General features: G+C 58.1%; 52 protein-coding genes (1 of these 52 cut by a window edge). 37 read left to right on the top strand and 15 right to left on the bottom strand.

Annotated elements, in window-relative coordinates:
• From aspS to ACPF7Z_RS03515, 13 genes are all read left to right on the top strand, one after another.
• A protein-coding gene (aspS, locus tag ACPF7Z_RS03575; RefSeq protein ID WP_425191795.1) for an aspartate--tRNA ligase crosses the window boundary here: on the top strand, positions 1-652 show its 3' end. It extends 1127 nt beyond the left edge of the window; 652 of the gene's 1779 nt are visible here — the last part of the coding sequence; the start codon falls outside the window, past its left edge; it ends in the stop codon at positions 650-652.
• 107 nt (positions 653-759) lie between these two features.
• Positions 760-1509 carry a YebC/PmpR family DNA-binding transcriptional regulator gene (locus tag ACPF7Z_RS03570; protein WP_425191794.1) on the top strand — a complete coding sequence of 250 codons (750 nt, stop codon included), beginning with the start codon at positions 760-762 and terminating at the stop codon, positions 1507-1509.
• Between the two features lie 24 nt (positions 1510-1533).
• Positions 1534-2070: a crossover junction endodeoxyribonuclease RuvC gene (gene ruvC, locus ACPF7Z_RS03565; RefSeq protein ID WP_425191793.1), complete on the top strand. Its 537-nt coding sequence runs from the start codon at positions 1534-1536 to the stop codon at positions 2068-2070.
• A gap of 78 nt (positions 2071-2148) precedes the next feature.
• The gene (ruvA, locus tag ACPF7Z_RS03560) at positions 2149-2760 is read left to right on the top strand and encodes a Holliday junction branch migration protein RuvA (RefSeq protein ID WP_425191792.1); all 612 of its coding nucleotides are present in this window, start codon (positions 2149-2151) and stop codon (positions 2758-2760) included.
• Positions 2761-2769: 9 nt separating this feature from the next.
• Positions 2770-3831, top strand: coding sequence for a Holliday junction branch migration DNA helicase RuvB (gene ruvB / locus ACPF7Z_RS03555; RefSeq protein ID WP_425191791.1), 1062 nt, complete (start codon positions 2770-2772; stop codon positions 3829-3831).
• Complete coding sequence (gene ybgC, locus ACPF7Z_RS03550; RefSeq protein WP_425191790.1) at positions 3828-4223, top strand: tol-pal system-associated acyl-CoA thioesterase; 396 nt, start codon at positions 3828-3830, stop codon at positions 4221-4223. The genes ruvB and ybgC overlap by 4 nt, the downstream gene beginning before the upstream one ends.
• Before the next feature lie 29 nt (positions 4224-4252).
• Positions 4253-4942, top strand: coding sequence for a protein TolQ (gene tolQ, locus ACPF7Z_RS03545; protein WP_425191789.1), 690 nt, complete (start codon positions 4253-4255; stop codon positions 4940-4942).
• 36 nt (positions 4943-4978) lie between these two features.
• Positions 4979-5419, top strand: a complete 441-nt coding sequence (tolR, locus tag ACPF7Z_RS03540; protein WP_425191788.1) for a protein TolR — start codon at positions 4979-4981, stop codon at positions 5417-5419.
• Between the two features lie 9 nt (positions 5420-5428).
• Entirely contained in the window at positions 5429-6463 is a 1035-nt protein-coding gene (gene tolA / locus ACPF7Z_RS03535) for a cell envelope integrity protein TolA (protein ID WP_425191786.1), read from the top strand.
• A complete protein-coding gene (gene tolB, locus ACPF7Z_RS03530) occupies positions 6460-7749 on the top strand; it encodes a Tol-Pal system beta propeller repeat protein TolB (protein WP_425191785.1) in 1290 nt (429 codons plus the stop codon). The genes tolA and tolB overlap by 4 nt, the downstream gene beginning before the upstream one ends.
• A 41-nt stretch (positions 7750-7790) precedes the next feature.
• Entirely contained in the window at positions 7791-8345 is a 555-nt protein-coding gene (gene pal, locus ACPF7Z_RS03525; RefSeq protein ID WP_425191784.1) for a peptidoglycan-associated lipoprotein Pal, read from the top strand.
• Between the two features lie 51 nt (positions 8346-8396).
• Positions 8397-9161, top strand: a complete 765-nt coding sequence (gene ybgF / locus ACPF7Z_RS03520) for a tol-pal system protein YbgF (RefSeq protein ID WP_425191783.1) — start codon at positions 8397-8399, stop codon at positions 9159-9161.
• 31 nt (positions 9162-9192) lie between these two features.
• Positions 9193-9954 carry a YciK family oxidoreductase gene (locus ACPF7Z_RS03515; protein ID WP_425191782.1) on the top strand — a complete coding sequence of 254 codons (762 nt, stop codon included), beginning with the start codon at positions 9193-9195 and terminating at the stop codon, positions 9952-9954.
• 77 nt (positions 9955-10031) lie between these two features.
• On the opposite strand, the gene ACPF7Z_RS03510 is transcribed toward ACPF7Z_RS03515, so the two are convergent.
• Genes ACPF7Z_RS03510 through ACPF7Z_RS03500 form a run of 3 tightly spaced genes read right to left on the bottom strand, consistent with a single transcriptional unit; the run spans position 10032 to position 12792 of the window.
• Positions 10032-10709, bottom strand: coding sequence for an HAD family hydrolase (locus ACPF7Z_RS03510; RefSeq protein ID WP_425191781.1), 678 nt, complete (start codon positions 10707-10709; stop codon positions 10032-10034).
• Positions 10706-11443 (bottom strand): bifunctional 2-polyprenyl-6-hydroxyphenol methylase/3-demethylubiquinol 3-O-methyltransferase UbiG, encoded by a 738-nt coding sequence (ubiG, locus tag ACPF7Z_RS03505; RefSeq protein ID WP_425191780.1) that lies wholly within the window; start codon positions 11441-11443, stop codon positions 10706-10708. The genes ACPF7Z_RS03510 and ubiG overlap by 4 nt, the downstream gene beginning before the upstream one ends.
• The gene (locus ACPF7Z_RS03500) at positions 11440-12792 is read right to left on the bottom strand and encodes a TRZ/ATZ family hydrolase (RefSeq protein WP_425191779.1); all 1353 of its coding nucleotides are present in this window, start codon (positions 12790-12792) and stop codon (positions 11440-11442) included. Before ACPF7Z_RS03500 ends, ubiG begins: the two co-directional genes overlap by 4 nt.
• Before the next feature lie 98 nt (positions 12793-12890).
• Here ACPF7Z_RS03500 and mtnA point away from each other — a divergent pair, with 98 nt between their 5' ends.
• From mtnA to ACPF7Z_RS03485, 3 genes are all read left to right on the top strand, one after another.
• The gene (mtnA, locus tag ACPF7Z_RS03495; protein ID WP_425191778.1) at positions 12891-13931 is read left to right on the top strand and encodes an S-methyl-5-thioribose-1-phosphate isomerase; all 1041 of its coding nucleotides are present in this window, start codon (positions 12891-12893) and stop codon (positions 13929-13931) included.
• Between the two features lie 78 nt (positions 13932-14009).
• The gene (gene galU / locus ACPF7Z_RS03490; RefSeq protein WP_425191777.1) at positions 14010-14900 is read left to right on the top strand and encodes a UTP--glucose-1-phosphate uridylyltransferase GalU; all 891 of its coding nucleotides are present in this window, start codon (positions 14010-14012) and stop codon (positions 14898-14900) included.
• Between the two features lie 4 nt (positions 14901-14904).
• Positions 14905-16191: a nucleotide sugar dehydrogenase gene (locus tag ACPF7Z_RS03485; RefSeq protein ID WP_425191776.1), complete on the top strand. Its 1287-nt coding sequence runs from the start codon at positions 14905-14907 to the stop codon at positions 16189-16191.
• Positions 16192-16333: 142 nt separating this feature from the next.
• Here ACPF7Z_RS03485 and ACPF7Z_RS03480 read toward each other — a convergent pair whose 3' ends face one another.
• Positions 16334-16912 carry a superoxide dismutase gene (locus ACPF7Z_RS03480; protein WP_425191775.1) on the bottom strand — a complete coding sequence of 193 codons (579 nt, stop codon included), beginning with the start codon at positions 16910-16912 and terminating at the stop codon, positions 16334-16336.
• Between the two features lie 253 nt (positions 16913-17165).
• Here ACPF7Z_RS03480 and ACPF7Z_RS03475 point away from each other — a divergent pair, with 253 nt between their 5' ends.
• From ACPF7Z_RS03475 to msrA, 4 genes are all read left to right on the top strand, one after another.
• Positions 17166-18014, top strand: a complete 849-nt coding sequence (locus tag ACPF7Z_RS03475; RefSeq protein ID WP_425191774.1) for a hypothetical protein — start codon at positions 17166-17168, stop codon at positions 18012-18014.
• A gap of 136 nt (positions 18015-18150) precedes the next feature.
• The gene (locus ACPF7Z_RS03470) at positions 18151-20022 is read left to right on the top strand and encodes an autotransporter assembly complex protein TamA (RefSeq protein ID WP_425191773.1); all 1872 of its coding nucleotides are present in this window, start codon (positions 18151-18153) and stop codon (positions 20020-20022) included.
• A complete protein-coding gene (locus ACPF7Z_RS03465) occupies positions 20019-24155 on the top strand; it encodes a translocation/assembly module TamB domain-containing protein (protein WP_425191772.1) in 4137 nt (1378 codons plus the stop codon). Before ACPF7Z_RS03470 ends, ACPF7Z_RS03465 begins: the two co-directional genes overlap by 4 nt.
• Before the next feature lie 64 nt (positions 24156-24219).
• Positions 24220-24861 (top strand): peptide-methionine (S)-S-oxide reductase MsrA, encoded by a 642-nt coding sequence (gene msrA, locus ACPF7Z_RS03460; RefSeq protein WP_425191771.1) that lies wholly within the window; start codon positions 24220-24222, stop codon positions 24859-24861.
• Between the two features lie 19 nt (positions 24862-24880).
• On the opposite strand, the gene ACPF7Z_RS03455 is transcribed toward msrA, so the two are convergent.
• The 3 genes from ACPF7Z_RS03455 to can all read right to left on the bottom strand — a co-directional run bounded on the left by ACPF7Z_RS03455 (position 24881) and on the right by can (position 26658).
• A complete protein-coding gene (locus tag ACPF7Z_RS03455) occupies positions 24881-25459 on the bottom strand; it encodes a YheT family hydrolase (RefSeq protein WP_425191770.1) in 579 nt (192 codons plus the stop codon).
• Entirely contained in the window at positions 25441-25902 is a 462-nt protein-coding gene (locus tag ACPF7Z_RS03450) for an alpha/beta fold hydrolase (protein WP_425191769.1), read from the bottom strand. The genes ACPF7Z_RS03455 and ACPF7Z_RS03450 overlap by 19 nt, the downstream gene beginning before the upstream one ends.
• A gap of 99 nt (positions 25903-26001) precedes the next feature.
• A complete protein-coding gene (gene can / locus ACPF7Z_RS03445) occupies positions 26002-26658 on the bottom strand; it encodes a carbonate dehydratase (protein WP_425191933.1) in 657 nt (218 codons plus the stop codon).
• A gap of 132 nt (positions 26659-26790) precedes the next feature.
• On the opposite strand from can, the gene gorA reads away from it, so the two are divergent.
• The 11 genes from gorA (at position 26791) to yidD (ending at position 38365) form a co-directional block, all read left to right on the top strand.
• Positions 26791-28155, top strand: a complete 1365-nt coding sequence (gene gorA / locus ACPF7Z_RS03440) for a glutathione-disulfide reductase (RefSeq protein ID WP_425191768.1) — start codon at positions 26791-26793, stop codon at positions 28153-28155.
• Positions 28156-28397: 242 nt separating this feature from the next.
• Positions 28398-28976, top strand: a complete 579-nt coding sequence (gene ectA / locus ACPF7Z_RS03435; protein ID WP_425191767.1) for a diaminobutyrate acetyltransferase — start codon at positions 28398-28400, stop codon at positions 28974-28976.
• A 37-nt stretch (positions 28977-29013) separates the two neighbouring features.
• Positions 29014-30279, top strand: a complete 1266-nt coding sequence (gene ectB, locus ACPF7Z_RS03430; RefSeq protein WP_425191766.1) for a diaminobutyrate--2-oxoglutarate transaminase — start codon at positions 29014-29016, stop codon at positions 30277-30279.
• Between the two features lie 94 nt (positions 30280-30373).
• Positions 30374-30796: an ectoine synthase gene (locus ACPF7Z_RS03425; RefSeq protein WP_425191765.1), complete on the top strand. Its 423-nt coding sequence runs from the start codon at positions 30374-30376 to the stop codon at positions 30794-30796.
• A 292-nt stretch (positions 30797-31088) separates the two neighbouring features.
• Positions 31089-32699 (top strand): glucan biosynthesis protein G, encoded by a 1611-nt coding sequence (locus ACPF7Z_RS03420; protein ID WP_425191764.1) that lies wholly within the window; start codon positions 31089-31091, stop codon positions 32697-32699.
• Between the two features lie 136 nt (positions 32700-32835).
• On the top strand, positions 32836-34095 hold the full coding sequence (locus ACPF7Z_RS03415) for an acyltransferase family protein (RefSeq protein ID WP_425191763.1): 1260 nt from the start codon (positions 32836-32838) through the stop codon (positions 34093-34095).
• A 165-nt stretch (positions 34096-34260) separates the two neighbouring features.
• Entirely contained in the window at positions 34261-35118 is an 858-nt protein-coding gene (locus tag ACPF7Z_RS03410; protein WP_425191762.1) for an ATP-dependent zinc protease, read from the top strand.
• Position 35119: 1 nt separating this feature from the next.
• Positions 35120-36628 carry an inactive transglutaminase family protein gene (locus tag ACPF7Z_RS03405; RefSeq protein WP_425191761.1) on the top strand — a complete coding sequence of 503 codons (1509 nt, stop codon included), beginning with the start codon at positions 35120-35122 and terminating at the stop codon, positions 36626-36628.
• A 4-nt stretch (positions 36629-36632) separates the two neighbouring features.
• Positions 36633-37598 carry an alpha-L-glutamate ligase-like protein gene (locus ACPF7Z_RS03400; RefSeq protein ID WP_425191760.1) on the top strand — a complete coding sequence of 322 codons (966 nt, stop codon included), beginning with the start codon at positions 36633-36635 and terminating at the stop codon, positions 37596-37598.
• 28 nt (positions 37599-37626) lie between these two features.
• The gene (hisI, locus tag ACPF7Z_RS03395; protein ID WP_425191759.1) at positions 37627-38070 is read left to right on the top strand and encodes a phosphoribosyl-AMP cyclohydrolase; all 444 of its coding nucleotides are present in this window, start codon (positions 37627-37629) and stop codon (positions 38068-38070) included.
• Entirely contained in the window at positions 38054-38365 is a 312-nt protein-coding gene (yidD, locus tag ACPF7Z_RS03390) for a membrane protein insertion efficiency factor YidD (protein ID WP_425191758.1), read from the top strand. The genes hisI and yidD overlap by 17 nt, the downstream gene beginning before the upstream one ends.
• Before the next feature lie 9 nt (positions 38366-38374).
• Here yidD and ACPF7Z_RS03385 read toward each other — a convergent pair whose 3' ends face one another.
• Entirely contained in the window at positions 38375-38794 is a 420-nt protein-coding gene (locus ACPF7Z_RS03385) for a SufE family protein (RefSeq protein ID WP_425191757.1), read from the bottom strand.
• Between the two features lie 28 nt (positions 38795-38822).
• Positions 38823-39971, bottom strand: a complete 1149-nt coding sequence (locus ACPF7Z_RS03380; protein WP_425191932.1) for a tyrosine-type recombinase/integrase — start codon at positions 39969-39971, stop codon at positions 38823-38825.
• Positions 39972-40241: 270 nt separating this feature from the next.
• Here ACPF7Z_RS03380 and ACPF7Z_RS03375 point away from each other — a divergent pair, with 270 nt between their 5' ends.
• Positions 40242-41207 carry a DNA-binding protein gene (locus ACPF7Z_RS03375; RefSeq protein ID WP_425191756.1) on the top strand — a complete coding sequence of 322 codons (966 nt, stop codon included), beginning with the start codon at positions 40242-40244 and terminating at the stop codon, positions 41205-41207.
• Here ACPF7Z_RS03375 and ftsH read toward each other — a convergent pair.
• The 3 genes from ftsH to ACPF7Z_RS03360 form a co-directional block, all read right to left on the bottom strand.
• Positions 41201-43045 (bottom strand): ATP-dependent zinc metalloprotease FtsH, encoded by a 1845-nt coding sequence (gene ftsH / locus ACPF7Z_RS03370; protein ID WP_425191755.1) that lies wholly within the window; start codon positions 43043-43045, stop codon positions 41201-41203. The genes ACPF7Z_RS03375 and ftsH overlap by 7 nt on opposite strands.
• Positions 43046-43354: 309 nt before the next feature.
• Positions 43355-44617, bottom strand: a complete 1263-nt coding sequence (locus ACPF7Z_RS03365; protein ID WP_425191754.1) for an alpha/beta fold hydrolase — start codon at positions 44615-44617, stop codon at positions 43355-43357.
• Between the two features lie 120 nt (positions 44618-44737).
• The gene (locus ACPF7Z_RS03360; RefSeq protein ID WP_425191753.1) at positions 44738-45235 is read right to left on the bottom strand and encodes a YkgB family protein; all 498 of its coding nucleotides are present in this window, start codon (positions 45233-45235) and stop codon (positions 44738-44740) included.
• Between the two features lie 151 nt (positions 45236-45386).
• Between ACPF7Z_RS03360 and ACPF7Z_RS03355 the strand changes: the two genes are divergently transcribed.
• Positions 45387-46283, top strand: coding sequence for a cupin domain-containing protein (locus tag ACPF7Z_RS03355; protein ID WP_425191752.1), 897 nt, complete (start codon positions 45387-45389; stop codon positions 46281-46283).
• Between the two features lie 97 nt (positions 46284-46380).
• Here ACPF7Z_RS03355 and nfuA read toward each other — a convergent pair whose 3' ends face one another.
• Positions 46381-46968: a Fe-S biogenesis protein NfuA gene (gene nfuA, locus ACPF7Z_RS03350; protein WP_425191751.1), complete on the bottom strand. Its 588-nt coding sequence runs from the start codon at positions 46966-46968 to the stop codon at positions 46381-46383.
• A gap of 209 nt (positions 46969-47177) precedes the next feature.
• On the opposite strand from nfuA, the gene metH reads away from it, so the two are divergent.
• Together metH and ACPF7Z_RS03340 are read left to right on the top strand one after the other, a co-directional pair.
• Positions 47178-50882 carry a methionine synthase gene (metH, locus tag ACPF7Z_RS03345; RefSeq protein WP_425191750.1) on the top strand — a complete coding sequence of 1235 codons (3705 nt, stop codon included), beginning with the start codon at positions 47178-47180 and terminating at the stop codon, positions 50880-50882.
• Positions 50879-52207 carry an MATE family efflux transporter gene (locus tag ACPF7Z_RS03340; protein ID WP_425191749.1) on the top strand — a complete coding sequence of 443 codons (1329 nt, stop codon included), beginning with the start codon at positions 50879-50881 and terminating at the stop codon, positions 52205-52207. Before metH ends, ACPF7Z_RS03340 begins: the two co-directional genes overlap by 4 nt.
• Before the next feature lie 16 nt (positions 52208-52223).
• Here ACPF7Z_RS03340 and ACPF7Z_RS03335 read toward each other — a convergent pair whose 3' ends face one another.
• The gene (locus ACPF7Z_RS03335) at positions 52224-52907 is read right to left on the bottom strand and encodes an isochorismatase family protein (RefSeq protein WP_425191748.1); all 684 of its coding nucleotides are present in this window, start codon (positions 52905-52907) and stop codon (positions 52224-52226) included.
• Between the two features lie 162 nt (positions 52908-53069).
• Between ACPF7Z_RS03335 and ACPF7Z_RS03330 the strand changes: the two genes are divergently transcribed.
• Positions 53070-53987: a LysR substrate-binding domain-containing protein gene (locus ACPF7Z_RS03330; RefSeq protein ID WP_425191747.1), complete on the top strand. Its 918-nt coding sequence runs from the start codon at positions 53070-53072 to the stop codon at positions 53985-53987.
• Between the two features lie 97 nt (positions 53988-54084).
• Here the strand turns inward: ACPF7Z_RS03330 and ACPF7Z_RS03325 are convergent, their stop codons facing one another.
• Positions 54085-55461, bottom strand: a complete 1377-nt coding sequence (locus ACPF7Z_RS03325) for an NAD-dependent succinate-semialdehyde dehydrogenase (RefSeq protein WP_425191746.1) — start codon at positions 55459-55461, stop codon at positions 54085-54087.
• Between the two features lie 332 nt (positions 55462-55793).
• Here ACPF7Z_RS03325 and ACPF7Z_RS03320 point away from each other — a divergent pair, with 332 nt between their 5' ends.
• Entirely contained in the window at positions 55794-57437 is a 1644-nt protein-coding gene (locus ACPF7Z_RS03320; protein ID WP_425191745.1) for a nitrite/sulfite reductase, read from the top strand.
• The last annotated feature ends 83 nt before the right edge of the window (positions 57438-57520 follow it).

Genomic DNA, 57520 nt, shown 5'->3' with positions numbered 1-57520 from the left:
CATCGTGGAATCCCTGCTAGACCGAGTCGGAGCGCAGGATGGCGACATCATCTTCTTCGGTGCCGACAGGATCAATGTCGTCAACGAGGCGATCGGCGCATTACGCGTCAAGCTGGGCGAGGATCTAAATCTCTACACCCAGGAATGGACCCCTCTCTGGGTCGTCGATTTCCCGATGTTCGAAGCGGATGACAACGGTCGCCTGTCGGCGCTTCACCATCCGTTTACCGCACCGTCCTGTTCTGGCGATGAGCTCAAGGCAAACCCGGCCAAGGCGCTGTCCCGGGCCTACGACATGGTGCTCAACGGCACCGAGCTGGGTGGTGGATCGATCCGTATTCACGATCAGGCCATGCAACGCAAGGTATTTGAGGTTCTGGGCATCGGTGAGCAAGAAGCCGAGGAAAAGTTCGGTTTCCTGCTCGATGCACTGCAGTATGGCGCCCCGCCTCATGGTGGGCTCGCCTTTGGTCTCGATCGTCTGGTCATGCTGATGACCGGTGCGCGCACCATCCGCGAAGTCATCGCCTTTCCCAAGACTCAGAGTGCCGCCTGCCTGATGACCGACGCACCGGGAGAGGTGACCTCGGAGCAGCTCAAGGATCTGCATATCCGACTGCGTCAGAAGGCCAAGACGACCAACGACAAATAGCGTCTTTTGGCACGGCGATGATGTGCTTATGACAATAACCGGCGCGCCGATTCATGGGTGGCGCCGGTTTCGTTTCTTGAGCATTGAGATTTCCAAGGAGGCCGCATATGGCTGGTCATAGTAAATGGGCGAACATCAAGCATCGCAAGGCCGCCCAGGATGCCAAGAAGGGCAAGATCTTCACCAAGCTGATCCGCGAATTGTCGGTAGCCGCTCAGCAGGGTGGTGGCGAGCCCAATGACAATCCGCGACTCCGTGCGGCGATGGACAAGGCGCTTGCCAATAACATGACCAAGGACACCATCCAGCGAGCCATCGATCGGGGCGTCGGTAATAACGATGCCGACAATATGGAGGAGCTCAGCTACGAAGGCTACGGTCCCGAAGGCGTCGCGATACTCGTCGAATGTCTGACGGACAATCGCAACCGCACTGCTTCCGATGTCCGCCACGCCTTCAATAAGCAGGACGGCAATCTGGGCACCTCCGGCTCAGTGGCTTTCTTGTTCAATAAGCAAGGACGTATGAGTTTTCCTCCGGAGAGTGATGAAGAGGCCATCATCGAAGTTTCGCTGGAGGCCGGCGCCGAGGATGTCGTCACGCAGGACGATGGCGTCATCGAGGTGATTTCAACCCCTCAAGATTTCTCCGCGGTCAAGGATGCACTGATCGCGGCCGGCCTGACGCCTGATACTGCCGACATCGGCAAATATCCGGAGACGTATTCATCGATTGCCGATATCGAGGTGGCGAAGAAGGTCGTCAAGCTGATCGACATGCTCGAGGACCTGGACGACGTACAAAACGTCTACACCAACGCGGATTTCGATGACAATATTCTTGAACAGATCGAATGAATATCCCGAATTGAGAGCCTCTTCATGATCCTGCTCGGCATCGATCCCGGCTCGCGCGTCACCGGCTATGGTGTTCTGGATATTTCCTCCACGCGGCCACGCTATGTGGCCAGCGGCTGTATCCGCATCAAAGCTGATGATCTGGCCCAGAAGCTCGCGCAGGTGTATGCCGGTGTGGCGGAGTTGATTGCACTGCATCGCCCGGTAGAATTCGCCATCGAACAGGTATTCATGGCACGCAACGCGGATTCGGCTCTCAAGCTGGGCCAGGCCCGGGGTACCGCCATCGTGTGTGCCGCCAATCATGGCATTCCCGTGTTCGAGTATGGGCCACGCCAGGTCAAACAAGCCGTGACCGGTACCGGTGCCGCGGACAAGACCCAGGTACAGCACATGATCACGGCGATACTGACACTAAGCGCCACGCCCCAGGCCGATGCGGCGGATGCGTTGGCCATTGCGTTGACTCACGCTCATGCGCGCGGCGGCCTGGTACAGCAGGGTAGTTATGGCGGCCGGCGGGGGAGAGGGCAGCGCTGGCGTGATTATCGCCCTGAATGAAGTGTAAATCAGGACGCTGGTCAGTCGCGGGGCCTATCAGTATAGTGACACCCCTGTCATTTGAAGGATCGTGAAGGCATGATTGGACGCCTACGGGGCACTCTGTTGGAAAAGCAGCCACCCTGGCTGGTGGTCGATGTCGGTGGCGTCGGCTACGAACTCGAAGCGTCGATGAATACCCTCGTCGCCTTGCCGGGCATTGGCGAGGATGTGCAGCTTTACACCCATCTTACCGTGCGCGAGGATGCCCATCTGCTCTACGGATTCCTCCGCGAGCCGGAGCGGGCGCTTTTTCGTGCGCTGATCAAGGTCAATGGTGTCGGCCCGAAATTGGCTCTGGGAATTCTGTCCGGTATGGAACAGGATCAATTCGTACGCTGCGTCATGGATGATGATGTCAAGGCACTGACGCGCCTCCCGGGGGTCGGCAAGAAGACCGCGGAGCGCCTGATCGTCGAGATGCGCGATCGTTTCCCTCATTGGAGCAGCGAGCAACTGGCGGGGTTGGACGACACTCAGCAAATGCCGACACCGATGCGCTCCAGCGATCCCTTCGCCGATGCCGAAGCCGCATTGATCACCCTGGGCTACAAGCCGACGGAAGCAGCACGCATGCTGTCCGGATTGGACACAAAGCAGCCTACCGAGGCGCTGATCAAGGCCGCGCTCACACGTAAGCTGGCGGGGTAGACAAGCACCATGATCGATAATGATCGCCTCATCGCCGCCCAGCCCCAGCAGGGCGAGGTGCGCGTGGACCATGCCATTCGTCCCCGGCGGCTGGCGGACTACATCGGCCAGCCCCGGGTGCGCGAGCAGCTCGACATCTTCATCACCGCGGCACGCGGTCGTGGTGATAGCCTCGATCATACGCTGGTGTTCGGCCCGCCGGGGCTGGGCAAGACGACACTGGCCAATATCATCGCCGAAGAAATGGGGGTCGACATCAAATCGACCTCCGGTCCGGTGCTCGAACGTGCCGGCGATCTGGCGGCGATGCTGACCAACCTGCAAGCCGGCGACGTACTCTTCATCGACGAGATCCATCGCCTGCCGGCAGCGGTGGAAGAAGTGCTGTATCCCGCCATGGAAGATTTCCAACTGGATATCGTCATCGGCGAGGGGCCTGCGGCCCGCTCGATCAAGCTCGATCTGCCGGAGTTCACCCTGGTGGGGGCGACGACCCGGGCAGGACTTCTCACATCACCGCTGCGCGATCGTTTCGGCATCGTGCAGCGGCTGGAGTTCTACGATATCGACGAACTCACCGAGATCGTTACCCGGTCGGCACGCTTGCTCGGTATCGAGGCCGAGCCTGGCGGTGCCGCCGAGGTCGCGCGACGCGCACGGGGGACGCCGCGCATCGCCAATCGGTTGTTGCGGCGTGTGCGCGATTACGCCCAGGTGCGTAGCGATGGACGTTTGACCGCGGCCATCGCGGATTCGGCACTCAACATGCTGCATGTGGATCGCCATGGTCTCGATCACATGGATCGCCGCCTGTTACTGACCATGATCGAGAAGTTCGATGGTGGCCCCGTGGGCGTGGATTCTCTTGCGGCGGCCATCAGCGAAGAGCGTGATACCATCGAGGACGTACTCGAACCCTATCTGATCCAACAGGGGTTCATGCTGCGCACTGCCCGGGGGCGCATGGTCACGCGTCAGGCATTTCTGCACTTCGGTATCCCATCCACCGAAGCGATTCCCGAGACGCATCCCGATGCCGCTCTTGATGACAACCTGGGGCTCAAACAATGAGTGCCTTCACGTTTCCGGTGCGTGTCTACATCGAGGATACCGATGCCGGGGGTATCGTCTATTACGTCAATTATCTCAAATACATGGAACGAGCCCGCAGTGAATGGCTCAGGCAGCATGGCCTGACACAGCAAGGCTTGTTCGACACCGGCATTCAACTGGTGGTACATCGCCTGGAATGCCGCTATGCCAAGCCTGCTCGGCTGGATGATGAACTGGACGTCAGTGTCGAGGTCGTCGACCGTTCGGCCTGCCGACTCAGCTTTCATCAGCAAGTCACCGCTCGAGGGGAACCCTTGTGCGATGCAAGCGTCGATATCGCCTGTGTGGAATCGACACGACTTAGACCCGTACGTTGGCCGCCGGCTTTGGCCACGGTCCTACGCGAATAAATCTATACCATTAGTCAGTGAGGACACCCGTGAACGACTCAATGTCCGTTATCCATTTGATGATCAATGCGAGTCTGGTCGTCCAGCTTGTCATGCTGCTGTTGCTGGCCGCCTCCATTGCATCCTGGATCGTGATCTTTCAGCGGGGCATCGTATTGCGCCGCGCCAAGCAGGGGCATCGCGCCTTCGAGGACCGCTTCTGGTCCGGCATCGATCTTAACGAGCTCTATCGCGAAACACCCCCCGAGCAGGAGTCCTTGGGCGCCGAACATATCTTTCGTGCCGGATTTCGTGAATTCAATCGTCTACTGCCCAAGACCAACAGCTCCCAGGCAGTGCTCGACGGCGTTCAGCGTGTCATGCGCGTGGCCTGGTCCCGGGAGGAAGAGCGCCTTAACCTGCATTTGACCTTTCTGGCCACGGTGGCCTCCGCCAGTCCTTATATTGGTTTGTTCGGAACGGTGTGGGGCATCATGGGCTCTTTCCAGAGTCTGTCCATGGCTCAGCAGGCAACACTCTCCACCGTCGCTCCGTGGATCGCCGAAGCGCTGGTTGCCACCGCCATGGGTCTTTTCGCCGCCATCCCCGCTGTTATCTTCTACAACCGACTTTCCGCCCAGTCCAATCGTCTGCTAGGGCAGTACGAGGACTTTGCCGAAGAATTTCACTCCATCCTGCATCGCAATCTGCAGGGCCGCGGTGAAAGCGAAGCGGCCTGAGGCGAACTTAGAGAGAATTGGGGGAAGAGCCAAGCCATGCACGGTCCATTCAACCGCGGTCCAAGCCGCAAGCCCATGGGCGAGATCAATGTCGTACCGTTCATCGACGTGATGCTGGTACTACTAGTGATCTTCATGATCACTGCGCCGATGCTGACTCAAGGGGTGCAGGTCGATCTGCCGAAAGTGACCTCTGAGCCCATCGATGCGATGGAGGATCGCGAACCGATCATTGTGTCAGTCAATCGAGAAGGTCAATATTTCATCTCACTGGGGGATGAAGAAACGGCGGTCTCCCTGGAGGACATCAGCAACAAGGTTATCGCCATCCTCGGTCGCCGCCCCGAGACTCCCGTGCTGGTACGCGGTGATCGTAATGTCGCCTATGGCCAGGTCGTGACACTGATGGGTACCCTGCAGACTGCTGGAGTGCCGAATGTCGGGCTTATCTCGGAACCGCCCCCAGGCGATAGTTGAGGAGGCGGGATGGCTAGACATGAAAAGCGAGTAGGTTATGGCCTGCCCACGCTACTTGCCATCGGCGTTCACGTAGTGGTGCTGCTGGTGACGGCCATGCGCTGGCCTGCCAGCGAACCCGAGGAAAGCAGCACGTCCATCGTTCAGGCGACCTTGGTCAGCACCGAGACCTCTACCGACCAGGCTCAGCGCGCCGAAGAGGCACGGGCTGCCGCGCAGCGAGCCGAGCAGGCCGAGCAGGAACAAGCTGCCAAGCGTCAGGCCGAACAAGAAGCTAAACAAGAGGTTGCCGAAGAACAAGCAGCGCAAGAACAAGCCGAGGCCCAGGCGGCTCGAGAAGCCGAGCAGCAAGCGCGAGAAGAGGCGCGCCAACAGGCCGAAGCCGAGGCGCAGCGTCGCGCACAGCAGGCGGAGAAAGCCGCGCAACAGCGGGAAGAACAGCGTCAGAAGCAGGCTCAACAGGAAGCCGAACGCAAGGCCGCCGCCGAGGCCGAACGCAAGAGAGAGGAAGAGGCCAAGCGCAAGGCCGCCGCCGAGGCCGAACGCAAGAAAGAGGAAGAGGCCAAGCGCAAGGCCGCCGCCGAGGCCGAACGCAAGAGAGAGGAAGAAGCCAAGCGTAAAGCCGCCGCAGAAGCCAAACGCAAAGCTGAGGAGGCTGCCGCCGCCGCAGAACGTGCCGCCCAATCGTCTCTCGATAACATGATTGCCGGGGAAGCCGAATCCATTGCCAACGCTCGACAGGCGGAAAAAGCGTCCAATAGCTTCATCAACCTGGTCCGAGGTGCAATCGAGCAGGCCTGGATCCTGCCTCCCACGAGTGGCGGGCAGCTACGTGCCACCGTCAGCATTCAGCTATTGCCCACCGGGGAGTTGGCCAACGCTACCATCAGTCAGAGTAGCGGTAACTCGGCTTTCGATCGGTCGGTACTACAAGCCGTGGAACGTGCGTCGCCGTTTCGTGAAATGCGTGATCTGCCTGCCTCGTCGCAGCGACAATTTCGTCAATTCAATTTGGATTTCAACCCTAAGGATGCCCGTCGATGAAACCCATATTCGCCATGCTGACGGCATTGTTGCTAATATTCAGCAGCCTTGCCAACGCCGATCTGACAATCGAGATCACCCAAGGCAGCGATCGTGCCGTGCCCATTGCAGTCGTACCCTTCGCCCAGCAAGGGCAAGCCAACCTGCCCGAGAATGTTGCTGAAATCGTGCGCAATGATCTGGAACACAGCGGTCAGTTCTCACCCTTGGCCAATAGCGCCCTGATCGCCAGGCCAAGCAGTAGCGAAGAGGTCAAGTATCGAGATTGGCGGGCCGTCGACAGCAACTATCTTGTCGTGGGGAAAATTACCCAGGAAGGTGGCGATTATCGTATCCAGTTCGAGCTGATGGACATCTATGGTGAGCGACGCATGCTGGGTGAAGTGGTCACCGTTGGTCGGAATCAACTGCGTTCGGCGGCACATTACATCAGCGACCAAGTCTTCGAGGCGGTGACCGGTATTCGCGGTGCCTTCTCGACCAAGATCGCGTATGTCACTGCTGAAGGTGCCGCCGACGGCCGGCGTTACGGTCTGCATATCGCCGATGCAGACGGGCATAATAGTCAGCAGATACTGACCTCCGATGAGCCCATCATGTCGCCTGCCTGGTCACCGGATGGTAACAAACTTGCCTACACATCATTTGAAACGGGTCGACCGGCCATTTACATCCAGAATCTGGCCAATAGTCAACGGGTGCAAGTAACGTCGTTCGAAGGTATCAATGGTGCGGCGACCTGGTCTCCGGATGGCCGCAAGCTGGCCATGTCACTTTCAAAAGATGGTCAGCCTGAGATCTACATCATGGACATCAGTGCGGGTAGTTTTCAACGCTTGACCAACAATTCGGCCATCGATACCGAGCCGGACTGGTCATCGGATGGTGAACATCTTCTATTCACTTCCGACCGTAGTGGCGGTCCTCAGTTGTATCGTTACGATCTATCCGGCGGAGAAGCCAAAAGAATCACTTATACCGGCAATTACAACTCGAGAGGGCGTTTCTCTCCGGTGGATGACAATATCTTCATGATTCATCGTGCCAGCGATGGTTACCATGTCGCGAAAAAGGATATGGACACGGATCGCCTGACGATCCTGACCGAATCACGTTGGGATGAGTCCCCTAGTGTTGCACCGAACGGGAGCATGATAATCTTCGCTACCCAGGAAGGTAACCGTGGTGTTCTGGGTGTAGTATCCGCGGATGGCAAAGCGTCCTATCGCTTGCCCGCCGCCCAGGGTGATGTGCGCGAACCCGCCTGGTCGCCATTCCTAAATTGAAGAATAAACTTGTCATTCTGGTTTCGAGCAAGGAGTTAATAATGCAATTCAAAACATACCTAAAGAGTCTCGTCGTCGTCATGGCACTCGTTTTCGTGGCGGGTTGTTCAAGTACCGGTGGTACCCAGGACGGCAGCATGGATGGTAGCGCCGGAGGTGCATCGGGGCAGGGAGCCACCACGGGTCAGACCAGTGGTACTGGAATGGGCCGAGGTCAAGGCATGCAGGGGCAGGGCCAAGGCATGCAGGGCCAAGGGCAGGGACGTGTTCCTGATCAGCGCACCATCTATTTCGACTATGATAAAGAAACCATTCGCCCTGAGTTCGAGTCTACACTAAATGCACATGCTCAATATCTGCGCGCCAATCCGAACACCCGTGTGGTGCTTCAGGGGCATGGCGACGAGCGCGGTACACGTGAATACAATCTGGGCTTGGGGGAGCGTCGCGCCAAGGCCGTTGAGCGGTATCTTGCAGTGCAAGGTGTGTCGGACTCCCAAATTGAAATTGTCAGCTACGGCGAAGAACGTCCTGCGGTCGATGGTCACTCCGAGGATGCCTACGCTCAGAATCGCCGCGTAGTCTTCGATTACTGAAGCATTGTCGAACAACAGGCAATGATTCTCTAAGCTTTGGCGGAGTCAATCATGAAACACGGTCTGAAGAGGCTGTGCGGCGCGGGAGCCCTGGTGCTCCCGCTGTCCGTAGGGGCCGCCCCAACGGTGCAGGATCTTTCGGCGGGGTCGAATAATTTCTATCAGAACACCCAGGCGCGGGAATCCTCCCCCGGTGCCAATCTGAGAATACTCAATCAGCTCCAGGAGAATGAACGCCAGATTCAGGAATTGCGCGGTCAGATCGAGGAGTTGCGCTACCAACTCGAACAACAGAAACAGCTTGCCCAGGAGCGCTATCTCGATCTCGAGCAACGTGTGGCACAAGGTGGTGGACAGGCCCCTCCGGCGACCAACGAACCTAGGGCTCAGACGTCATCAGAGAACCCGGGAACCGGCGGTCCCTCGAGAAGCAACCAGGAAAACGGTCAACAAGCTTACCAGGCGGCGTTTCAGAAGGTACAGTCGCGGGAGTTCGACGCCGCCATCGAGGATTTTGAGACATTCGTCAATGAGTATCCGGATTCGCCGTTACGTGCCAATGCCTATTACTGGCTAGGCGAGCTCTATTCCAGCCGCTCCGAGCTCGAACCTGCCGCTCAGTCATTCAATCGTGTCATCGAGGATTACCCACAAAGTAACAAGGTGCCCGATGCTCTATATAAACTGGGATTGCTAAAGGCGCGTCAGGGACAGCCGGACGCCAGCAAGAAACTGCTGGCTCGGGTGCGTCAAGAATATCCGCAAAGTAATGCCGCTAGTATGGCTGCGGACTTTTTGAATCAATCGGGGCTATGAAGACGCCCAGACAACGAATCGAGGAGTCGTGATGACGTGTAAGCTGGATTATCAGGCACCCGCCGACCTGCTAAAGGATAAGGTGGTCCTGGTGACAGGTGCCGGCGATGGTATCGGGCGCGCGGCAGCGCTTGCCTACGCCGGTCATGGTGCGACGGTGATCTTGCTTGGCCGCACCATCGCCAAACTCGAAAAGGTGTATGACGAAATCGAGCAGCAGGGCGGCCCGCAACCAGCGATCTTCCCGCTGAATTTCGAGGGCGCCACGCTCAAGGATTACCACGACATGTCCGAGACCCTCGAGAAGGAGTTCGGTCGGCTCGACGGCATCCTGCACAATGCAGGGTTGTTGGGGCGCATCACCCCTTTCGATCATTATAATCCCGAGTTATGGGAGCAGGTGATGCAGGTCAACATCAATGGCCCGATCTGGATGACCCAGGCGTTACTGCCGCTGCTCAAGGCGTCCTCGGATGCGTCGGTGATCTTTACCTCCTCGAGCGTTGGCCGCAAGGGGCGTGCCTATTGGGGGGCCTATTCGGTCTCGAAGTTCGCGACAGAAGGGTTCGTGGAGGTGCTGGCCGATGAACTCGATAATCTGACCTCGATCCGTGTCAACAGCCTCAATCCGGGCGCTACGCGGACTCAGATGCGCAAGACGGCATTTCCCGCAGAAGATCCTAACAATCTGCGCACCCCAGAGGAGATCATGCCCACCTATCTATGGTTGATGGGGCCGGATAGCCGTGGGCACAATGGCGAGCGCTTCGACGCGCAACCGCCCAGGAAGTGATCTAGCGCCGGTTGGTAATGACTAATGCAAACGCCTCCACTCAGGAGGCGTTTTCGTGGCACGCTCAGCGCGTTGATTCAAGCTTCAGCCTCAAGCAAGGCAGCCACGAGATCGATCGGTCGTTCAAACCATTGATCCGCATTCCAGCTCTGGCGATCTTCATCGTCATCGATGTAGCCATAGCCTACGGCAATTGCGCTCATGCCGGCGGCATGGGCAGCCTGCATATCGCGGATATGATCACCGATGTACCAGCAATCCTTTGCTTCTACATCGAGTTGACGCGCTGCCTCCCACAAAGGGTCCGGTGCCGGCTTCTTGACCGGCAGGTCATCGGCGCAGAGCAGTACGCCAGGCTGTAGTTCAAGCGCCTTGATCAATGGGGCTGCGTAAGCGCGGGGCTTATTGGTGACAATACCCCAGCCACGTGGTGGTTGAGCCCAGTCCTCGAGCAGGCGTTCCAACCCCTGAAACACTCGGCTCTCTATCGCGATACCTTGACCGTAGGCATCCAGAAGATAAGCCCGTGCGGCGGCATGCTCGGGATGGTTCTGTTCCAGGCCCAGGGCGAGGGTGACCAGGGCACTACCGCCATTCGAGACCTGGGGTCGGATCACCTCGAAGGGCAGCGCCTCGAGCCCGTGGTGATCGCGCAGTGCATTGGTCGCTCGCGCCAGATCCGGTGCGGTGTCGATCAGCGTGCCATCCAGATCGAAAAGCAAAGCCCGAGGAACGGCCAGAGAATGTACCCTCACAGCGCCTCCAGGGAACAATGCATCATGTAATTGACGGTGACGTCTCGTGGATTCAAACGATAATGCCGGGTGGCCGGGTTATAGGTCAGGCCGGTCTGTTCCCGCACGCGCAAACCAGTGGCGCGACACCAGCCGGAGAGTTCGGAGGGGCGGATGAACTTGCGATACTCATGGGTGCCCTTGGGCAGTAATCTCAGTACGTATTCAGCCCCCAGGATCGCGAATGCATAGGCCTTGGGATTACGATTGATGGTCGAGAAGAAGACGTGCCCGCCGGGTTTTACCAAGGTAGCGCAGGCGCGTACCACTGCAGCGGGGTCGGGTACGTGTTCGAGCATTTCCAGACAGGCAACCACATCGAACTCGCCCGGATGAGCGCTGGCCATTTCCTCGGCACTTGCCTGGCGATACAACACATTGGTGCCGGATTCCTGCTGATGCAGCCTGGCCACGGCCAGAGGTGCCTCACCCATGTCGATGCCGGTGACCACGGCACCGCGATGTGTCATCGCCTCGCTGAGAATACCGCCACCGCAGCCGACATCGATGACCTGCTTGCCCGCCAGGCCGGCGCGGCTGTCGATAAAATCCAGACGCAGTGGATTGATGTCGTGCAGGGGCTTGAAGTCGCCGTCTCTGTCCCACCATTGGCTGGCCAAGGCATCGAACTTGGCGATTTCGGACTGATCGACATTGCCGCGATGGTCTTCGCGCGCGTGTTGCACTGAATTCATGACGCCTCTCCTGGTTGGCTGGTGTTCACCATGGCCTGTTGATGACCGAGTACCCTGTGCGTGAGTTGATCCATATCGATATCGACGAGTTCACCATTGGTCACCCGGCGTTGACCACCCACCCAGACATGACTGACCTGACGGCTGTTCATGGCATAAACGATGGAGGACGCCGGGTTGTAGACCGGCAAGGTGTTGATGGCCTGCAAATCCACGGCGATGAGATCGGCTGCAAAGCCTTCGCGAAGCTGACCGATGCGATCACCCATTCCAAGGGCGCAAGCGCCATTTCGCGTGGCCATGGCCAGTGCCGCCATGGCGGGCAGGGCAGCGGCATCGCCGCTTACGCCCTTGGCCAGTAACGCAGCGCTCTTGAGCTCATCGAACATGTCCAGATCATTATTGCTGGCAGCGCCGTCGGTGCCCAGGGCCACATTGACACCTGCCTCCTGCAATCGTGCCACCGGACAGAACCCGCTGGCCAGCTTCAGATTGGATTGCGGACAATGAATCACGTGGGTGCCGCTTTCCCGCAGAATGGCCAGATCATCGTCATCGACCTGGGTCATATGCACCGCCTGGAAATGCGGCCCTAGCAGTCCCGCCTCGAATAGCCGTCTCAGTGGGCGTTTGCCGTATTGCCCCAGGCTCTGTTCGACTTCATCGGCGGTTTCGTGCACATGCATTTGAATCGATAGGCCAAGGCGTTCCCGCACCTTTCGTAGTTGCTGCAGGCTGTCGTCGCCTACCGTATAGGGCGCATGAGGCCCGAGGGCCAGGGTGATCGTGGAATGGTGGCGATAACGCTCGAGCAATGCCTCGGTGAGCTCGAGACCAGTACGAAAATCCCTCGCCCAGGGGGTTGGGAAATCGATCAATGGCGTGCACAGCTGCACCCGCATGGCAGCCTGTTCGAGAATCTCGCCGACCGCCTCCGGCGCCAGATACATGTCTGCAAAGGTCGTGGTGCCGGAGCGCAGCATCTCGGCCATCGCCAGCCGCGTGCCATCCGCGACGAAATCCGGGGAGATGTGTTTCGCCTCGGCAGGCCATATGTGCTCATTGAGCCAGGTCATTAAGGGCAGATCATCCGCATAGCCCCGCATCAGACTCATGCCGGCGTGGTTATGCGCGTTGACCAGGCCCGGCAGCAGGGCATGACGCTCGAGACGCAGCGTTTGTTTGGGAGTGACGTGCCTGCGCGCCTCGCCGGTTGGCCAGGGGCCTTGCAAACGGCCATCCTCGAAGGCGATGGCGTGCTCTTCGAGTAACGGCAGCCCCTCGCTCATTGGCAGGATCCAGCGGGCTTCGATCAGTAATTCGACCTCGCGGGGCGCGATGGATGGCATTACGAACCTCCTTCGGTATGATGCGTGGCATTCTACTATTTCTTGCCGCAGTTTGCGGGATCACCCCTCGATATCGTTCGATCTGTTCGGGAGCGGAAATGACGACAACCAGTATCGATCCCATCCGTTGGTGTGATGATGCGCTGGAACTGCTCGATCAGCGCGTCTTGCCCGAGCGCTACGAATGGCTGCGCGTACGCGACGCGGATGAAACCGCCCAGGCCATCACCTCGATGGTAGTGCGCGGCGCTCCGGCGATCGGGATCGCCGCGGCCTACGGTATGGTATTGGCGGCGCAACGATCCCCGGAGTCCGACTGGCCTACGCATCTGGAGGCGGCAATCCAGCGTCTCGCCGACTCTCGCCCAACGGCAGTCAATCTGTTCTGGGCGTTGTCGCGTATGCGTGCCGTGCTCGAGAGGCATCGCCATGAGCCACAGGCGCCGGGAGCCGCCTTGCTCAGGGTGGCACGGGACATCCATGCCCAGGATAAAACCGACAATCTCACCCTGGGCCGGTTAGGCAGCGAGTTGATCGCCCGGGATGGGCAGTGTAGCGTGATGACGCACTGCAATACGGGGGCATTGGCCACGGGCGGCTACGGCACCGCACTGGGAGTGATTCGCGCTGCCTGGGCTCAAGGGCTCATCACTCGCGTGCACGTCAACGAAACCCGGCCCTGGCTACAGGGCGCGCGACTGACCGCCTGGGAGCTTCATCAGGAGGGTATTCCAGCGGTATTGGCGGTGGATTCCGCGGCTTCGCTATTGATGGCTCAGGGTGAGATCGGCTGGCTGATCGTCGGCGCGGATCGCATCGCCGCCAATGGCGATGTCGCCAACAAGATCGGGACCTATGCACTGGCGGTGCAGGCGCGTCATCACGGCGTCAAGGTGATGGTGGTCGCGCCGTCGAGTACCTTCGATCTCGCGCTGGAGAGCGGGGCGGCCATTCCCATCGAAACTCGTGATGCACGAGAGCTCACGCACCAGGGCGAGCGCCGCGTAGCACCGGAAGGCATCGAGATATTCAATCCGGTGTTCGATATCACCCCCGCAACGCTGATCGATGCCATCGTTTGTGAGCATGGCGTGATCAAAACACCAGAACATGGCAGCATTGAACGTTTGCTGGGATGACTTCAGAATTCGCGATCCTTACCCATGGTCAATGGGCGGGTCATTCATTTTATTCATTCATCATGCAGGAGGGACCCCATGATTCGTAAAGCCGTCCTACCCGTTGCCGGGCTCGGCACCCGCTGTTTGCCGGCCTCCAAGGCCATTCCCAAGGAAATGATCACGATCGTCGACAAGCCGGTCATCCAGTACGTGGTCGAAGAAGCGGTCGAGGCAGGCATCAAGGAAATCGTGCTGGTGACACACTCCAGCAAAAGCGCCATCGAAAATCACTTCGACAAGCATTTCGAGCTTGAAACCACGCTCGAAGCCAAGGGCAAGCAGGAGCTGCTCGATGAACTGCGTAACATCATTCCCGATGACGTCAGCATCATCAGTGTGCGCCAACCGGAGGCGCTGGGCCTGGGACACGCCATTCTTTGCGCGCGCCCGGTAATCGGCGACAACGAGCCCTTCGCCGTACTTCTTCCAGACGTCCTGGTAGACGGCGAGGGACTTGCAAGCAACGACCTGGCGGGCATGATCGAGGCCTTCGATGCCGAGGGCAATGCCCAGATCATGGTCGAGAACGTGCCGCGGGACATGGTGCATAAATACGGCATCGTCGCGCTGGAAGGCGATACGCCGGCGCCGGGCAAGAGCGCGCCGATTATCGGCATGGTCGAAAAGCCCGATGTGGAAAAGGCGCCCTCCACCCTGGCCGTGATCGGCCGTTACCTTCTGCCCGGGGCGATATTCCCGCTGCTTGCCGATACGCCTCCCGGCGCCGGCAACGAGATTCAGCTGACCGACGCCATCGATAGACTGCGCAAGGACAGCAATGTCGCCGCTTACCGCATGCAGGGGGCAACCTACGATTGTGGTCATCAGCTTGGCTATCTCGAGGCGACCCTGATCCTGGCCAAGCGCCATCCCAAGTTCGGCAAAGGCTTCAACGAACTGCTTCAGCGCTACGCCAACGAGGGCTGAATTGATGCGTATCATCGTACATGGCAGTGAGCTGGCTGCCGCCGTCGCCTCAGCGGCGTTATCCTCGGTCGGTCATCAGGTAACCTGGTACCCGCATCCCGATACCCCTTGGGAGCAGCTCCGGGAAGCCCAGTGGTTGAGCCGCGAGCCCGTGGTCATGGACCAACTCGAAGAGAGTTGCAGCTCCGGCGCTCTCAAACTCGTCGATACAGTGTCCGCCTTCACGGAGGCGGACGTCGTCTGGCTAGCCTTGGCGCCGGACCAACGCGAGGCCGCCGAACACTTTATCGACGAGATCGCGGAGCACCAGACATCTCCCTTGGTTGTAGTGAACAATTCCATGTTCCCGATCGGTCAGACCGAAGCATTGGAAGGGTTGCTGCGGCATGCCTCACAGGTAGCGGTCATGCTGCCCGACATGATCGAGGAGGGGCGCGCCTGGCAGGTGTTCACACGGCCCTCGCGCTGGTTGCTGGGGTGCGAGAACGATTGGGCGGAACGTCAGGTACGCGAGCTGTTGCGGGCATTCAACCGACGTGCCGAGAACATCCAGCGTATGCCGCGCCGCGCCGCCGAACTGACCAAACTGGCCATCAATGGCATGCTGGCGACCCGTATCAGTTACATGAACGAGGTCGCGGGATTGGCGGATTCACTCGGCGTTGACGTGGAGCATGTGCGCAAAGGCATGGGCGCGGATAGCCGAATCGGCTACGAGTATCTTTACCCGGGCTGCGGTTTTGGAGGGCCCAATTTTTCTCGGGATCTGATGCGGCTCGCCGATGTTCAGGTAGCGACCGGTCGTGAATCGTATCTTCTCGAGCAGGTGCTCGACATCAACGAGCACAAGAAGGAGACGCTGTTTCGTAAGCTGTGGGGGCATTTTCATGGCCAACTGGAAGGGCGCACCGTGGCCATCTGGGGCGCGGCGTTCAAGCCCGGCACGGCGCGTATCGATCATGCTCCGGTGTTGACCTTGTTGCGTGCCTTGTGGGCCCAGGGCGTGCATGTGCGCTTGCATGATCCGGCCGCCTTGCCCGCGGTGCGAGCCGCGGTGGGAGAGCACCCTTTGCTGACACTATGCGCCAACAATCCTTATGATGCCTGCGAAGGGGCCGATGCCCTGATGCTGGTCACCGAATGGAAGCCTTACTGGAATCCGGATTGGCGCCGTCTCAAAGAGATGCTGGGGGCCAAGTTGATTCTGGATGGGCGCAACATCTACGATCCAAGCTACGTCGCTGCGCGAGGGCTGGTTTATCGCGGTATCGGCCGTCGCGCAGACCCCTGATCGGTCGGCACGCTTGCTGACGGGGCTGATTGGATGACCTGTCTGACTGAAACGACTACGCCCCGCGATGCGGGGCGTAGTGCATTCCAATATAGGAGAATGAGCCGAAGAATTCGACCCAGACGACTATCAATTTTAGTTCTCAGCTGTAGTTCTGGGCAACGAAGTCCCAGTTGATCACATTCCACACTGCTTCCAGATACTTCGGGCGTGCATTGCGATAATCGATGTAATACGCATGTTCCCACACATCGATGGTGAGAAGCGGTGTCTTGCCATGAGCAATGGGGGTATCCGCATCGTCGGTGTTGAGGATATCGACACCACCGTCGTCGGTCTTGATCAACCAGGTCCAGCCGGACCCGAAATTGCCCGCGGCCTTGGCATTGAACTCCTCCTTGAACTTGTCGAAAGAGCCAAACTTCGCGTTGATGGCGTCACCCAGGGCACCGGAGGGCTCGCCACCACCATTGGGAGACAGGCAGTGCCAATAGAAGGTGTGGTTCCAGACCTGTGCCGCCTGATTGAACAAGCCGCCTGAGGCGGACTTGATGATCTCTTCGAGAGATTTGTTGGCGTCTTCGGTGCCATCGGTCAGATCATTGAGCTTGGTTACATAAGCCTGGTGATGCTTGCCATAGTGATACTCCAGCGTTTCCGCGGAGATATGCGGTTCCAGTGCATTTTTTTCATATGGCAGGGCAGGTAATTCGAATGCCATTGGTTAGCTCCTTTTTTAATCACCGTGGAATACAGCACTTGATAGAAAACCTTAGGATACCAAGCATCTGCGAACGTGGTGTCGTATCATCTTAGCAGTCCGTTGCCTGCACGCCAATTGCGCTGTTGGTCTGCAGGCTTCCAGGCAGTAAAGCTTCACATAGCTTTTCCTGCTCGGTTGTTTGAACGCTTTGGATAATCGGATAAATAGATAGCTTAGACAGATCATTTGGCTAGATAGTTTAGGAGAGCTCATGAATCGCTCGAATGAGCCGCAACTGACCACGCCGATCGTACCGGAGCCCGACGGCGAGACGGTGACTCGGCATCGCTCACCCTCGCGGCATCGGCGTCGCGCCAAGACGGGCGCTCTGTGGCTGATCTGCCTCGTCCTGTTGGCAGCGTTGGTGACCATGGGTGTCTATTACTGGTTCGACCGTCAAGAGTGGCAAGCCAAACAGCGCAACCTCGATGGCCAGTTGTCCAATCTGCATGCACGCTTCGATAGCCTGGACGATAGTCAGCAAAGCAATGAGCTCGAAACGCAACTCAGCGAGTTGACATCGAAACAGCAATCTCTTGATAAGCGCCAGCAGGAGCTGACAACGCTTTTGCAAACGTTGCAGGAGCGCACCGGTAATGCCGACCCAGAGGCGATGGCGGAGCGACTCGATACTGCCAAGCAGGAGCGTGATACGCTTTCGGCAACGCTCGATGCGATGGGTCGCTCGTTGACCATACTGGAACAGAGCGGAGACAAGGCACGGGCGGCAATCGAAACGCAAATGAAAGACGCGGACGAGGCGCGCGACGATATCGACCAACGCCTGCAAACCCTGGCCGGAACCATTGGTCGACTCGAGAATCAAACCCAGGCATTATCTGAACAAGAGTTCGACAAGACTTTGACAACACTGCAAGATCAGATGGAGGGTGTTGCATCCCGGATCGAGGCGCTGGAAAAGCAGGCACAGCAGCAGCAGACACGCTTCGATGAATTGAATGCCGTCATTGAATCCAATCGATCCAGCCTCAGGGAGTTGCGTCAAGGGCAGCTTGCACTGAGTGCCAGTGTGGAAAATCTCCGCACACGCATAGAATAATCAGCTATAGACAGGAGAAGGAGCAAAGGAAATGCACGGGCCTCATGCAATGATATCGCTCGAACGACCCCATCACCGCGCCGTTTCCATGCCTAGGATTTCACCGCTTTGGCTTCTGGGAGCAGACTGATCGCCTATGGGCACGCCACCTATCAAACAACCACTGATTCTGTTGGTACTGCTGTCCTGTAGCGCCTCGACGCAGGCACTCGACACGGAAATCACCGGTGTGGAGGGGGAGGTCGCCGAGAACGTCACCAATTACCTGGCCGAACTCGATGCCAGCGAATACGATCGCAATCGGCTCGAAGCAGAGATTACGCAGCGTGCAAACGAGGCGCTCAAGGCGTTTGGCTATTATGAGCCGCAGTTCGATATCACCCTGCAACATGAAGAGGTGGAGGGTGAAGATAAGATCGAGCAGGCAACCATCGCCATCAAGCCAGGTCCTCGAGTGAAGATCACCGTCCTCGATGTCGGCCTGCTCAACGATGCCAAGGACGATGAGGCTTTTCAGCAAGCGCTCGATAGCATGTCACTGAAGGAAGGCCAGCCGTTACGCCATGACCGCTACGATAGCCTGCGCAGCAAGCTCTCAACCCTGTCACTGGAACGCGGTTATTTCGACTCACGCTTTGTCGATCACCGCATGGAGGTACGCCCCTGGGAGGAGAGTGCCCGCATCTACCTGACCCTCGATAGCGGCGAACGTCATGTGTTCGGCAACATCGACTATCGTGGCAGCCAGATCAAGGAATCGCGTCTGCGCAACATGCTGAATTTCGAGCCGGGCGATCCTTACCTCGCCGGTGATCTGGCCGAATACAATCAGCGTCTGGGGGAGACCGGCTGGTTTCGAAGTATCGCGGTACGCCCGCGGCTGCAGCAGGGCGCGGATACCATTGCTCAGGCACAACGCAACTGGTGGGAAGCCGTGGACCGCCAGTCTAAGACGTCCCCCACCCCATCTCCGGCGCCCACCCTGCTTGCAGGCGACGCCATCAATGCGGCAGTACGAGCCGGGAGCGAGCGTCCACCTCGGGTGCCCATCGACATTACGCTGATTCCGGCCGATGAGGATCAATTCGAGGTAGGTATCGGCTATGCCACGGATGTGGGGCCGCGCACCCAGTTTTCCTGGGAGCAGCCCTGGCTCAATGAGGACGGCGACAGTCTCAATCATAATCTGTATCTGTCGGGCCCGGAGCAGGAGTTCAGTGGCGAATATCTGATGCCGCTGGAGAATCCGTTGCGTGATCGCTACGAACTTCTCTACGGGCTCAAGAGTCGCGATCTCGAGGATACTCAAAGTACTGAAGCCTCGATAGAGTTCGCCCGTCGGTGGCGCTTCGACAACGATTGGATACAGCGCGTGTTTTTCCGCACCACCTACGAGGATTATACCCAGGCGGATCAGGAGGATCAGGTACTGCTCTATTATCCGGGCGTCAGCTGGACGCGCACTCGGACTCGCAACCCGCGTTTTCCCACCTGGGGGGATCGCCAGCGCCTCACGTTGGAAGTATCCGATGAGATATGGGGCTCTGGTGCATCATTCGTGCGAACCACCTTCGATACACAATGGATTCGTATGTGGGGAAACAATACGCGTTTTGTGGGACGCGCCGGTGTCGGAGCCATGAGCACCGACGATTTCTCGAAAATACCGCCGTCACTGCGCTTCTTTGCCGGGGGCGATCAAAGCGTTCGCGGCTACAGCTACGAAAGTCTTGCACCGGAAAACGAAGATGGTGATCTGTTGGGGGGGCAACAATTGTTGACCGCCAGCCTCGAAGCCCAGCGCCGTGTCACTGGAGACTGGTGGGGAGCGACCTTCGTCGATACCGGCAACGCCTTCAACGATTGGTGGCCAGAGGATCTGGCCACTGGGGCAGGGCTTGGTGTGCGCTGGATCTCTCCGGTGGGGCCGATTCGCTTCGATGTCGCGCACCCCTTCGATAGCGACGACTCCTTCCGGCTGCATTTCGCCATAGGACCCGAGTTTTGATTTTTCCCTTACTTCGTCTACTGCTGTGGTTGCCGTTGTGGTTGCTGGGGTTGTTGCTTTTCATTCTAGGGCTGGCCTTGTCGCCCTGGGGCACCCACTGGTTGATATCCCAGGCCGAAAATCGCAACTTTTTACAGGTGGAAAGCGTCAGCGGGTCGCCGCTGGATCAATTGACCCTGACCGGACTGGAACTCAGTGCCGGTCCCGCTCAGGTTCAGATAGGCCGGCTGCACCTGACCTGGGCCGAGGACTGTCTGTTTGACGGCAAGTTGTGTCTGGATGCTCTGCAGCTTGCCGATGTCGATGTTCGTATCACGCAAAGCGATACCGCCGAACCGGCGCCGCCTCCGGAGACATCGGAGAAAGGGGGACTGCCCTCGATCGTACTGCCGTTTCCCATTGAATTACGCGCCATCGAACTGCGCAATGTGGATGTGCGTCTGGCCGATGGCACACGCTTGACCTGGCAACGTTTTACCACCGGCGCCAGGCTTGCCGGTCATTCCATGACCTTGTTGCCGACACGCCTGGTCGATAGTGAATTACGCCTGCCGGTCTCGCCGGGTCAGGCCTTGGCGATGAGCGATACGCCCGTCGGCGATGCCTCCGCCGAGAACGATCAGGCCGGGCCGTCTCTGCCTGGGAAGCGCCTGACAAGCGAGGCGATCGACGCCGCCAATGGTGTTGTCGCCAGCGATTCTCAACAGGCATCGACGGAAGGATCGTCGGCTGACCAACCCGCAAAAACGGACACTCGCCCGCTGGAAGAACGCGAACGTCTGACATTGCCGGACATCGATCTGCCCATGAACGTCAACGTCCCGAGTCTGGTGGTCGAGGAGTTTCGCATCACCGGCCCCACCGAGCAGACCGTCGAGCGCCTGGCCATCAGTTTGCAGGGCCGTGATCATGAGGTGCGTCTTGCCAGCCTGGCCCTGGTCTCGACGGCCGCGGATGCCGAGCTTTCCGCAGACGTCACGCTGCAGGGCGATTATCCCCTCGGGCTCAATCTTGATGCGCGTATTCATCAACAGCCTCTGAGTGGCGAACGCCTTCAGTTGATCCTCGATGGCAGCCTGGCGAGTCTGTCTGCCAACCTGAAGGCCTCTGGACCACTGACAGCCCAATTGAAGGCCCAGGCCGATGTACTGGCGCCAACACGGCCTTTCGATATCGCGCTGAATGCCGAGCGTCTGGAATGGCCGCTGCCCCAACCGACTAAAGAACCTCAACCGGCTCAGGAAAACCGGGACAAGTCGAGCCAGGAAGCGCCACCCCCGAAAGACAACGACGATGCTACGTCTTCATCGTCAACCGAGAAGGAGCCGACTGCGCAACCCTCTCCCGATAGCTATGTGGTTCAGGATCTCGTGTTCAAGGCCGGGGGGAATTTGAACGCCTATGACGCGGCTATCTCAGCCGCCGTTTCGGGTTCCGCGCTTCCGGAAGAAGTGCAAGTTGCGTTGCAGGGCGAGGGCGACCTGCAGCGCTTTGCCTGGACCCCCCTTGCGCTTTCTACCGGTAGCGGCGCCTTGATCAGTCGTGGCGAGGCACGCTGGGCACCGAATGTGGACGTCAATGCCTCGCTGCATCTGGATGATTTTTCGCTGGATGCATTGACCGATGCGATCAGCGGTCGGCTTGGTGGCGACGCCCAGACACATTTTGCACTGAACGAGGAGGGGGGTTGGCAGCTAGAGATCCCTTCGCTCGATATCGAGGGTACCTTGCAGGAGCGCCCGTTGTCCTTGAGCGCCCGCCTCGACGGCAACAGCGATATGCGCTGGAACATCGAGCAATTGCGTTTGCGGCAAGGGGAGAACCGCCTGACGGCCAAGGGCCATATCGCGGAGCGCATGGACCTTTCCGGCGAGATCGATGCTCCGGCCCTGGAAACCCTGCTGCCGGAGCTGGGCGGACGCATCCAGAGCCGTTTCTCCGTCGCTGGAACCTTTGAAGCCCCGCAACTCGATCTCAGCCTGGATGCCGATGGCCTGCGTTATGCGCAGAACTCGCTGGAGAGTTTACAGCTCACTGCCGATATCGAAGGGCTGGACGATCCTGCTCTCGATGTCACTCTGGATATCAGCGGTGTCGACGCGGCAGGGCAGCGCTTCTCCGATATCGGCCTCACCCTGGATGGACGATTGTCGGATCATCAGCTCGACTTTTCCGCCGATGCGGCGCAAGGGATGCCGCTATCCCGTGCCTCGCTTGCGTTACAGGGCGGGATCAATGCCGCTCGCGATCGCTACAAGGGGCGTCTCGCCGCACTGGAAGTGGATAGCGAGCAGGCGGATCTGCGCCTTGAAGACGCCATGGCCTTCACCGCTAACCTGACCGCCGGTAGCGTCGAGGTGTCGCCATTCTGCCTGGTACGCCGCCAGGGCGGACGTCTGTGTGCCACTGAGACCCTCAAGGCGTCCGCAGAGCGAGGTGATGCCTCGCTCGAGTTGAGCGATTTTCCCATGGAGATGCTCTCCGCGGCGCTGCCAAAAAACTGGACTGCCCAGGGCCAGACCAACGGGCAGTTCGATCTCGGCTGGGCGCCTGGTGGACGCTGGTCGGCACAAGCCGAGGTGCAAAGCCGTCTTGCCATCGACGGACGCGATGCCTTCGGCCAGCCCTGGTCGGTGCCGACCGCCTCGCTTGATGCGTCCCTCGACGCCAGCGATTCCAGGGCACAACTGGAAACCCGTCTGAACCTCGAACAAGCCGGTGCACTGCAGCTCGACCTTCAGATCGACGACCCCACCGGTCAGGCGGCGCTCGATGGGCGTCTTCGTATCGATGATATTCGCCTGGCACCTTATCGACGACTTACGACGGCTCTGGAACAGCTCGAGGGCACGCTCAATGCCAATATCGGACTCGCCGGCACCTTGAAAGAGCCGAGTCTCGAAGGGGATGTGCGTCTGGATGAGCTGCGTGCTCAGGGTAGCGACATACCGGTAGCGGTCCGTGATGGCCGACTCAGTGTTCAATTGCAGGGCGACAATGCCGACCTCGAGGGATTCGTCCAAGCGGAACAAGGGCGCATCGACCTTGCCGGCATGGCCAGTTGGCCAACGCCGCAGGAATGGCAGGCGGAAATATCTCTGGACGGTACCGATGATCCTGTCCTGGTCGCGCTACCGGATTTCGGACGTCTGCGCGTGGCACCGGATCTCGAGGTTCGCGCCACCCCCGAATTATTGCGTATCGGCGGCGAAGTACGCATACCCTGGGGGCGCTTGAGCATTGCGGGTTCACCGCCGTCAGCGGTCGCGCCAAGCTCCGATGAGGTGATCATCACCCGCGAAGATGAAGCGGAAGCCAAGCGCAAGGCCAAAGAGGCCGCCGAACAAGCCGGTCAACAGGCCGGAGAGGCCACCTCGCAAGCGCTGAACGAGGCGGGCATGCAACTCGATGTGGAGGTCGAACTGATCCTGGGGCCGGACGTACAGCTCGAGGCCTATGGCCTGGAGACCGCATTGAACGGTACGCTGGAGGTGCGCCAGGATAGTGGCCCGGTGCAGCTGTTCGGCGACGTCAATCTGGAAGACGGTCGATATCAGGCGTTCGGTCAGGACCTGCTCATTCGACGCGGCCAGGTGCTGTTCAGCGGACCTGCCTCGCAGCCACGGCTACAATTCGAGGCGATTCGCAATCCGGAGGTCACGGAGGACAATGTGATTGCGGGGCTGCGTGTGACCGGGCCGGCGGAACAGCCGCGTTTGAGCATCTTTTCCGAGCCTGCCATGGATGAGAGCCGGGCGCTTTCCTATCTGTTGCGAGGCCGCGCACCGGACGATTCCGGAGCCGGAGCCGACAGTGCGCTGACCTCGGCACTGATCGGGCTATCCCTGTCGCGTACAGGCAATGCCGTGGGCCAGGTGGGGCAAGCCTTCGGTATCAACGACCTGACGTTGGACACTGCGGGCAGCGGTGATGACAGTCAGGTGGTGGTGAGCGGTTATCTGTTCGATGACCTCAAGGTGAGTTACGGTGTGGGTATATTTTCACCCATCGCTGAATTGACCTTGCGCTACAAATTGCTTCAGAACCTGTACGTTCAAGCAGTCTCTGGCGCCGCCCAGGCGGTCGACCTGATCTATACCTTCAGTCTTGGGCGCAGCGAGGCACCCCGTTGAGAAATACCGTTCATCGTCACTATGCTGTTTTCGTCATCGCCAATATTTGAAAGGAGTGTTTGCAATGTGGACACGTAACAGCAACAAGGAGCAGTTGCCTTCCGCCGAAGAGGCCTTGCCGGGGCGTGAAACGCCTCTGTCCATCTCGGGAAGGCATCTGGTCAGCGAGCGCTCTCTGATACCCCCTTTTCCCGCTGGCCATGAGGAGATCGTGTTCGGATTGGGATGTTTCTGGGGAGCGGAACGCTTGTTTTGGAAACTCCCCGGGGTTCATGTCACGGCGGCGGGCTATGCCGGTGGTATCACGCCCAATCCCACCTACGAGGAAGTCTGTACCGGCCGCACCGGCCATGCAGAGGTGGTCAGGGTGGTCTATGATCCCGGCGAAATCGGTCTGGCAACGTTGCTGCAAGCCTTCTGGGAAGCTCACGACCCGACCCAAGGGATGCGTCAGGGCAATGATACCGGCAGTCAGTACCGTTCAACGATCTATACGACCAGTGATACACAGCAACGCCAGGCGCTCGAGAGTCGTGACAAATACCAACAGGCGCTGAAGAATGCTGATCGTGGAGCCATTACCACGGAAATCAAGCCTCTGGACGTTTTCTACTACGCCGAGGAGTATCACCAGCAGTACCTGGCACGCAATCCTAATGGCTATTGCGGACTCAAGGGCACCGGGGTTGGCTGCACCCTGTCTTGAACGCGTCTCTTCAATACGCTCAGGATCGGCTGGCCAAGCGTTTGAGCGGGTGCGGTATCGTCATCCAGTCCTGCAACTGACGAGCTACGCGTCGGGCAAGCCAGGAGTTCAATCGCCCCTGACGAGCCTCGACGAAACCAACATGTCCTCCCTGATCGGCGATCTCCAAGCGCACGGCATCACTTGGAGCAGGCAGGCGCTCGATTAGATTGGCGGGCATGAAGGGGTCGTCGGCAGCGTGCAGTATCAATGTCGGCAATTCGATTTCCTTCAGTAAATGCCCTGCGGAGGCCCGTCGATAATAATCGTTCGCCGATGTAAAACCATGCAAGGGAGCCGTTACCTGATTATCGTAAGCCCATAAGCTGTCAAGTCGCTTCAATTGTTCAGGTGTAAGCTCGATCGGCAGGGGGGTAACCCTCATCTTGGCGGCAATCTTGCGGCGCAGGGAGTCGAGCAGATGTTGCTGGTAGAGGCGCGCAAAGCCACGGTCGAGTGCATCGGCACTGGCGGCCAGATCCAGCGGAGCACTGATGGCGATGGCACCTGCCAGATCGAGCCCGTCGCCGCCTTGCTCCGCTACCAGCTTGACCAGCATGTTGCCCCCAGTGATACGCCGGCAGCGACCTTGATGGCGTGCGGATAACGCTTGGCGAGCTGGCCGATGAGCCAGTAGGCATCCGCGGTATCTCCCGAGTGATAAGCCCGGGGCAACCGATTGAGCGCCTGACCGCAACCGCGGAAATGCATCAGCACGGCTCGCCATCCCAAGGCGGTGGCCGCCGACAGAAGATCCCGAGCATAGGGCGAGTCGAAAGAGCCTTCCAATCCGTGAAACAGGACGAATACAGGGGCATCATGACGTTTGGGCGCAGGACGCGCCCAAGCGAGTTCGACGAAATCACCATCCGGCAAATCGAGAATTTCCGTATCGCGCTCAAGTGGCGTCAGGGATCGCAGACGAGGCAATAACGTCTGTACATGACGATTACCCAACCCCCGCGGCGCGCGGAAATCAGCAGAAACGACGGTACGGGACATGACAACCTCTTGAAATCTCGCTTTCAAGTATGCCTGCGCCTCTCAAGCATAGTTGCCATAATTGCACAGGACAGCGCGACCCTTCGCGTGATGTTGAACTCAATCGTTATCCGGTACCGGTTCGAAGCGATCGACACGGTAGAGTTGTGGCACCTGGTCGAGTCCACTGATCGTACAGCCAAGTTCGGTGACCAGACCATCGCTCAAGCCATAAACCCAGCCATGCAACGACAATGACTGGCCGCGCAGCCAGGCGCGCTGGACGATCTTGGTATGCGCCAGGGTATGCACCTGACTTTCGACATTGAGCTCGCACATGCGATCGATTTGCTGCTTGAGCGGCAATCCCTCGAGTTCGCCGCGGTGACGACTGTAGAGCTCTCGCACCGAATGCAGCCAGAAGTCGACCATGCCGTTCTCTCCACCGGTGATGGCGGCTCGAACCCCCCCGCAGCCGTAGTGTCCCACGATCATGATGTGCTTGACCTCCAGTACATCGACGGCGAACTGCACCACTGATAGAGCGTTCATGTCATTGTGGTACAGAATATTGGCCACGTTGCGATGCACAAAGACCTCGCCCGGCGGCAGATCGATGATCTGATTGGCCGGTACCCGGCTATCAGAACAGCCGATCCATAAGTAGTCGGGGTTCTGCTGCTGGGACAAGCGAGAAAAGAACTCGGGGTCATGTTCGCGCATGGCCTTTGACCAGGCTTGATTCTGCTCGAGTAGTCTTTCGATATCATTCACGATTCTTTTCCTCAGGGGCTTATCGAACTCGAACTTTTACCCTTAGCCATAGGCTGGGTCAATCGGTCGTATTACTCCCGGACGACGCGCTTGACTGGTATCATCGCCACAACTCAAGACAGGAGAGCAATCAACGTGGCTGAGTACGATTATGACTTGTTCGTCATCGGGGCGGGTTCCGGCGGTGTGCGTGCAGCACGCACCGCAGCCGCCACCGGTGCACGCGTCGCTATCGCCGAGGATCGCTATCTAGGCGGGACCTGCGTCAACGTCGGCTGTGTCCCCAAGAAACTCTACTCCTATGCAGCGCATTTTCATGAGGCCTTCGAAGATAGCGCCGGCTTTGGTTGGCAATTGCCGCAACCGGCCCAGTTCGACTGGGCGACGCTGCGAGACAACAAGATCAAGGAGATCAAACGTCTCAATGGTATCTATGGACGTTTGCTCGAAGGCGCTAATGTTCGCTTGATCAATGGCCGTGCGCGGATCGTCGACGCGAATCGCGTGGAAATAGCCGGCGAGACTATCAGCTCAGCCAAGATTCTCGTGGCGGTGGGCGGCTGGCCCTGGATTCCGGATTTCCCCGGTAAAGAGTATGCGCTGAGTTCCAATGAGGTGTTCGATCTCGAGACCTTTCCTAAACGATTTCTGGTACTGGGTGGGGGGTATATCGCTGTCGAGTTCGCCAGTATCTTCAATGGTCTGGGCAGCGAGTCTCACCTCATCTACCGCGGCGAATTGTTCCTGCGTGGTTTCGATCATGAAATACGCGAGTTCACCCGCGACGAAATGATGAAGAAGGGCGTCAATCTGCATTTCGAGACCACCATCGAGTCCGTCGAAAAGCAAAGCGACGATTCCTTGAAGGTCACCCTGACAAACGGTGAAACGCTGGAGGTCGACGCGCTCTTGTCTGCGACCGGTCGACGACCGCATCTGCAAGGGCTCGGCCTGGATGAGCTCGATGTCGAACTGAACCCGGATGGCACGCTCAAGGTCAATGATCGCTTCGAGACCTCGACACCCTCCATTCTGGCGCTGGGTGATGTCACCGGCGCGCCTGAACTCACCCCCGTCGCCTTGGCCGAGGCGATGCAAATGACGCGTCTTCATTTCGCCGATGAGCAAGTGCCCGCACTGGATTATCAGAACATCGCCACCGCCGTGTTCTGTCATCCCAACATAGGCACCGTCGGGCTTTCCGAAGAGGCCGCCCGGGCCGAGTTTGAGGCAATACGCGTCTATACGGCGGACTTCCGCCCCATGAAGCATACGCTGTCAGGCAGTGACGAGCGCTGTCTCATGAAATTGATCGTCGATGATGCCAGTGACCGGGTGGTGGGGGCCCACATGGTCGGCGAAGAGGCGGGGGAGTTGATCCAGGGGATTGCCATTGCCGTGCGGGCTAAATTGACCAAGGCGGATTTTGACGCCACGGTGGGTATTCATCCTACCGGGGCAGAAGAGTTCGTGACCATGAGAACCCCAACCCGTTGTTGATACGCTCATGGCCGCCGCCAAAGCCGTTCACTCAGAGCCGTCTTGGAAGGACGGCTTTTTTGATCCTTTTCGATGCTTTTCACACCCAGCATGGCCTAAACTCAAATGGTCAATACACGGTCAGTGCAGCGTCACGTATAAATAATCGTTATCAATATGGCTGCTTGCAATAATTGGATATTTTGCTTGATAACCACGTGCCTGTTACAATTCATGATAAATTCGCAATGGCGACATTGGACATGGATGCATCCACACAACCGTTTACCCCGTCGGCGGATTTAGCCAAGATCAGTACGGCAGATGCCGTAGTCGGACAAGCGCATAATCCCTTGTTCATCCGTAAACCCACCACGGAAGATGGCTGGGGTATCTTCGAATTAGTGAAATCCTGCCCTCCATTGGATGTGAATTCTGCTTACGCATATCTGCTCTTGGCCACTCAGTTTCGCGACAGCTGCGCAGTGGCAACCAATGAAGAAGGCGAAATCGTTGGTTTCGTATCCGGTTATACCAAGCACAGTGCGCCAGACACGTTTTTTCTATGGCAGGTGGCAGTGGGCGACAAGGCTCGGGGCACCGGCCTGGCAAGACGCTTGGTCGAAGCGATTCTCAGCCGACCGGAGATGTCAGCCGTGCGCCATCTCGAAACGACGATCACGCCGGACAACGCCGCTTCCTGGGGCCTGTTCAGGCGCCTTGCGGACCGTTGGCAAGCCCCATTGAACAGCCGGGAATATTTTTCCACCGATCAACTGGGCGGTGAGCACGATCCCGAAAATCTGGTGCGGATCGGTCCCTTCGATCCCCAATATATCTAATTCAGCATTTTCATTAAACTTATCAGGAGGTTGTAGAATGCAGACCCAAATTCTCGAGCGTATGGAATCAGACGTCCGTACCTATTCTCGTTCGTTTCCGGTGGTATTCTCGAAAGCCCAAGGAGCGAGGCTGCATACCGAAGACGGTCAGCGCTACATCGATTTTCTGGCCGGTGCCGGTACCCTGAATTACGGCCACAACAACCCCAAGATCAAGCAGGCACTGGTCGATTACATCACCTCCGATGGTATCGTCCATGGACTCGATATGTGGACCGAAGCCAAGCGCGACTACCTCGAGACGTTGGAAAATGTCATCTTCAAGCCGCGTAATCTGAACTACAAGGTGCACCTGCCGGGGCCGACAGGCACCAATGCGGTCGAGGCGGCCATTCGTCTGGCCCGGGTTGCCACGGGTCGTCACCATATCGTGTCCTTCACCAATGGCTTCCATGGCGTCACCATGGGATCGCTGGCCACTACCGGCAATCGCAAATTCCGTGAAGCCACCGGCGGTATCCCCACGCAAGGCGCGAGTTTCGTGCCTTTTGACGGCTACATGGGCGATCATGTCGACACTCTGGATTACTTCGAGAAGCTGTTGGGCGACAACTCCGGCGGCCTCGATCGTCCGGCCGGGGTGATTATCGAAACCGTGCAAGGCGAGGGCGGTATCAACGTTGCGGGCATCGATTGGCTCAAGCGGCTCGAGCAGATCTGTCGCGATCATGAAATCCTGCTGATCGTGGATGACATTCAGGCGGGTTGTGGTCGTACCGGCAAGTTCTTCAGTTTCGAACACGCAGGCATTACGCCCGACATCATTACCAACTCCAAGTCGCTGTCCGGCTATGGGCTGCCATTTGCCCACGTGCTGATGCGTCCGGAACTGGATAAGTGGAAGCCAGGTCAGTACAACGGCACGTTCCGGGGTTTTGCCTTGGCGTTCACGACCGCGGCGGCGGCCCTGCGTGAATACTGGTCAAACGATGTCCTCGAGCGCGATGTTCAGCGTAAAGGACGTATTGTCGAAGACCGTTTCCAGAAGATTGCCGCCTGGCTGAGCGAAAAAGGGCACCCGGCAAGCGAACGGGGACGTGGCCTGATGAGAGGACTGGATGTCGCCTCGGGCGATATCGCCGACAAGATCACGGCCCAGGCATTCAAGAACGGCCTGATCATTGAAACCTGTGGCTCGGATGGGCAGGTCATCAAATGCCTGTGCCCGCTGACCATCAGCGACGAGGATCTCGTCGAGGGGCTGGATATTCTTGATGCCAGTGCCAAGGAAGCTCTAAGCTGAAGTTGCTGACTGACACAAACGGACGGGCACCCAGATGCCCGTACATTTCAGCAAGACATTTATAAGAGACACTCATAAGAAAGGGATATCGCTCATGATCGTTCGCAATCTCGAAGAAGCCCGCAAGACAGACCGTCTTGTAACCGCGGCCAACGGCAACTGGGACAGCACACGCTTGTCACTGGCTCAGGATGGCGGTAAGTGCTCGTTCCACATTACGCGGATCTATGAAGGCACTGAAACGCATATTCACTACAAGCATCACTTCGAAGCAGTGTATTGCATCGAAGGCGAAGGCGAAGTGGAAACGCTCGCGGATGGCAAGATATGGCCGATCAAACCGGGCGATATCTACATCCTCGATCAGCATGACGAGCACCTATTGCGTGCAAGCAAGACCATGCATCTGGCCTGCGTCTTTACCCCGGGGCTGACCGGTAATGAAAATCATCGGGAAGACGGCTCTTACGCGCCGGCGGATGAGGTCGATGAAGCCGATGATAACAAGCCGCTCTAAGCGACCGTAGCTGATAAGCGCCGTATGAAAGAGGCCTCGGTAACAAGGTTATCGAGACCTCTTTCTATTATCCAACTAACTTCGCATAATGTATATTATGTTAAATAAAAGAACAGAGGCATTATTCTACTCCATTCCATCCTGACCAGGTTGTCCAGCATTTCCACTGTCTCTCCACCAGGCCTGCTATAAAGATGGCGATCAGCGCTTCAGATGTGGCCTGTTAAATTGTACTCTTCCTAGCGCGTGCATTCGGATAGCGATCTTCAGAAACATACCCAAGGAGTGACATGTGAGCGATTCGATCTTGCAAAGCGTTACCGGCACGACCAGGAAACGCATTTTATCTTTATACCCTCTGGCCATTGCAGCCGGCTTGTGGGTGGTATTCACGGCTCCAACAGCCTTGGCCTTTGACTTCGAGGATGTGGCGGACAAGGCAAAAAAACTGGTGGAACAGGATTATCAGGCGCCGGAAACCAATACGACTCCGAAGCTGCGTGACTTGGAGTATGAACAGTACGCTCAAATCCAGTACCGAATGGATCGCGCTATCTGGCGTGATGAAGAACTCCCCTTCAACCTAAGCTTTTTTCATGAAGGAATGCATTATGTAAGCGCTGTAGACATGAATATCATTGATGATAAAGGCGCTCATGAAATTCCCTTCAAAGCTGAAAATTTCCACTATGGTGATGTCCAGCTTGCCGAAGAGGATCTTCAGGATCTTGGGTTCGCGGGTATCAAGATTCATTTTCCTATCAATGACCCCAACACCATCGATGATGAAATCATGGTTTTCCAGGGGGCCAGCTATTTTCGCGTCATCGGCCGCGATCAGATTTATGGCCTGTCCGGTCGTGGATTGGCGATCGATACGGAAACACCGTCCGAGACAGAAGCCCCTTCAGGCGAAGAGTTTCCGAATTTTCGTGAGTTCTGGATCAAGAAACCCGAGCCCGACGCTCAATCCTTGACCATATTCGCGTTGCTCGATTCCCCGAGCGCTACCGGGGCTTACCGTTTCGTACTCGAGCCCGGCGATGACTCTGTGCTCGATGTGAAATCACGCATCTTCCTGCGCGAACCTATTCAAAAGCTGGGTATTACCCCGCTGACCAGTATGTTTCTCTTCGGCCCGAGCCAGCCCTCTCCGACATTGAACTACCGCCCTGCAATACATGATTCCAACGGTCTGTTGATCTATGGTGGTGACACCGGCTGGACATGGCGGCCGCTGGTCAACCCAAAAAATGTAGAAGTTAGCAGTCAACACATCGACAACCTGAAAGGCTTTGGTCTGCTGCAGCGTAGCCATGCGTTTCATGACTACGAGGATTTGATCGATCGTTACGACCTGCGGCCTAGTGCCTGGATAGAGCCTAAGAATGATTGGGGGCCTGGCGCTGTGGAATTGGTTGAAATTCCTACGAAGAATGAAACCAACGACAACATTGTTGCCTTCTGGAAGCCTGACGAGATGCCGAAGATCGGTGAGGCCGTGGATTTCGACTACCGCATGTACTGGACGAAAAACGAAAGCAAGTATCACGACCCTGCATTGTCTTGGGTCGACAGTACCATGCGTTCACGAGGTGAAGTGCGTCAGAATGACCTGGTGCGCGAACCCGACGGCTCGACCGCCTTTGTCATCGATTTCAAGGGCCCCGCGCTCGAATCGCTGGCGCCGGATGTTCAGCCCAGCGCCGAGATCAGAGTTGGCGAAAATGGCGAGCTGTTCGAGAGCCAAGTGATCCGAAACGTCGCTGAGGGCGGCTGGCGAGTGATACTGCGCGTCAAGCGTGATGACGATGCGCGGCCTCTGGAAATACGCGCTCATCTGCAGGAAGGTGAGCGTCGTCTTTCGGAAACCTGGTTCTATCGGTTACCAGTCGCCAATTGAGATGGAGCAAACCAAGAAGTGATATGCGCCGGCTGGCACGAAACTCGTCCAGCCGGCGCATATTTTCTGTCATCTGTATGGCTTGAACATGCAGATGAAAAATCACATGGACTCTCCCCCAAGGTTCGCTTTACCCATGGACAAGCAAACGGCGGCAAGTAGCAAGCAGCGATTTTTAGGACTGGAGTGGCTACGCTTTTGGCTCGGACTGTATATCGTCATCTTTCATACATTGCATACCTACTCATCGATTCGTGATTGGTCCGGGTACATCACGGATATCGGTTTCTTTTCTACCAGCGCCTTCTTCGTGCTTTCTGGATTTCTTTTGGCCCATGTTTATCTCGATGACAGTACTCATATGCGGGAGCCCGCCAAAAGCTTCTGGATAAAGCGCTTTTCCAATCTTTATCCCATCCATATCGGTGCCGTCTTGCTGGCCATGGCCATTTCGGCCCTGGTGGGTTATCTGGCCATTACCGAGGCGGATGCTGGGGCATCGATCCGTTTCGTGCTTTACGATGTCAATGATGGTTCTAGTCTCGAGAGCATCAGACACTACATGAGCAATGCAGAACTCGTGTTGAATATCTTTCTCAACGTGACATTGATGCATGCCTGGAACCCGCTTTATCTAACGTTCAACCCGGTGACCTGGTCCATTTCTGCGCTGTTCTTTTTCTATTTGACCTTCCCTTGGGCCGCACCGAGACTTCTTCGCGTTCGGTCACCGTTAAAGGCAATGGCGATCGTCAATGCGCTGTATCTGATTCCTCCGATCCTGGTGATCGCATTCACCGACTTCGGCATGCCGGAAACCGGTATTCTACATCGCAACCCCTTGATCAGATTGCCCGAGTTCTTGGCCGGCATTCTACTCTGTGCGTTCTACAGGCAACGCCGCCAATCGGGACGTTTGATGAGCGCTACGGCTCAGTTGGCTGCCCTTTCGTTCGTTGCATTATCCATTGTCGTTGGTATATGGCTGCTGCGTCACCAGGAGCGCGCCTGGTATTATCTGCTGCACAATGGGTTATTGCTCCCCGCCCAGCTCACACTGATTTTTGTCGTTGCGCATTGGTCGCCCTACTCCAGTCCTCGCATGCGCCGTCTGGCCTATCGCCTGGGCGGAGCGTCACTCCCGATGTTTGCGCTGCATGTGCCTCTATTCGTCATCTTTACCCGGGTCGAGCGAGTCCTTGAAGGTGAGCCGAGTCTCTGCCTGACGAGTATTCGTCAGTGTATGGAGGCCGCCGGAGAAACGTCGATATGGCTATATCCTGTTTTTCTGCTATTTACCGTGCTGTTTTGCGTGATGTTTCAGGAGACGTTCGTGTTACGCGTTCGCCAATGGGTACAAGGTAAACTCTTACGCCCGGATCGGCGTTCCACTTAACTCATCTCTTGTTACTGCAGGCGAGTGACTAAAGCGTTGTCAATCACGGCTTGCTGGGTATCGATACATGGACGTTTGGCCATCGACTCCTTATCATCATGCCCATTTATCAGATGCGTTTGCCTGTCGAGCAAGCTGATGCAACAACGGTTTCAAAGGATTTCAATGACTATATCGCTACGATGCGCGCTGCGTTCACTCGCTGTCAGCACTCTTCTTCTCGGTGGCTGTGCGCTCCAACCACAGGGGGAAGACGACGGCAAGCTTGATGCCTTGGTCACGACACCGCAACTCGATTCCCGCTTGAGCGACCTGGAAAACAGTCTGGTTCAGCGCTGCATGAATGACGCAGGGGTTCTGGAATCCCACGATGCTCGCCTCGACGAGGTTGGCGCCGATGTCACCGCGTTAGGCAGTGCACTGGGGGCGTTGCGCGCCGAGATCAAAAACCTTGGCAGCGAATCGAGTGCGCCACCGGCGGACTGCCCTACCAGCGACGTAGAGGCGTTGGAGAACAAGACGCTACTAGGGCGCACCGAATGGGTCGGTTTCCCGACCATTGGCACGTATTTGAAGGCGCGTGTCGATTCCGGTGCCAATACCGCCTCCATCTCCGCTCGCGACATCACCGAGTTCGAACGTGAGGGGGAAGACTGGGTGCGCTTCAAACTGGCGCTGGATGAAAACGATGTCGTCATCGACGATGTTCGCGATAAATCGATCGAAGCGGAGATTACCCGGCGCGTGCGTATCATTCAGGCCTCCGGAGAAGAAAGCCGGCCGGTCATCACCTTGCTGATGCGTCTCGGCCCGATTAAGCAGAATGTTGATTTCACCCTCAATGATCGTTCTCACCTGGATTACCCTGTGCTACTCGGACGGCGCTTCATGCTGGATATTGCGCTGATCGACGTAGCTCAAGCCTACCTGCACGAGCGTCCTGAATACCCCGGAGGCGAACCTTCCGACAAAGCCGCTGAAGATGAAGCCAGCGACGGCAAAGACGACAAGGAACAGCGCTGATATGTCTCGTGTGCCCTTTTATCTACTGGTTGGCGTCTTATTGTTGGCCGGTATTGCGGTAACCATTTATCGCCACGTGGCTTTCGAAGTACCTTGGGTGCCCGGCGAGCAGCGCCAAGTGTGGGAGGTCGAAGCCCAGGTCAATTTCATTGCCGAGGGTGAGTCTGCCAAGGTGAACCTCGCGCTGCCCACCAATCAGGCAGGGTTTCGTGTCTTGACCGAGAATACGGGCTCTTCCGGCTTCGGTCTCTCCTTTCTCGATGACGAAAAGGGCCGCCGCGCGCAATGGGCCACGCGAGAAGCCAAGGGCAGCCAGCAGCTCTACTATTCGGTTCAGCTCCTGGTCGCTCCCAACGCCACCTCCCCGCAGATCGAGCCCCCGGCGCCGGACCAGGACGTATCCTGGGCGCGCCCCTATGACACGGCGGCGAAAGACGTCATCGACCGCGCATACCGTCAGTCATCGGATGCCTTTACGTTCTCGCGGGAACTGGTACGCGCCTTCAGCGGCGAACGTCAGGACGAGAACGCTCGCCTGCTGTTGACCCAGTTCGACCGCCCCACACTGCTGGTAAAGTTGCTCAACCAGGCCGGCGTGTCGGCGCGCAAGATTCATGGCCTGTTGCTTGAAGATGGCCGTCGCAGGCAAAGTCTGACAACCTGGATCCAGGTCTTCAATGCGGACGGTGATTGGGCCATCATCAACCCCACCAGTGGCGAGCAAGGCCGCCCGGACAATTTGCTGCTCTGGGAAGCTGGCGATCAGGCCGTGCTCGAGGTTCAAGGCGGACGCGATTCGAAGGTCACCTTCTCGATGCTGCAGCATAATGAACCGGCGTCCGTGGCGGTGCGTAATCAATTGGCCAACGACACCCTGCTCAACTTCTCGATTCACAGCTTGCCGCTCGAAGAGCAGTCGCTGTTCAAGACCATTCTGTTGATCCCGATCGGCGCCCTTGTCGTCGTGTTATTGCGTGTCCTGATCGGCATCAAGACCTCCGGTACCTTCATGCCCGTACTGATCGCCCTCGCCTTCATCCAGACCACACTCTTCACAGGACTGGTGGGGTTTTTATTGGTGGTCGCGGTAGGCCTGGTGATTCGCAGCTATCTTTCCTATCTCAACCTGCTGTTGGTGGCGCGAGTGTCGGCGGTGATCATCACGGTCATCGCCATCATCTCGATCTTCTCCGTCGTAGCCTATCGCATGGGTTTGAACGCGGGCCTGACGATCACCTTTTTCCCGATGATCATTCTGAGCTGGACCATCGAGCGCATGTCGATCCTGTGGGAGGAAGAAGGCCCCAAGGAGGTGCTGATTCAAGGGGGCGGCAGCCTTCTGACCGCCGTGCTGGCCTATCTGGCGATGAACAACCCTTGGGTGCGCCACATCACGTTCAATTTCCTGGGGGTGCAGCTGATCCTGATGGCGTTCATTCTGCTGCTCGGCAATTACACTGGCTATCGACTGCTTGAATTGCGTCGCTTCAAGCCGATCACGGAGGACTGATGCCATGTGGGCGACGCCGTCACAGCTCAAGACCAAAGGCATCATTGGCATGAACCGACGCAATATTCGCTATATCGGTCGCTACAATGATCGCCGCCTCTATCCGTTAGTGGATGACAAGCTGCAGACCAAACTGCTGGCCAAACGCTACGGTATTACCACGCCGGATCTGATCGGCACGGTCACCAATCAGTTCAGCGTCAAACACATCGCCGAGATGGTCGCCGGTCATCCCGGCTTCGTCATCAAGCCCGCCAAGGGTAGCGGTGGCAAGGGCATCCTGGTGGTAGAGCATCAGGATGCAGAAGGCTATATCAAGCCCAGCGGCCACCGTTTGCATCGCGAAGACTTGGAACGCCACGTATCCAACATTCTGTCGGGGCTCTATTCGCTGGGCGGATCACCGGATGTGGCGGTGGTGGAGTCCCTGATCGATTTCGACGAGTCCTTGTCTGAATATACCTACGAAGGAGTCCCGGACATTCGCGTGATCGTGTTCAAAGGCTATCCGGTCATGGCCATGATGCGCCTGTCGACCGCCGCCTCGGATGGCAAGGCCAACCTGCACCAGGGAGCGGTCGGTGTGGGGCTGGATATCGCCACGGGCACCGCACTGCGTGGTGTCCAGTTCGATCGCACACGTGTGGATCACCCAGATACCGGCCACGAATTATCCAGTCTTCAGATACCTGACTGGGAGGTCTTGCTCACCCTCGCGGCCAACTGTTATGAAATGACCGGGCTGGGTTATCTGGGGACCGACATGGTACTTGATCGCCGTCATGGCCCCATGCTGCTGGAACTCAATGCGCGCCCGGGACTCGCCATCCAGATGGCCAATGGCGAAGGGTTACGTCCTCGCCTCGATCTTATCGAGCGTCAGGACGAAGGCATTGGCGTGGATGCCCGAGTAGCTTTTTCGCGGCAGCATTTTGCTCGGCGCGGCGAGTTGCAAGAAGCGGTCGCCTGACACTCATGTCGGGGCATGGAGGACGACGATGGCCAATGTGTTCAAGCAGATCGAAACAGCTGAAAAAGGCACCCGGTGCGACTTGCCATCGCTGCTCGATGCCATTCGCTGGAATTCAGACGGGTTGATACCCGCCATCGCACAGCAACATGATAGCGGGGAAGTCCTGATGCTGGCCTGGATGAATCGACGATCGCTCGAAGAGACGCTACATACCGGGCGTGTCTGCTATTGGTCTCGTTCTCGGGGCAAGCTCTGGCGCAAGGGGGAATCCTCCGGTCAAGAGCAGCATCTGAAATCGGCGCATCTCGACTGCGATGGCGATACCCTGCTGCTTGGCGTCGAACAAACTGGCCCCGCCTGTCACACTGGTAGGCGAAGCTGTTTCTATGTCGCGCTTGAAGACGAGTGCGGCTGGGTGGATACCAAGCCTCTTATCGATCCGAGTGCCCTTTATGGCGGCAAGGATTAAACACAGTCTACAACGAAGCCTATCTATCCTACTGATCGGCATTATTCGCCTGTATCAGTATGGCATCAGTCCCCTGCTCGGTCCGCGCTGCCGTTTCTGGCCTTCCTGCTCCCACTATGCCATCGAAGCCCTGCAGTTATATGGGCCTTTCAAAGGGGGATGGCTGGCCCTCAAGCGCATCCTCAAATGCCATCCCTGGCATGCCGGCGGCATCGATCCAGTACCGCCGCGAGTGGGCTGTCGACACGACGTCACGGATAGCGATGCTCCCAAGACCGATGATCGCTCAGGTTGACGACAGAGCCTAACCGGCCACTCTTTCCTGCTCCGCCACTGAATAGATACGCGTCAGCATCGCATGCAGCCCGTTCGAGCGTGTTGGTGAGAGATGCTTGTCGAGCCCAAGGTCTTCGAGAAAGCGCGGCGTGGTTTCAACGATCTCGCCGGGTGTGCGGTCGTTGTAGATACGCATCAATACCGCGATCAGCCCGGACACGATAGCAGCATCCGAGGTGGCGTCGAAGTGCAGCGTCTCACCTTGGCGCTGGTGGTGCATCCAGACATTGGACTGGCAGCCATCGATCTTCGTCTCGGGTGACTTCAAGTCCTCGGGAAACGCCGGTAACTGCTTGCCCATGTCGATGATGTACTGATAACGATCCATCCAGTTATCGAACAAGCTGAACTCATCGATCAACTCGGCCTGGGCTTCCTGTGCACTCATGTCGCCTCCTCCAAAGGTAATGGCTGCATTATAACGACTCATGCCCGCCATCGTCTGCCGCTGAGTCTGTATCCGGCGGTATCATCTCCAACCGATGCGCGCTTACCTGCTGCTGCCATTCCTGGGCCTCGGCGTGCAGATAGCGGGCGGTGGTGTCCAGCCGCGAGTGACGGGCCGTCCTGGCAAGATAGCGCAGTTCGACACCTGACTGGGCCTGATGCGTGATCGCGGTATGCCGCAGCCAATGTGGTGTCGCCTTCCGCAGGGTTTGCACCATGACGGCTCCGCCCTCAGCTGCCTCGATTTCCTGCGCAGCGTCTTCGAAGCTCCCCTTGATCAGCCGATAAAGCTGGTTGTCACCCAGGCTGCGCTGACCGTCGAGCCCTCTTAGCACCGGTCCGATCTCGTCCGACTCTGGCAATGGCGTCAGCCCCAGGTGCGCCCGCCACTCGCCGAGCAGCGCGAGCATGTCCGGGGGGACCGGGATGCTCGCGAGCTTGTCGCCCTTGCCAACGACTCGCCACCACCAGCGGCCTTCGCGGCAGGTGAAATCGCTCATCCTTGCCGACGCCATTTCACTGATACGCGGGGCCAGCAGATAAGCGAAGCCGAAGATCAACCGTCGACGCTGCCAGGTGAAGTGTACTCGCGGACTGGCGCCCTTTTCCGGCGGCCGATTGAGCCATTGCCATAACCAATCCCACAGTGGCCGCTCAAGATAGCGTTCGATACCCTCTCGACGATTATCCAGCCGCCGCCGCTTGTCACGCATCAAACGAAAGGGATTGTGTTCCACCCAGCCCGCCTCCACCAGCCAACTGAAAAGTCCCTGCAGGATGACCAGGCTCTGGCGACGGCTTGCGGCGGTCAGAGGCCGGCGAAAAGGACGCCAATCGGGATGAGCACGGGGCCGTGGCGCCCCCACCCAACGCTCGGCGGGTTGCGGATCAGCCAGAAAGTGTTCAAAGGCGTCGAGTCGTTGTCGATCAATGTCGGCAAGACTCAGGTGCTGCGCCTCCAGCCATAGCAGCAGGCGTTCTGCCTCCTTACGATATGCGCGGAACGTCTGCGCACTGGCGGTGTACTCGTTAAGCCACTGTCCAATGACTTGGGCATCGTCATTGGCAGTAATGCGCATTGACTTAGCGGTATGCGTCACTTTAGGCAGTATCGCCATGTTCCGAGGCTCAGCCGCGGTAACACCGCTATCACCGTCCTGCCGGTATTCGCTTGTCATCCTGTACGCTTCTATCTAGCTGTGCGTGAGAGCCCATTGTTCATCCTACGCAGCATTTATTCAAGATAAGGCGCGTAATCATGAATTTATTTGTGCTTCGATAAATAATATTACGTTTTATGTATTACGTAATTATTCAATTCAATTGCGAATGACGCTAAGATGCCCTGCATTGCTGCTTTTGATGAGCAGTCTGAACAGGAGAGGACCATGGCGCGTAGCGGCGTTCGGTACGAAGAAGTACAAAAAGCCATTCATCAATTGCTACAACGGGGTGAAACACCCGGGGTGCAAAAGATTCGCGAGGTGCTGGGCACCGGTAGCTTCACTACCCTCAGCGAACATCTGCGTCAGTGGAAAATCGAGCGCGAGGAGAATCGTGACGCCCCCCCTGCTCAAGACTTGCCTGAGCCACTACAGGCATTGACTCAGGAACTCTGGCGTCAAGCTCAGGAAGCGGCCCGGCAGGGACTTAATCACTACCGCGAAGAGGCGGAACAGCGCGTTGAAGAGGCGCAGAACAGCGCCCAGGAGTCTCGGCGACTGGCGGAGGATGCCGCTCAGCGTGAGTCTGCCATGTCTGATCACCTGGCAAAGCTGCAGACACGCCTTGATGAAAAAAGCACAGCCTTGGCTCAATCCCAAGCGCAACTCGACGCCAGCCATACCCAGCTCGAGAACGCGACGACGAAGATTGCTCGTTTAGAAGAACAATTCGCCCAGTTACAGAAGAAAAGCGCGGCCGAGGCGACGGAATATCGAGATGCTTTGGATGAGCAAGCCCGCCAATACGATGCCCGACTTGCCCAGGAAGAACAGCGCCACGAAACTGCCGAGGCGAAGCTCATGACTCTACTCGACGATGCCCGACGCGAAAGACAGGAACAGGAAAAGCAGCATGCCAAGCGCCAGGCGCAGTTGGATAAACGGGCCGAAGGACTGGAGAAATCACTGCAGGAACAGCGCGCGGCGCTAGCGGAAGAAGAGAAGCGGCATCGCGAGACCCGTTGGGAGTTGAACCGTCTTCAGGATGACGCCCGGGAAATGACGGTCAAGCTGGAACAGCGTGACTCCTTGCTCGCCGAACGCGAGAACGAACTGACGCAGATACGAGAAAGACTTGGCAAGGCCGAAGAGCGGTTATCCCAGGCCAGCTTTCCACCCTTCGTCTATTGAGTGATCGTTCCGTGTCGCTCCGACTCGGTGCCTGTCGACTCGGGAGAGCGAGTCGGCAGCTCATCGCTGACCAGCGTCTCTTTCTCCAGCAGCACCTCCACCAGGCGCTCCATCTCGACGCGCCGTTGCTCGAGTATATTCTTGGCAACCTGAAAGGCGCTTTCGATCAACTCCTTCACGGCAACATCGATTTCCCGAGCGGTTTCTTCGCTGAAGCGACGCCCGCCTCCTTCGATGGGCTGGCCCAGGAAGGTGCCCTGCTGTGTCTCGTAAGCAATCTGGCCAAGCGTGTCGTTCATGCCATAGCGCGTGACCATGGCCCGGGCAATCTCCGTGGCTTTCATCAGATCATCGCTGGCGCCGGTGGATATCTCCCCGCAGAACAGCACTTCGGCGGCTCTGCCGCCCAGCAACACGGCCATCTTGTTCTCGAGCTCCTCCCGGGTCATGAGGAAACGGTCTTCCGTGGGGCGTTGCAACGTATAGCCAAGGGCACCGATCCCTCTGGGAATGATGGAGATCTTGTGCACCGGGTCCTGGCCGGGAAGCGTCAGTGCAACGAGAGCGTGGCCCAGTTCGTGATATGCGACGGTACGACGCTCCTTGGGGATCATCAGTCGGTTCTTCTTTTCGAGGCCGGCCACGATGCGCTCGACAGCCAAGTTGAAATCCTCGAGGGTGACGGTGGCGCGGGATTCCCGGGCCGCCAGGATCGCTGCCTCGTTGCACAGGTTGGCGAGCTCGGCACCGGAGAAACCGGGCGTCAGCGCCGCCACCTGTTCCAGGTCGGTCGCCGAATCCAACTGGATCTTTCGGACATGCACTTGCAGGATCGCCAGTCGGCCAACCTTGTCAGGACGATCGACGAGCACCTGACGATCGAAACGCCCTGCTCGCAACAGCGCCGGATCGAGGATTTCCGGCCGGTTGGTAGCGGCCAGCAGCACCACACCGGCGCTGGAATCAAAGCCGTCCAGTTCCGCCAATAGCTGATTAAGCGTCTGCTCCTTCTCGTCATGGCCTCCGGAGTAGGGGCCAACACCACGTGCGCGCCCCAGTGCATCCAGTTCGTCGATAAAGATGATGCTGGGCGCTGCCTTGCGCGCCTGCTCAAAGAGATCGCGTACCCGAGCGGCTCCCACCCCCACGAACATCTCGACGAACTCCGAGCCGGAAATGGAAAAGAAGGGTACGCCGGCCTCCCCTGCCACTGCTCGGGCTAGCAATGTTTTACCCGTACCGGGTGGGCCGACGAGGAGAACGCCTTTCGGCAACCGTGCGCCCACGCGCTTGTAACGCTCCGAGGACGTGAGAAAGGAAACGATCTCCTGCAGTTCGTGCTTGGCTTCATCAACCCCGGCCACATCGCCGAAGGTAGTCTTGGTATCTTTCTCGACGTAGACCTTGGCCTTCGATTTGCCCACGGACATCAGACCGCCTGCTCCCTGGCGCTCCGCCAGACGGCGGATGAGAAACATCCAGATGGCAAAGAAGAAGACCAGAGGAACGATCCATGACAGCAGATCACGAACGAAGGTATTGGGAATGTCACCCGCGAAGGTCACGTCGTACTTGGCCAGGTCCTGGGCCAGATCACGATCGACACGGGTGGTTTCGAACTGCTGGTTGCCGCTCTCCAACGGACTCTTGAGTGTGCCTCTGATCGATTCCGGTCCGATCATGACCTCGTCGATCCGTTCGTTTTCCAACAGGCTCTCGAACTCGCTGTAGGGAATTTTCTCAACCCGATTGGTGGTCGTCCACCAATCCTGAAACAGCATCAGGGCAAAGATGGCCAGCACCACGTACCAGAGGTTTATGTGCGTCTTGCGATCCATGATTCTCCCCCCATCATCACGTCGTCACCGATCCGCGCAGAACGCGCTTGCCATCCTCCATTGTAAGCCGCTTTGAAAAGAGGTCCTGCCTTAGAACGGCATTTCATAGACCCAAGTCAAGTAAGCATGCGCAAAAAAGACAGGGCTCCTTATGAGCCTGCCCTCTTGGAGATCGAGATCGACCAAGTAACGCGGTAACAACGCAATACCGCTACCTGCCAATGCCAACTGATGAACCGCAAGATCGATATCCTCTTGAATGACATTGACGCGTTGCTCAGTGAGTCCCGAGGGATTCAAAAACCGTATTCAAGTGTTTTCTTTATCCTCAATCGTCGAGATAACCGGACCTGCCTCGAGCGTGCGATGCACCGGGCAACGATCGGCAATACGGATTAGCTGACCGGTCTGTTTGTCATCCAGATTCCCGACAAGGCGAATGCGCCGGGTAATGCGTTCGATTCGCCCGCTCTTCCCTTCGCACTCGGCGCAGTCATCGGCGTGTATGCGCTCGTGGACCAGACGAACCTGCACATCCTCCAGCGGAATTTCGTTGCGGTTTGCGTACATCCGCAGTGTCATGGACGTACAGGCACCCAGGCTCATCAACAGCAGATCATAGGGCGTCGGCCCGGCGTTGCCGCCCCCATAGGACACCGGCTCGTCCGCCTGCAGATGGTGACTCGCGGTATACAGCCCACGCAGGAACTGGTGATCATCTTCGGTAATCAGCACCTCGCCGGCCGCGACTTCAGGTGCTGCGCTTGTTCCCGCTTTGGTTTGGACTTGAGCTCGAGCTGGGGATTGCACCGGCGCGATATAGCGGCTGGCCCAGGCCGCGAGCGTAGCCGCAACATAGTCGGCGTCCCGGGGATTGCTCAGCAGATGATCCGCCTTGTCCAGCGACACGAAACTCTTGGGGTGCTTGGCCGCCTGATAAATGGTGGCCGCTTCATCGATGGAAACAATCTCGTCCACCGGGGAATGAAAGACCAGCAACGCACGGCGCAGACGGCCGATATGTTCGAGGGTGACGTATTCATCCAGGTCGTCCAGCAACTGCCTCTTGATGCTGAATTCTCGCAGACCGAGCTTGACTTGGGCTCTGCCAGTGCGCTCGATCTCCGGCAACGCGCTCGTGAACAGGTGTCGCACATGATCCGCGGTGGCCGGTGCCGCAATGGTGCAGACGGCCTCGACTTCGCCAATATGCTGTGCCGCACTCAGCACCGCCGCCCCACCCAGGCTGTGACCAATCAACAAGCGCGGGGCCGCATGCTCGGCGCGCAGGTAATCCGCCGCCGCAATCAGATCCTGCACGTTGGAGGAAAAATTGCTGTTGGCGAAATCACCGTCGCTACTGCCCAGACCGGTGAAATCGAAGCGCAGCACCGCAATCCCTTCCCGAGCCAACGCACGTGCGATGCGCGACGCTGCCGCCACGTCCTTGCCGCAGGTAAAACAGTGGGCAAAGAGCGCATAGCTGGACGGCGCCTGGTCGTCGGGAGACTCCAGAAGACCAGCGAGCTTGATACCTTCTGCGTTAGTGAATTCGATCTTCTGTCGGGACATTAGACCACCTCATTTCGTGTAATAAGCCGGTGCGGTAAGAAAATGTTGGCGCTTCTCTATCGGAAGTGCCAACAGAGAGTCCAAAGGCGTTACCGAGTGTCTAGGGTTCAAGAATGTACGTCACTTTCCGAGGCGCGACAGTGCTCGACCGAGTAGAAAGAAGGTTGCTGCTAACAGAACGAGATCCTTGAGAAGGAATTGTCCTGGAAGTACCGATAGCGCTGGGGCTCCACCTAGCGAGACTTCCCAGACCGGTGCGGTGATCAAGAAGCTGCTCGTGAGCAGAAAGGTAAACGTTGCGGCAGCAGCGCCTATCACGGCCACCCTTGCCGACCAGGTGCCGGCGATTAATGCAGCCGCGGTAGCGATCTCGATGAAGCCGATAAGATTCGACGTCGCCTGCAACGACAACACGCCATATAACCAAGCCGTGAATGGGCTACTCGCGACCAACCCTTCGGTTGCGCCGGCCTCATAGCCGGTAAACTTCATGGCGCCAATCCAGCTCAGCACCACGACGATGCTATAGCGCATCAGGGTTTCACCCAGGGTTGTCAGGCGTACGCTCAAGGCGGACGCAGTGGCAGAACGGTTCGGGTTGATTGTCTGAGTGTTCATGGTGGTTTCCTTGGGCTGACGTCGCTGGCAGCCACGGTTTGGATTTATCGGTCCCGTTGCACATAAACCGCTTCGGGATGCAGCTGTTTGCTTCACCACGTGTATAATAATTCGGGGTTGACAAAAAAATGCATCAAATAACGCTATTTTTATGACATATAAATCGGAAAACGATTTGCTGTCCGGCATCCTCGATAGCGTACAGCTCGAAGCCGAAGTATTTGCCTATGACGACTACTGCGGTGCCTGGCAGCTGGATACCGCCGGCGGGCAAAAGGCCTCGTTCCACCTGGTTGGACGTGGACACTGCTGGCTGCAGCTGGGAAATGATCGAGCACCGGTGCCATTACAGGCGGGCGATCTGGTGCTGATACCGCTCGGGCGCTGGCATTTGATCACGCCGGATCGCGATCCGAGCGTCGGCAGCGATACCTCGACCACGGTGCTCTGCGGCTATTTCGACTTTGGCGAACGTCGGTATAACCCGATTCTGGACGCGCTACCCGACTACGTGCTGGTCCCGAGTGAGCAGGAAGCCGAAACAGACACGCTCGGGCTTTGCGCGCGACTGTTGCTGACAGAAGCTCGCGGCCGTGCCCCGGGTCGGCAACTGATGCTGAACCGGCTGGCGGAATCATTGTTCGTCACTATCCTGCGGCAAGTGCTGGGTCAAGCCGAGAACCCACGGGGTCTGTTGGCCGCGCTGCAGGACGCACGTCTGTCACGAGCGCTTGCAGCGGTGCATCGAGATCCGAGCCAGGCTTGGAGCATTGCGCGCATGGCCGCCGAGGCGGCGATGTCGCGAACGACGTTCAGCACGACATTTCACGATATCGTGGGTATGCCCCCAATGCGTTATTTGATGGCGCTGCGCATGCACCGCGCCAAACGCCTGCTACAGGAGTCCGGCGCGAGCGTGGCGGAAGTCGCCGCAGCCTGTGGCTACGATGAACCCACCTCGTTTCGGCGCGCCTTCAGCCGCTTTTTTGGCATGGGGCCTGGTGCGGTTCGCCGTGGGCGAGCGACGATCAAGAGCGATGTCACATAGCTCAGTGGCGCACATGACGAGCGATGGCCAGGCATGAGCACAAAAAAGCGGGCCACCCCCTGGGTGGCCCGCTTCAGCCGCTATATTGCCTGGACTATCAGTAGTAGGCGTTGGTGGTATCCGAATGGTCCGTCACATCGCGAATACCGGCCAGCTCGGGAATGCGTTCAAGCAGTGTTCTTTCCACCCCTTCCTTGAGCGTCAGATCGACGGCGGCGCAGCCCTGACAACCGCCACCGAACTGCAGGACGGCGATGTTCTCTTCCGCCAACTGGATCAGGCGAATCTCGCCACCGTGGGCCGCCAGGCCCGGGTTGATCTCGCTGTAGAGGATGTAGTTGACGCGATCTTCCAGCGGGCTGTCCGCATTGACCTTGGGCATCTTGGCATTGGGCGCCTTGATGGTCAGCTGGCCGCCCATGCGATCCGCATTGAAGTCGACGACCGCTTCTTCGAGGAACGGCAGGCTATTCTTGTCGAGGAATACCGTGATCTTTTCGAGAGTCAGTTTCTCGTCACTAGGCTCTTCTTCGCCAGGACGACAATAGGCGAGGCAGGTCTCCGCATAGGGCGTGCCCGGCTGAGTGATGAAGATGCGTACCGCAATGCCTTCGACATTCTGCTTCGATAGCAGCTCTGCAAGATAGTCTTGTGCGCTGTCGGTAATCTGGATGTTCTCGCTCATGGAATCGACTCATCATGAAAGTTCTGACTCCAATGGTAAGAAAAATCCCCTCACAACACAATCCCGAGTGAAATACTTGGTTATAGCCTGGTGCCCCGCCCTATGCGCTTTCTGCTAAGATATTCAGACAATTTCTAACATCTTTTAGACTGTGATGCGCCCGGATAACGCGCACGCATATCCCCGAACGCTGGAGACTGACGCTAACCATGGCCGCTGCTACTTCTCATGCTATTCCCGCCGCTCTAAGAAACGCCTTATCGAATCGCATTCTGATCCTGGATGGCGGTATGGGCACCATGCTACAAAACGCCCGCTTGAGCGAGGAGGAGTTTCGCGGCGAGCGGTTTGCCGATTGGCCATCGCAGCTGCAGGGCAATAACGACCTGCTGGCGCTGACCCAGCCCGAACTGGTGCGACGCATTCACCGCGATTACCTCGAAGCCGGCGCGGATATCATCGAGACCAACACCTTCAACAGCACGCGCCTGTCCCAGTCCGATTACGGCATGGAAGAGCTGGTAGTCGAACTCAATCGCGAGTCCGCCCGCCTGGCGCGTCAGGTATGCGACGAGGTCGGTGAAGAGACCGGCGTGCCGCGCTACGTGGCCGGTGTGCTCGGCCCTACTAGTCGCACCGCCTCGCTTTCGCCGGACGTCAACGACCCGTCCAAGCGCAATGTCACCTTCGATGCGCTAAGAGAGAATTACTATGAAGCCGCTACCGCCCTGATCGAGGGGGGGGCCGACTTCATCATGATCGAGACCATCTTCGACACCCTGAACGCCAAGGCGGCGATCTACGCCCTCGAAGAGCTGTTCGATGAACGCGGCCAGCGCCTGCCGGTGATGATCTCCGGCACCATCACCGACGCCTCGGGCCGCACCCTGTCGGGCCAGACCACCGAGGCGTTCTGGAATTCGGTGCGTCATGCCCAACCCTTCTCCGTGGGTTTGAACTGCGCCTTGGGGGCAGCGGAGTTGCGCCCCTACCTGGAAGAGCTTTCCAGCAAGGCCGACACCCTGGTTTCCGCACACCCCAACGCGGGGCTGCCCAACGAATTCGGTGAGTACGACCAAGACCCCGAAGAGATGGCGGTCATCATTCGCGAATTCGCCGAAAGCGGCTTATGCAATATCATCGGCGGCTGCTGCGGCACCACCCCGGAGCATATCGGCGCGATTCGCGATGCGGTCGATGGCATTGCGCCACGCCGGATTCCCGAACGATCCAAAGCCTGTCGCCTGTCGGGACTCGAGCCCTTCAACATCGAGGCCGACGCGCTGTTCGTCAACGTCGGCGAGCGCACTAACGTCACGGGCTCCGCCCGCTTCAAGCGCTTGATCAAGGAAGAAGATTTCACCACCGCCCTGGAAGTCGCCCTGGAGCAGGTGGAGAACGGTGCCCAGGTGATCGACATCAACATGGACGAGGGCATGCTCGACTCCCAGGAGGCGATGGTGCACTTCCTGCACCTGGTCGCCTCGGAGCCGGATATTTCCCGCGTGCCGATCATGATCGACTCCTCGAAGTGGGAGATCATCGAGGCTGGGCTCAAGTGCGTCCAGGGCAAGGCGGTGGTCAATTCGATCTCGCTGAAGGAAGGCGAAGACGCTTTCCGGGAACAGGCCCGCGCCTGCCGGCGTTTTGGCGCCGCCATCGTGGTCATGGCCTTCGACGAAGACGGCCAGGCAGACAGCCTGACACGCAAGACAGAGATCTGCGAGCGGGCCTATCGCCTGCTGGTGGATGATATCGGCTTTCCCGCCGAGGACATCATCTTCGATCCCAATATCTTCGCCATTGCCACCGGTATCGAGGAGCACAACAATTACGCCGTCGATTTCATCGAAGCCTGTCGATGGATTCGCGAGAATCTGCCTCACGCCATGCTCTCCGGCGGCGTCTCCAACGTCTCCTTCTCGTTTCGCGGCAACAACACCGTGCGCGAGGCGATCCACTCCGTCTTCCTCTATCATGCGATCAAAGCCGGGCTGACCATGGGCATCGTCAATGCCGGTCAGTTGGCAGTCTATGACGACCTGCCCAAGGAGCTGCGTGACGCAGTGGAGGACGTGGTACTCAATCGTAGGGAAGACGGTACAGAGCGGCTGCTGGACCTTGCGGAACGCTACAAGAGTGAGGCCGGAAATGGCCCCAAGAAGGAAGATCTCGAATGGCGTGGCTGGGAGGTCGAAAAGCGCATTGAGCACGCCCTGGTCAAGGGTATTACCGCCTATATAGAAGAAGACACCGAACTCGCGCGACAGCGTGTGCCGCGTCCCATCGAAGTCATCGAAGGTCCGCTGATGGACGGCATGAACGTGGTCGGCGACCTGTTCGGCGACGGCAAGATGTTCCTGCCTCAAGTGGTCAAGTCTGCCCGGGTCATGAAGCAGGCGGTCGCTTATCTCCTCCCCTTCATTGAAGCCGAAAAGAATGAGGACACCCAGACCAAGGGCAAGATCGTCATGGCCACGGTCAAAGGGGATGTTCACGATATCGGCAAGAACATCGTCGGCGTGGTTCTGCAGTGCAACAACTACGATGTCGTCGATCTGGGCGTCATGGTACCGGCAGAGAAAATCCTGCAGACCGCCAAGGACGAAAAGGCTGACATCATAGGTCTATCAGGATTGATCACCCCATCCCTGGACGAGATGGTGCATGTGGCCAAGGAGATGCAGCGTCAAGGGTTTGAACTACCGCTGCTGATCGGCGGCGCCACGACATCCAAGGCCCACACAGCGGTCAAGATCGATCAGCAATATGAACAGCCAGTGATCTATGTCACCGATGCGTCTCGCGCGGTGGGTGTGGCCAGCCGTTTGCTCTCGCCTGAGCACAAGCCGGCCTATGTCGCCGACATTCATGCCGAGTATGAAAAGGTGCGCGAACGCAATGCCAAGCGCCGGCCCAAGGCGGCGGATCTTTCCTACGCCGAGGCTCGTAAACGTCGTTTTCAGCCAGATTGGCAGGCGTATACACCCCCGGCGCCGACCCTTACAGGCCTCAAGGTGTTCGAGCACTACGATCTCGAGGAGCTGGTCGAATTCATCGATTGGACGCCGTTTTTCCTGAGCTGGCAGCTGAGTGGCAAATACCCCAAGATCCTCGACGACGAGGTGGTCGGCGAAGCGGCCCGCAACCTGTTCGACGATGCCCAGACCATGTTGCGCAAGTTGGTTGATGAGAAGCACATCAACGCGCGAGGCGTGATCGGCCTGTGGCCGGCCAATAGCGTCGATGACGATGTCATCGAGGTGTATGCGGACGACTCCCGGGAGACGGTCGTCGAGCATCTGCACCATATTCGTCAGCAGATGACCAAGAACCGGGACGGCATCTGTTACAGCCTGGCGGATTTCATCGCGCCAAAAGAATCCGGCAAGCCAGACTGGATTGGCGGCTTCGCGGTGACCACCGGCCACGGTGCCGACGAGCTGGCAAAACAATACGAGGCCGCCGGCGACGACTACAACGCCATCATGGTCAAGGCCCTGGCCGACCGTCTCGCCGAAGCCTTTGCTGAATGCATCCATCAGCGAGTGCGCAAAGAATATTGGGGCTACGTGCCGGAGGAAAGCCTCGACAACAACGCCATGATCGCCGAAAAATACCAGGGCATCCGCCCTGCTCCCGGTTATCCGGCCTGTCCGGATCATACCGAGAAGGCGACGCTGTTCCGCTTGCTGGATGCCACCGACAATACCGGCATGATCCTCACCGATAGCTTCGCCATGTGGCCGGCAGCGGCGGTGTCGGGTTGGTACTTCGCGCACCCCGAGTCGAAGTACTTCTCCACCGGCAAGATCACCCGCGATCAGGTCGAGGCGCTGGCCGAGCGCAAGAGAATGCCGCTGAGCGAACTCGAGCGCTGGTTGTCACCAGTGCTCTCCTACGACCCGGAATGATTCCAGATACGTCGCGACGCCAGACCATCCTCAAGCTGGCCTTGCCGATCATTGGCGCCATGCTCACCCAGAGCCTGATCAACCTGATCGACGCCGCCCTGGTCGGGTCGCTGGGGAAGACGGCCCTGGCGGGTGTCGGTATTGGCGGTTACACGATGTTCATGGTCACGGCGCTGGTGTTCGGCCTCTCTTCCGGCGTACAGGCCCAGACCGCACGCCGCCACGGCGAGGAGGACATCACCCGGCGTGCCCTGGCATTGAATGCCGGTCTAATGATCGCCTTGGCCGTGGCACTTCCTATTACTCTGCTTTGCCTATGGCAAGCGCAGTGGTTATTGGGGTTGATCAATCAGCAACAAGCAATACAGAACGTGGGCGTCGAGTACTTCCGCTGGCGCGTTGTATCCCTGGTGCCGGTGGCCATGATGCTGTGCTTTCGCGGTTACTGGAACGGCATCCAACAGACCGGCATCTATCTGCGCATCATCCTGATCATGCATGGAGTCAACATACTGGCGAGTATTGGCCTGATATTCGGGATCGCCGGTCTGCCCGAGATGGGCGCTGCCGGCGCTGGGGCCGGTACGACCCTTGCAATGTTCACAGGCGTTGTATTCTGGGCCCGTCATACGGGACTTCGCGCACGTATGAGCGGCTATCTGCAGCAACTGCCGGATTGGAATATCTTGATGACGACGTTGCGCCTGGCGTCTCCCCACTCCTTTCAACAATGGTGGTTTGCTGCGGGCTATGCGGTGCTGTTCTGGATCCTGAGCCAGATCGATACTGCCAGCGTGGCGGTCGGTCATGTGCTGGTCAATCTATCACTGCTGCTGATTCTGCCGGGTGTGGGATTGGGGCTTGCCGCCATGAGCCTGGTGGGCCAGGCGCTGGGGCGTGAGACGCCGGAAGATGCTCATCGCTGGGGCTGGGATGTGGTGCGTATCGCCTGGACGTGTCTCGCACTACTGGCGCTGCCCATGCTATTGCTCCCCGACGCCGTGCTCGCGCTGTTTCTGCACGACCCAGCATTGATTGCTCTGGGGCGCCTGCCTCTGCAGCTCACGGCGCTGATGATCGTCCTCGATGCCGCCGCCCTGGTCCTCGCTCAGGCCCTACTCGGCGCTGGCGCCAACCGCACCGTGATGAGTGTCACGCTGTGCATGCAGTGGCTGATTTTTCTGCCCTTAGCCTGGTGGATCGGCGTGGGGCTTGGCTATGGGCTGATCGGCATCTGGTGGGTGCAGCTGGGTTATCGCTGCCTGAATTCACTATGGTTTGCGCTTATCTGGCAACGCCGACGCTGGCAATGGCTGGCGATCTGATGCCAGCGTCGACGTCTCATACGCCGACTGCCGATATCGGTGGGTTGCCCGTCAGCCCAAGTCCGGCTTTCACCTCGTCCGCGTTGCTGGCAACTCCGATGAAGTTGTTCATGGCGGCATAGTACTGCCCCACGTGATCGCTCAAGAGGCGACCAATGTGCACACCATTTTCTTGCGTATTAGAGGCCAATTCGGCAAGCACGGCGACCCAGGTGGTCACGATCACCCCTGCCGCCGCCAAGCGTTGTGTCGTCACCTGCGTGATCAGCGGGTTGAAATCGGCACAGGCATCGATCACCACATAGGTCTCATAGCCATCGCGCAGCGCCGAGATGGCTGGGAAGGCGGCACACACCTCGGTGGCCAACCCCGAGATTACCAGCTTCTTGCGCCCCGTCTCTTCCACCGCCTTACGGGAAGCATCGTCTTTCCAGAAGTTGACAAAGGGACGATCGATCACTTCGACCTCCGGAAAAAGCGCTTTCAACTCCGGCATCGTCGGCCCGTTAGGCCCATCGGGCCAGCTGGTCCCCATGATCACCGGAATATTGAAGGCCTTGGCCGTGCGCGCGTGACCAATAATGTTGTTCTTGAGTTGCAATGGATCGATGGATGGCAAGAACTGCAGCAGACCCGATTGGTGATCTACCATCAGGAAAACGCAGTTGTCCTTGTTCAAGTCAGAACTGGGGATACTCATCTTTGCCCACCTCGCTAGGCGCCCAACGGCCGCTATTCGATTCGAAACCCACCCGTGCCCGGCCCAACATAACCGCTTGGCGAGACCGGCTGAGAGAAGTATTGACAACCCAGATAAGCGAAACAAGCGAGCAAAACGGATCGGTACGTTGTCAGAAATGAAATGATCATCAACGACCTGACCGATGCCCGTATCCTCGCGGAGTTGCGCAATCGACTGAGCTTCGTGGATACCGCAAGAGCACTCAAGTTGCCTGCGGCGACGCTGAGCCGGCGCGTTGCGGGCATGGAGCAACGCGCCGGACTGCGCCTTTTTGAGAGGAGTTCGCGGGTCGTGCGTATCACCGAGGCGGGCTTGGTGGCGGCCAATCATGCGCTACAACTGCTCAGTGAAGCCGAGACGGTCGACCTTCGCCTTGATAACCTACGTGATAAACCCAGCGGTACGATTCGGATCAGTGCACCCGTCATCTTCGGCCAGGCGATTTTCGGCTCGGTGGTCACCGACTTCTTGAATCGCTATCCCGATTGCGATCTCGACATCGCGCTGTCCGACCGACGTGTCGATCTCGTCGAGGAAAACGTCGATGTGGTCGTTCGCATTGGCCCACCCGAGAACGACGATCTCATTGCCAGATCCTTGGGCACCGCCCATGCCGGCCTTTATCAATCCGCTCTTGCCGTCAACGAACAATCCATGCCCACCACTGTCGATGGGTTGCGTGACTTTCGGCTGGGATTACTGCATGCAGGTTTTGGTCAGACACCTGAGCTAGGTCTTACCTCGGAGACAGGAGAAGGTCGTAAGGTTGCCATAACGCCCAAACTGGTCTGCATGAATCCCTGGCTACTCAAGGCGGCAGCCCTCTCGAGCGACATGATCGTGGTGCTACCGGATATCGTTGCCCAGGCCGATGTCGATGAAGGTCGACTTCAACGGGTGCTCCCTCGATGGTTCGCTCGCCGCGTGCCCGTTCATCTGGCCTTCACATCGCGACGGCTGATGCGCCCGGCGGTGCGCGCCTTCGTGGATTATGCCGTCAGTGTCATACCCGCAGAACTGTTAAGGGCAAGAAAGTAAGCATGCTGCAGCAGTATAAAAAAGCGCCCGCATCCTTCCGTATGCGGGCGCTTGCATTGCGTGATATGCGCAACGATCGTAACGATCGAGGCGCAGATCAGTCGACGATCATCACCGACTTGACGTTGACGAACTCCTTCATGCCGAAGCCGCCGTGCTCACGGCCGTAGCCGCTGTCCTTGACGCCGCCGAAGGGCAGCTGCGGCTGGGCCAGACGATAGCCGTTGATGTTGACCATGCCGGTATCGAACAGGTTGCGCGCGATATCGATGGCGTGTTTCTCGTCCTTGGAGAAGATGCCGCCGCCCAGGCCGTAGCGCGAGTCGTTGGCCACGCGAATGGCTTCGTCCTCGTCCTTCACCCGAATCAAGGACGCCACCGGACCGAACAGCTCTTCGTCATAGGCGGGCATGCCGGGCTTCAAGTCTTCCAGCACGGTGCTGGGGTAGAAATAGCCCGGACCATCCGGAATCTCGCCCCCGAACACGCACGTGGCACCGGCATCGATGGAGCGCTTGACCAGATCGTGCAGGGTGTCGCGCAGATCGTCCCGAGCGATCGGGCCGAGCATGGTGTTCTCGTCGGTCGGATCGCCGTATTCGATCTGGCGCATCTTCTCGACGAACTTGTCGCGGAACTGCTGATAGACGGAATCCACCACGATGAAGCGCTTGGCGGCCACGCAGGTTTCGCCATTGTTATAGATGCGGCCTTGGGCACAGGTCTCCGCTGCCAGATCGATGTCCGCGTCGTCGAGCACCAGGAAGGCATCGTTGCTGCCCAGTTCCAGCACGGACTTCTTCAGGCACTCGCCGGCCTTGGCTGCCACGGCGCTGCCCGCCCGCGGGCTACCGGTGAGGGTCACGCCGCGCACGTATTCGTGCTCGATGAGCTGATTGACCTGATCCGCGTCGATGAGCAGATTGCGGAACACGTTCTCCGGCAAGCCGGCTTCCAGGAAGACCTTTTCGATCTCTACCGCCGATCCCCAGACGTTAGGCGCGTGCTTCAACAGCACGGTGTTGCCCGCCATGATATTGGCGATGCTGTAGCGAACCACCTGATAGAACGGGAAATTCCAGGGCTGAATACCCAGGATCACGCCGATCGGCTGATAGCTGACCAGCGCACGGCCGCCTTCGAGTTCGCGCTCCTCGTCGGCCAACTCCTTGGGCGCGGTATCAGCGCTGTATTCGCAGATCGCGGCGCATAGCTCGATCTCGTCACCGCCCTGGGAAATCGGCTTGCCCATTTCCCGGGTCATGAGCGCAGCGTATTCATCCTTTTTCGCTCGCAGGCGCCTGGCGATCTCACGCAGGATATTCCCGCGCTCCTCGAGGCTAGTCTTTCGCCATTCAAGAAAGGCCTCGTGTGAGTCACGAACGGCCTGCAGCGCCTGCTCGTCGCTGAGCAGCTCATAGGTGGCGATGGTCTCGCCGGTAGCCGGATTGATGGTTTGATGTGTCTTCGCCATGTCGTTCATCCTTTTGCAACAGTCCATGTGACCCGCGATGGACAAGCGTCAATACAGGCCTTGTCTCACTGAACGGCCTAATTTCTAATCAATCGACCGTCAGGCTAGGCTATATTCTTGATATCACGCAAATGCAATCTAGTTAAAAGTGATATGCATTCTGCTGATATCTTTGCGTCATATCCTTCAGAGCCTGGATTTTTAATAACCTTAAGATCAAATGGAATGCTTATTTATTCTTTCACAGAATATCTATGGCAATGTATGGTCGTGCCCATTACATAAGCTCTTTATGCCCTGACCAAGCGCGCTTACAGAACGGATATGCCCGTATGTATCGGTACGACACCTATGACCAGACCCTCGTCGACGAACGCGTGATTCAGTTCCGCGACCAGATGGAGCGTTATCTGGCCGGTCGCTTGAGCGAGACCGAATTTCTTCCCCTACGTCTTCAAAACGGTCTGTATATTCAGCGCCATGCGCCCATGCTGCGTATCGCCATCCCCTACGGCATGCTGTCCAGCCGACAATTACGAACACTAGCCGATATTACTCGACGTTACGATCGCGGCTACGGGCATTTCACTACCCGTCAGAACCTGCAGCTCAACTGGCCCAAGCTGGAAGACATTCCGGATATTCTGGCGGAACTTGCCCAGGTGCAGATGCACGCCATCCAGACCAGCGGCAACTGCATTCGCAATACCACCACGGATCAATTCGCCGGCATTGCCGGTGATGAGGTGGAAGACCCGCGCCCTTGGTGTGAATTGATCCGCCAATGGTCGACTCTTCATCCGGAATTCGCCTATCTGCCGCGCAAGTTCAAGATCGCCGTGACAGGGGCAGATCACGATCGTGCCGCCATTCAGGTGCATGATATCGGGCTGTGCCTATGGCATAACGATGCGGGTGAGCTGCGTGTTCGTGTGCTGGCGGGCGGCGGCATGGGCCGCACCCCCATGCTGGGTGACGTCGTCTGTGATGACCTGCCCTGGCAGCATCTGCTGACCTATCTCGAGGCCTGCGTTCGCGTCTACAACCAGTTCGGTCGTCGTGACAACAAGTTCAAGGCGCGCATCAAGATCCTCGTCAAGGCCCTGGGCATTGATGAGTATCGACGGCGTGTCGAGAAAGAGTGGGCGCATCTCAAAGATGGTCCTCAGACCCTCAATCAGGCGGCAATCGAGAGTGCGCGGGCTCACTTTCCTGAGCCGCAGCGCCGGGCAGTCAGCGAAGCCGCCCTCGCCGCTTACGAACAGTTGCGCCAGAACGATCGCGCTTTCGCCCGCTTCGTAACCAATAACGTCACCGACCATATCGTGTCCGGCTATAAAGCCGTCACCCTATCCCTCAAGCGTCGTGAGCATGCGCCGGGAGATGTGACCACCGATCAGATGGAGGCGGTGGCGGACCTGGCGGATGCCTTCAGCTTTGGCGAGCTGCGCGTGACTCATCAGCAGAATCTGGTGCTTTCCGATGTGCCGGTGGATGAGATCGAGGTGCTGTGGCATAAGCTGCAGGACCTGGGTATGGCCAACCCTACCGTCGGCACCCTGAACGATATCATCTGCTGCCCGGGCGGCGACTATTGCGGTCTGGCCAACGCAGTATCCATCCCCGTCGCCCAGGCGATTCAGGAGCGCTTCGACGATCTGGACTATCTCTACGATCTGGGCCCGCTGGACCTGAATATTTCCGGCTGCATGAATGCGTGTGGCCACCACCATGTCGGCAACATCGGCATTCTCGGCGTCGACAAGAAAGGAGAGGAGTACTACCAGATATCTCTGGGCGGCAACTCCTACAACGACGCCTCCCTGGGCAAGATATTGGGCCCCTCTTTCTTCCGTGAGGATGTGCCAAGCGTTATCGACAAGGTATTGAAAGTCTATGTGCAGCAGCGTCATGAGGATGAGCGCTTCCTGGACACCTATCCCGGATATTGCATCGGGCATGAAAAAAGCGGCTGAAAATCGGTTATAATTCAAGCTCCTACACCAGAATCAACCGCATCAGCCGCCATGACAAAATGTACCATGCCCACCGCCTCCTT

It is taken from the genome of Halomonas sp. GXIMD04776, assembly GCF_049808615.1.
Taxonomy (GTDB): Bacteria; Pseudomonadota; Gammaproteobacteria; order Pseudomonadales; family Halomonadaceae; genus Modicisalibacter.
This window is presented reverse-complemented; position numbering and strand designations above follow the sequence as displayed.

What these genes read in the sequence shown, in the direction of transcription:
- ACPF7Z_RS03570 (WP_425191794.1), top strand. Translation starts at nt 760, where the DNA reads ATGGCTGGTCATAGTAAATGGGCGAACATCAAGCATCGCAAGGCCGCC.
- ruvC (WP_425191793.1), top strand. Translation starts at nt 1,534, where the DNA reads ATGATCCTGCTCGGCATCGATCCCGGCTCGCGCGTCACCGGCTATGGT.
- ruvA (WP_425191792.1), top strand. Translation starts at nt 2,149, where the DNA reads ATGATTGGACGCCTACGGGGCACTCTGTTGGAAAAGCAGCCACCCTGG.
- ruvB (WP_425191791.1), top strand. Translation starts at nt 2,770, where the DNA reads ATGATCGATAATGATCGCCTCATCGCCGCCCAGCCCCAGCAGGGCGAG.
- ybgC (WP_425191790.1), top strand. Translation starts at nt 3,828, where the DNA reads ATGAGTGCCTTCACGTTTCCGGTGCGTGTCTACATCGAGGATACCGAT.
- tolR (WP_425191788.1), top strand. Translation starts at nt 4,979, where the DNA reads ATGCACGGTCCATTCAACCGCGGTCCAAGCCGCAAGCCCATGGGCGAG.
- tolA (WP_425191786.1), top strand. Translation starts at nt 5,429, where the DNA reads ATGGCTAGACATGAAAAGCGAGTAGGTTATGGCCTGCCCACGCTACTT.
- tolB (WP_425191785.1), top strand. Translation starts at nt 6,460, where the DNA reads ATGAAACCCATATTCGCCATGCTGACGGCATTGTTGCTAATATTCAGC.
- pal (WP_425191784.1), top strand. Translation starts at nt 7,791, where the DNA reads ATGCAATTCAAAACATACCTAAAGAGTCTCGTCGTCGTCATGGCACTC.
- ybgF (WP_425191783.1), top strand. Translation starts at nt 8,397, where the DNA reads ATGAAACACGGTCTGAAGAGGCTGTGCGGCGCGGGAGCCCTGGTGCTC.
- ACPF7Z_RS03515 (WP_425191782.1), top strand. Translation starts at nt 9,193, where the DNA reads ATGACGTGTAAGCTGGATTATCAGGCACCCGCCGACCTGCTAAAGGAT.
- ubiG (WP_425191780.1), bottom strand. Translation starts at nt 11,443, where the DNA reads ATGAATTCAGTGCAACACGCGCGCGAAGACCATCGCGGCAATGTCGAT.
- ACPF7Z_RS03500 (WP_425191779.1), bottom strand. Translation starts at nt 12,792, where the DNA reads ATGCCATCCATCGCGCCCCGCGAGGTCGAATTACTGATCGAAGCCCGC.
- mtnA (WP_425191778.1), top strand. Translation starts at nt 12,891, where the DNA reads ATGACGACAACCAGTATCGATCCCATCCGTTGGTGTGATGATGCGCTG.
- galU (WP_425191777.1), top strand. Translation starts at nt 14,010, where the DNA reads ATGATTCGTAAAGCCGTCCTACCCGTTGCCGGGCTCGGCACCCGCTGT.
- ACPF7Z_RS03485 (WP_425191776.1), top strand. Translation starts at nt 14,905, where the DNA reads ATGCGTATCATCGTACATGGCAGTGAGCTGGCTGCCGCCGTCGCCTCA.
- ACPF7Z_RS03480 (WP_425191775.1), bottom strand. Translation starts at nt 16,912, where the DNA reads ATGGCATTCGAATTACCTGCCCTGCCATATGAAAAAAATGCACTGGAA.
- ACPF7Z_RS03475 (WP_425191774.1), top strand. Translation starts at nt 17,166, where the DNA reads ATGAATCGCTCGAATGAGCCGCAACTGACCACGCCGATCGTACCGGAG.
- ACPF7Z_RS03470 (WP_425191773.1), top strand. Translation starts at nt 18,151, where the DNA reads ATGGGCACGCCACCTATCAAACAACCACTGATTCTGTTGGTACTGCTG.
- msrA (WP_425191771.1), top strand. Translation starts at nt 24,220, where the DNA reads ATGTGGACACGTAACAGCAACAAGGAGCAGTTGCCTTCCGCCGAAGAG.
- ACPF7Z_RS03455 (WP_425191770.1), bottom strand. Translation starts at nt 25,459, where the DNA reads ATGCTGGTCAAGCTGGTAGCGGAGCAAGGCGGCGACGGGCTCGATCTG.
- ACPF7Z_RS03450 (WP_425191769.1), bottom strand. Translation starts at nt 25,902, where the DNA reads ATGTCCCGTACCGTCGTTTCTGCTGATTTCCGCGCGCCGCGGGGGTTG.
- ectA (WP_425191767.1), top strand. Translation starts at nt 28,398, where the DNA reads ATGGATGCATCCACACAACCGTTTACCCCGTCGGCGGATTTAGCCAAG.
- ectB (WP_425191766.1), top strand. Translation starts at nt 29,014, where the DNA reads ATGCAGACCCAAATTCTCGAGCGTATGGAATCAGACGTCCGTACCTAT.
- ACPF7Z_RS03425 (WP_425191765.1), top strand. Translation starts at nt 30,374, where the DNA reads ATGATCGTTCGCAATCTCGAAGAAGCCCGCAAGACAGACCGTCTTGTA.
- ACPF7Z_RS03415 (WP_425191763.1), top strand. Translation starts at nt 32,836, where the DNA reads ATGGACAAGCAAACGGCGGCAAGTAGCAAGCAGCGATTTTTAGGACTG.
- ACPF7Z_RS03410 (WP_425191762.1), top strand. Translation starts at nt 34,261, where the DNA reads ATGACTATATCGCTACGATGCGCGCTGCGTTCACTCGCTGTCAGCACT.
- ACPF7Z_RS03405 (WP_425191761.1), top strand. Translation starts at nt 35,120, where the DNA reads ATGTCTCGTGTGCCCTTTTATCTACTGGTTGGCGTCTTATTGTTGGCC.
- ACPF7Z_RS03400 (WP_425191760.1), top strand. Translation starts at nt 36,633, where the DNA reads ATGTGGGCGACGCCGTCACAGCTCAAGACCAAAGGCATCATTGGCATG.
- hisI (WP_425191759.1), top strand. Translation starts at nt 37,627, where the DNA reads ATGGCCAATGTGTTCAAGCAGATCGAAACAGCTGAAAAAGGCACCCGG.
- yidD (WP_425191758.1), top strand. Translation starts at nt 38,054, where the DNA reads ATGGCGGCAAGGATTAAACACAGTCTACAACGAAGCCTATCTATCCTA.
- ACPF7Z_RS03385 (WP_425191757.1), bottom strand. Translation starts at nt 38,794, where the DNA reads ATGAGTGCACAGGAAGCCCAGGCCGAGTTGATCGATGAGTTCAGCTTG.
- ACPF7Z_RS03380 (WP_425191932.1), bottom strand. Translation starts at nt 39,971, where the DNA reads ATGGCGATACTGCCTAAAGTGACGCATACCGCTAAGTCAATGCGCATT.
- ACPF7Z_RS03375 (WP_425191756.1), top strand. Translation starts at nt 40,242, where the DNA reads ATGGCGCGTAGCGGCGTTCGGTACGAAGAAGTACAAAAAGCCATTCAT.
- ftsH (WP_425191755.1), bottom strand. Translation starts at nt 43,045, where the DNA reads ATGGATCGCAAGACGCACATAAACCTCTGGTACGTGGTGCTGGCCATC.
- ACPF7Z_RS03365 (WP_425191754.1), bottom strand. Translation starts at nt 44,617, where the DNA reads ATGTCCCGACAGAAGATCGAATTCACTAACGCAGAAGGTATCAAGCTC.
- ACPF7Z_RS03360 (WP_425191753.1), bottom strand. Translation starts at nt 45,235, where the DNA reads ATGAACACTCAGACAATCAACCCGAACCGTTCTGCCACTGCGTCCGCC.
- ACPF7Z_RS03355 (WP_425191752.1), top strand. Translation starts at nt 45,387, where the DNA reads ATGACATATAAATCGGAAAACGATTTGCTGTCCGGCATCCTCGATAGC.
- nfuA (WP_425191751.1), bottom strand. Translation starts at nt 46,968, where the DNA reads ATGAGCGAGAACATCCAGATTACCGACAGCGCACAAGACTATCTTGCA.
- metH (WP_425191750.1), top strand. Translation starts at nt 47,178, where the DNA reads ATGGCCGCTGCTACTTCTCATGCTATTCCCGCCGCTCTAAGAAACGCC.
- ACPF7Z_RS03340 (WP_425191749.1), top strand. Translation starts at nt 50,879, where the DNA reads ATGATTCCAGATACGTCGCGACGCCAGACCATCCTCAAGCTGGCCTTG.
- ACPF7Z_RS03335 (WP_425191748.1), bottom strand. Translation starts at nt 52,907, where the DNA reads ATGAGTATCCCCAGTTCTGACTTGAACAAGGACAACTGCGTTTTCCTG.
- ACPF7Z_RS03330 (WP_425191747.1), top strand. Translation starts at nt 53,070, where the DNA reads ATGATCATCAACGACCTGACCGATGCCCGTATCCTCGCGGAGTTGCGC.
- ACPF7Z_RS03325 (WP_425191746.1), bottom strand. Translation starts at nt 55,461, where the DNA reads ATGGCGAAGACACATCAAACCATCAATCCGGCTACCGGCGAGACCATC.
- ACPF7Z_RS03320 (WP_425191745.1), top strand. Translation starts at nt 55,794, where the DNA reads ATGTATCGGTACGACACCTATGACCAGACCCTCGTCGACGAACGCGTG.